At 59.3% G+C, this 56,793-nt stretch carries 51 protein-coding genes and 2 tRNA genes (2 of these 53 cut by a window edge); 20 read left to right on the top strand and 33 right to left on the bottom strand.

Going from position 1 to position 56,793, the window contains the following annotated elements; translation table 11 throughout:
- Positions 1-412, top strand: partial view of a peptidoglycan L,D-endopeptidase MepK gene (gene mepK, locus ACR0AC_RS07805; RefSeq protein WP_170450628.1) — the 3' portion only. Its footprint begins 158 nt before the window's first position; the window shows 412 of its 570 coding nt (coding positions 159-570); its start codon lies beyond the left edge, outside the window; its stop codon occupies positions 410-412.
- A gap of 109 nt (positions 413-521) precedes the next feature.
- On the opposite strand, the gene ACR0AC_RS07800 is transcribed toward mepK, so the two are convergent.
- The 10 genes from ACR0AC_RS07800 to iscR form a co-directional block, all read right to left on the bottom strand.
- Positions 522-598, bottom strand: a tRNA-Arg gene (locus ACR0AC_RS07800).
- A 66-nt stretch (positions 599-664) separates the two neighbouring features.
- Positions 665-1,885 carry a cysteine desulfurase gene (locus ACR0AC_RS07795; RefSeq protein ID WP_170450626.1) on the bottom strand — a complete coding sequence of 407 codons (1,221 nt, stop codon included), beginning with the start codon at positions 1,883-1,885 and terminating at the stop codon, positions 665-667.
- 12 nt (positions 1,886-1,897) lie between these two features.
- Positions 1,898-2,464, bottom strand: coding sequence for a YIP1 family protein (locus ACR0AC_RS07790; protein ID WP_170450624.1), 567 nt, complete (start codon positions 2,462-2,464; stop codon positions 1,898-1,900).
- Entirely contained in the window at positions 2,461-2,946 is a 486-nt protein-coding gene (locus tag ACR0AC_RS07785; RefSeq protein WP_170450622.1) for a YIP1 family protein, read from the bottom strand. The genes ACR0AC_RS07790 and ACR0AC_RS07785 overlap by 4 nt, the downstream gene beginning before the upstream one ends.
- Positions 2,946-4,226: a SufB/SufD family protein gene (locus tag ACR0AC_RS07780; RefSeq protein WP_170450620.1), complete on the bottom strand. Its 1,281-nt coding sequence runs from the start codon at positions 4,224-4,226 to the stop codon at positions 2,946-2,948. The genes ACR0AC_RS07785 and ACR0AC_RS07780 overlap by 1 nt, the downstream gene beginning before the upstream one ends.
- Positions 4,226-4,981 carry a Fe-S cluster assembly ATPase SufC gene (gene sufC / locus ACR0AC_RS07775; protein ID WP_170450618.1) on the bottom strand — a complete coding sequence of 252 codons (756 nt, stop codon included), beginning with the start codon at positions 4,979-4,981 and terminating at the stop codon, positions 4,226-4,228. The genes ACR0AC_RS07780 and sufC overlap by 1 nt, the downstream gene beginning before the upstream one ends.
- A gap of 49 nt (positions 4,982-5,030) precedes the next feature.
- Positions 5,031-5,234 (bottom strand): hypothetical protein, encoded by a 204-nt coding sequence (locus ACR0AC_RS07770; protein ID WP_170450615.1) that lies wholly within the window; start codon positions 5,232-5,234, stop codon positions 5,031-5,033.
- Positions 5,234-6,754: a Fe-S cluster assembly protein SufB gene (sufB, locus tag ACR0AC_RS07765; protein ID WP_170518684.1), complete on the bottom strand. Its 1,521-nt coding sequence runs from the start codon at positions 6,752-6,754 to the stop codon at positions 5,234-5,236. Before sufB ends, ACR0AC_RS07770 begins: the two co-directional genes overlap by 1 nt.
- An 18-nt stretch (positions 6,755-6,772) precedes the next feature.
- A complete protein-coding gene (locus ACR0AC_RS07760) occupies positions 6,773-7,816 on the bottom strand; it encodes a cysteine desulfurase family protein (protein WP_480581117.1) in 1,044 nt (347 codons plus the stop codon).
- A 45-nt stretch (positions 7,817-7,861) separates the two neighbouring features.
- Entirely contained in the window at positions 7,862-8,320 is a 459-nt protein-coding gene (gene iscR / locus ACR0AC_RS07755; RefSeq protein WP_170450610.1) for a Fe-S cluster assembly transcriptional regulator IscR, read from the bottom strand.
- 177 nt (positions 8,321-8,497) lie between these two features.
- Between iscR and ACR0AC_RS07750 the strand changes: the two genes are divergently transcribed.
- From ACR0AC_RS07750 to ACR0AC_RS07725, 6 genes are all read left to right on the top strand, one after another.
- Positions 8,498-9,151: an alpha/beta hydrolase gene (locus tag ACR0AC_RS07750; RefSeq protein WP_170450609.1), complete on the top strand. Its 654-nt coding sequence runs from the start codon at positions 8,498-8,500 to the stop codon at positions 9,149-9,151.
- On the top strand, positions 9,151-9,396 hold the full coding sequence (locus tag ACR0AC_RS07745) for a hypothetical protein (protein ID WP_170450608.1): 246 nt from the start codon (positions 9,151-9,153) through the stop codon (positions 9,394-9,396). The genes ACR0AC_RS07750 and ACR0AC_RS07745 overlap by 1 nt, the downstream gene beginning before the upstream one ends.
- Positions 9,393-10,556, top strand: coding sequence for an HD domain-containing protein (locus tag ACR0AC_RS07740; protein WP_480872694.1), 1,164 nt, complete (start codon positions 9,393-9,395; stop codon positions 10,554-10,556). Before ACR0AC_RS07745 ends, ACR0AC_RS07740 begins: the two co-directional genes overlap by 4 nt.
- Before the next feature lie 380 nt (positions 10,557-10,936).
- Positions 10,937-11,272 carry an SMR family transporter gene (locus tag ACR0AC_RS07735; protein WP_170518694.1) on the top strand — a complete coding sequence of 112 codons (336 nt, stop codon included), beginning with the start codon at positions 10,937-10,939 and terminating at the stop codon, positions 11,270-11,272.
- 76 nt (positions 11,273-11,348) lie between these two features.
- Complete coding sequence (gene typA, locus ACR0AC_RS07730; RefSeq protein ID WP_480626020.1) at positions 11,349-13,166, top strand: translational GTPase TypA; 1,818 nt, start codon at positions 11,349-11,351, stop codon at positions 13,164-13,166.
- Between the two features lie 462 nt (positions 13,167-13,628).
- Positions 13,629-14,282 carry a hypothetical protein gene (locus ACR0AC_RS07725; protein ID WP_480872691.1) on the top strand — a complete coding sequence of 218 codons (654 nt, stop codon included), beginning with the start codon at positions 13,629-13,631 and terminating at the stop codon, positions 14,280-14,282.
- 77 nt (positions 14,283-14,359) lie between these two features.
- On the opposite strand, the gene ACR0AC_RS07720 is transcribed toward ACR0AC_RS07725, so the two are convergent.
- The 4 genes from ACR0AC_RS07720 to recA all read right to left on the bottom strand — a co-directional run bounded on the left by ACR0AC_RS07720 (position 14,360) and on the right by recA (position 19,562).
- Positions 14,360-14,983, bottom strand: a complete 624-nt coding sequence (locus tag ACR0AC_RS07720) for a transglutaminase-like cysteine peptidase (RefSeq protein ID WP_480626021.1) — start codon at positions 14,981-14,983, stop codon at positions 14,360-14,362.
- 372 nt (positions 14,984-15,355) lie between these two features.
- A complete protein-coding gene (locus ACR0AC_RS07715) occupies positions 15,356-15,643 on the bottom strand; it encodes a DUF1330 domain-containing protein (protein ID WP_170450596.1) in 288 nt (95 codons plus the stop codon).
- A 1-nt stretch (position 15,644) separates the two neighbouring features.
- A complete protein-coding gene (alaS, locus tag ACR0AC_RS07710; protein WP_480872689.1) occupies positions 15,645-18,317 on the bottom strand; it encodes an alanine--tRNA ligase in 2,673 nt (890 codons plus the stop codon).
- A gap of 177 nt (positions 18,318-18,494) precedes the next feature.
- A complete protein-coding gene (recA, locus tag ACR0AC_RS07705; protein ID WP_170629954.1) occupies positions 18,495-19,562 on the bottom strand; it encodes a recombinase RecA in 1,068 nt (355 codons plus the stop codon).
- 192 nt (positions 19,563-19,754) lie between these two features.
- On the opposite strand from recA, the gene ACR0AC_RS07700 reads away from it, so the two are divergent.
- Positions 19,755-20,348, top strand: coding sequence for a gamma-glutamyl kinase (locus tag ACR0AC_RS07700; protein ID WP_170450590.1), 594 nt, complete (start codon positions 19,755-19,757; stop codon positions 20,346-20,348).
- An 88-nt stretch (positions 20,349-20,436) separates the two neighbouring features.
- Here the strand turns inward: ACR0AC_RS07700 and ACR0AC_RS07695 are convergent, their stop codons facing one another.
- From ACR0AC_RS07695 to guaB, 3 genes are all read right to left on the bottom strand, one after another.
- A complete protein-coding gene (locus tag ACR0AC_RS07695; protein ID WP_480780608.1) occupies positions 20,437-22,728 on the bottom strand; it encodes a two-component system sensor histidine kinase NtrB in 2,292 nt (763 codons plus the stop codon).
- Between the two features lie 111 nt (positions 22,729-22,839).
- Positions 22,840-23,997 (bottom strand): RsmB/NOP family class I SAM-dependent RNA methyltransferase, encoded by a 1,158-nt coding sequence (locus tag ACR0AC_RS07690; protein ID WP_480780609.1) that lies wholly within the window; start codon positions 23,995-23,997, stop codon positions 22,840-22,842.
- An 82-nt stretch (positions 23,998-24,079) separates the two neighbouring features.
- A complete protein-coding gene (gene guaB, locus ACR0AC_RS07685; protein ID WP_170450584.1) occupies positions 24,080-25,528 on the bottom strand; it encodes an IMP dehydrogenase in 1,449 nt (482 codons plus the stop codon).
- A gap of 215 nt (positions 25,529-25,743) precedes the next feature.
- Here guaB and ACR0AC_RS07680 point away from each other — a divergent pair, with 215 nt between their 5' ends.
- Positions 25,744-27,792, top strand: a complete 2,049-nt coding sequence (locus ACR0AC_RS07680; RefSeq protein ID WP_480872686.1) for an ASKHA domain-containing protein — start codon at positions 25,744-25,746, stop codon at positions 27,790-27,792.
- 104 nt (positions 27,793-27,896) lie between these two features.
- On the opposite strand, the gene ACR0AC_RS07675 is transcribed toward ACR0AC_RS07680, so the two are convergent.
- The 3 genes from ACR0AC_RS07675 to ACR0AC_RS07665 all read right to left on the bottom strand — a co-directional run bounded on the left by ACR0AC_RS07675 (position 27,897) and on the right by ACR0AC_RS07665 (position 29,378).
- A tRNA-Gly gene (locus ACR0AC_RS07675) sits at positions 27,897-27,970 on the bottom strand.
- A 70-nt stretch (positions 27,971-28,040) separates the two neighbouring features.
- A complete protein-coding gene (locus ACR0AC_RS07670) occupies positions 28,041-28,868 on the bottom strand; it encodes a polyphosphate kinase 2 family protein (RefSeq protein ID WP_480872684.1) in 828 nt (275 codons plus the stop codon).
- 132 nt (positions 28,869-29,000) lie between these two features.
- Positions 29,001-29,378 carry a VOC family protein gene (locus tag ACR0AC_RS07665; RefSeq protein WP_480872682.1) on the bottom strand — a complete coding sequence of 126 codons (378 nt, stop codon included), beginning with the start codon at positions 29,376-29,378 and terminating at the stop codon, positions 29,001-29,003.
- Positions 29,379-29,463: 85 nt separating this feature from the next.
- Between ACR0AC_RS07665 and ACR0AC_RS07660 the strand changes: the two genes are divergently transcribed.
- Entirely contained in the window at positions 29,464-29,955 is a 492-nt protein-coding gene (locus ACR0AC_RS07660) for a winged helix-turn-helix transcriptional regulator (protein ID WP_480872680.1), read from the top strand.
- A gap of 53 nt (positions 29,956-30,008) precedes the next feature.
- On the opposite strand, the gene ACR0AC_RS07655 is transcribed toward ACR0AC_RS07660, so the two are convergent.
- The 4 genes from ACR0AC_RS07655 to ACR0AC_RS07640 all read right to left on the bottom strand — a co-directional run bounded on the left by ACR0AC_RS07655 (position 30,009) and on the right by ACR0AC_RS07640 (position 34,461).
- Positions 30,009-31,070 (bottom strand): methyltetrahydrofolate cobalamin methyltransferase, encoded by a 1,062-nt coding sequence (locus ACR0AC_RS07655; RefSeq protein ID WP_170450574.1) that lies wholly within the window; start codon positions 31,068-31,070, stop codon positions 30,009-30,011.
- Positions 31,071-31,079: 9 nt separating this feature from the next.
- Entirely contained in the window at positions 31,080-32,006 is a 927-nt protein-coding gene (locus tag ACR0AC_RS07650) for a methylenetetrahydrofolate reductase (protein ID WP_170450572.1), read from the bottom strand.
- Between the two features lie 26 nt (positions 32,007-32,032).
- The gene (locus ACR0AC_RS07645) at positions 32,033-32,329 is read right to left on the bottom strand and encodes a virulence factor (RefSeq protein ID WP_170373668.1); all 297 of its coding nucleotides are present in this window, start codon (positions 32,327-32,329) and stop codon (positions 32,033-32,035) included.
- 245 nt (positions 32,330-32,574) lie between these two features.
- Positions 32,575-34,461, bottom strand: coding sequence for a PhoX family protein (locus tag ACR0AC_RS07640; protein WP_480872677.1), 1,887 nt, complete (start codon positions 34,459-34,461; stop codon positions 32,575-32,577).
- A gap of 181 nt (positions 34,462-34,642) precedes the next feature.
- Here ACR0AC_RS07640 and ACR0AC_RS07635 point away from each other — a divergent pair, with 181 nt between their 5' ends.
- Complete coding sequence (locus ACR0AC_RS07635; RefSeq protein ID WP_170518736.1) at positions 34,643-35,755, top strand: Ppx/GppA phosphatase family protein; 1,113 nt, start codon at positions 34,643-34,645, stop codon at positions 35,753-35,755.
- Positions 35,755-36,471 (top strand): RlmE family RNA methyltransferase, encoded by a 717-nt coding sequence (locus ACR0AC_RS07630; RefSeq protein ID WP_170450566.1) that lies wholly within the window; start codon positions 35,755-35,757, stop codon positions 36,469-36,471. Before ACR0AC_RS07635 ends, ACR0AC_RS07630 begins: the two co-directional genes overlap by 1 nt.
- Before the next feature lie 2 nt (positions 36,472-36,473).
- Here the strand turns inward: ACR0AC_RS07630 and ACR0AC_RS07625 are convergent, their stop codons facing one another.
- The 3 genes from ACR0AC_RS07625 to ACR0AC_RS07615 all read right to left on the bottom strand — a co-directional run bounded on the left by ACR0AC_RS07625 (position 36,474) and on the right by ACR0AC_RS07615 (position 39,523).
- Positions 36,474-36,662: a hypothetical protein gene (locus ACR0AC_RS07625; RefSeq protein WP_170450564.1), complete on the bottom strand. Its 189-nt coding sequence runs from the start codon at positions 36,660-36,662 to the stop codon at positions 36,474-36,476.
- Between the two features lie 102 nt (positions 36,663-36,764).
- Positions 36,765-38,666, bottom strand: coding sequence for a cytochrome c3 family protein (locus ACR0AC_RS07620; protein WP_480872675.1), 1,902 nt, complete (start codon positions 38,664-38,666; stop codon positions 36,765-36,767).
- Positions 38,663-39,523, bottom strand: a complete 861-nt coding sequence (locus ACR0AC_RS07615; protein ID WP_170450560.1) for a YihY/virulence factor BrkB family protein — start codon at positions 39,521-39,523, stop codon at positions 38,663-38,665. The genes ACR0AC_RS07620 and ACR0AC_RS07615 overlap by 4 nt, the downstream gene beginning before the upstream one ends.
- Positions 39,524-39,685: 162 nt before the next feature.
- On the opposite strand from ACR0AC_RS07615, the gene ACR0AC_RS07610 reads away from it, so the two are divergent.
- Positions 39,686-40,756 (top strand): AI-2E family transporter, encoded by a 1,071-nt coding sequence (locus tag ACR0AC_RS07610; RefSeq protein WP_480581072.1) that lies wholly within the window; start codon positions 39,686-39,688, stop codon positions 40,754-40,756.
- 2 nt (positions 40,757-40,758) lie between these two features.
- Here ACR0AC_RS07610 and ACR0AC_RS07605 read toward each other — a convergent pair whose 3' ends face one another.
- Complete coding sequence (locus tag ACR0AC_RS07605; protein ID WP_480581070.1) at positions 40,759-41,409, bottom strand: Crp/Fnr family transcriptional regulator; 651 nt, start codon at positions 41,407-41,409, stop codon at positions 40,759-40,761.
- 224 nt (positions 41,410-41,633) lie between these two features.
- On the opposite strand from ACR0AC_RS07605, the gene ACR0AC_RS07600 reads away from it, so the two are divergent.
- The 3 genes from ACR0AC_RS07600 (at position 41,634) to cls (ending at position 45,722) form a co-directional block, all read left to right on the top strand.
- The gene (locus tag ACR0AC_RS07600; protein WP_170450554.1) at positions 41,634-43,244 is read left to right on the top strand and encodes an arylsulfatase; all 1,611 of its coding nucleotides are present in this window, start codon (positions 41,634-41,636) and stop codon (positions 43,242-43,244) included.
- 66 nt (positions 43,245-43,310) lie between these two features.
- Positions 43,311-44,285 (top strand): HAD family hydrolase, encoded by a 975-nt coding sequence (locus ACR0AC_RS07595; RefSeq protein WP_170450552.1) that lies wholly within the window; start codon positions 43,311-43,313, stop codon positions 44,283-44,285.
- A 24-nt stretch (positions 44,286-44,309) separates the two neighbouring features.
- Positions 44,310-45,722: a cardiolipin synthase gene (cls, locus tag ACR0AC_RS07590; RefSeq protein WP_480872671.1), complete on the top strand. Its 1,413-nt coding sequence runs from the start codon at positions 44,310-44,312 to the stop codon at positions 45,720-45,722.
- Here the strand turns inward: cls and ACR0AC_RS07585 are convergent.
- Positions 45,719-46,153 carry a potassium channel family protein gene (locus tag ACR0AC_RS07585; protein ID WP_170450548.1) on the bottom strand — a complete coding sequence of 145 codons (435 nt, stop codon included), beginning with the start codon at positions 46,151-46,153 and terminating at the stop codon, positions 45,719-45,721. The genes cls and ACR0AC_RS07585 overlap by 4 nt on opposite strands.
- 176 nt (positions 46,154-46,329) lie before the next feature.
- On the opposite strand from ACR0AC_RS07585, the gene ACR0AC_RS07580 reads away from it, so the two are divergent.
- Genes ACR0AC_RS07580 through ACR0AC_RS07570 form a run of 3 tightly spaced genes read left to right on the top strand, consistent with a single transcriptional unit; the run spans position 46,330 to position 50,418 of the window.
- A complete protein-coding gene (locus ACR0AC_RS07580) occupies positions 46,330-46,977 on the top strand; it encodes an ABC transporter ATP-binding protein (RefSeq protein WP_480872668.1) in 648 nt (215 codons plus the stop codon).
- Positions 46,974-49,388, top strand: a complete 2,415-nt coding sequence (locus tag ACR0AC_RS07575; RefSeq protein ID WP_480872666.1) for an FtsX-like permease family protein — start codon at positions 46,974-46,976, stop codon at positions 49,386-49,388. Before ACR0AC_RS07580 ends, ACR0AC_RS07575 begins: the two co-directional genes overlap by 4 nt.
- The gene (locus ACR0AC_RS07570) at positions 49,378-50,418 is read left to right on the top strand and encodes a lipocalin-like domain-containing protein (RefSeq protein ID WP_480872664.1); all 1,041 of its coding nucleotides are present in this window, start codon (positions 49,378-49,380) and stop codon (positions 50,416-50,418) included. The genes ACR0AC_RS07575 and ACR0AC_RS07570 overlap by 11 nt, the downstream gene beginning before the upstream one ends.
- Before the next feature lie 105 nt (positions 50,419-50,523).
- On the opposite strand, the gene ACR0AC_RS07565 is transcribed toward ACR0AC_RS07570, so the two are convergent.
- The 3 genes from ACR0AC_RS07565 to ACR0AC_RS07555 form a co-directional block, all read right to left on the bottom strand.
- Complete coding sequence (locus ACR0AC_RS07565; protein WP_170450539.1) at positions 50,524-50,955, bottom strand: universal stress protein; 432 nt, start codon at positions 50,953-50,955, stop codon at positions 50,524-50,526.
- Positions 50,952-53,564 (bottom strand): TRAP transporter permease, encoded by a 2,613-nt coding sequence (locus ACR0AC_RS07560; RefSeq protein WP_480872662.1) that lies wholly within the window; start codon positions 53,562-53,564, stop codon positions 50,952-50,954. Before ACR0AC_RS07560 ends, ACR0AC_RS07565 begins: the two co-directional genes overlap by 4 nt.
- Before the next feature lie 102 nt (positions 53,565-53,666).
- The gene (locus tag ACR0AC_RS07555; protein WP_480626033.1) at positions 53,667-54,635 is read right to left on the bottom strand and encodes a TAXI family TRAP transporter solute-binding subunit; all 969 of its coding nucleotides are present in this window, start codon (positions 54,633-54,635) and stop codon (positions 53,667-53,669) included.
- Positions 54,636-54,975: 340 nt separating this feature from the next.
- On the opposite strand from ACR0AC_RS07555, the gene ACR0AC_RS07550 reads away from it, so the two are divergent.
- A complete protein-coding gene (locus ACR0AC_RS07550; protein WP_480872660.1) occupies positions 54,976-56,049 on the top strand; it encodes a Hint domain-containing protein in 1,074 nt (357 codons plus the stop codon).
- 527 nt (positions 56,050-56,576) lie between these two features.
- Here the strand turns inward: ACR0AC_RS07550 and ACR0AC_RS07545 are convergent.
- Positions 56,577-56,793: the final stretch of a virion core protein, T7 gp14 family gene (locus tag ACR0AC_RS07545; protein WP_480872658.1), read on the bottom strand. 407 nt of this gene lie beyond the right edge of the window; only the last 217 of its 624 coding nucleotides appear in the window; its start codon lies beyond the right edge, outside the window; it ends in the stop codon at positions 56,577-56,579.

Raw genomic sequence — 56,793 nt, 5'->3', positions numbered from 1 at the left:
CGAACGGATCGATATGATATATTGGGTTGACGGCAAATACATCAAGGATGCTGTCAAGGAAGTGAACCATTTCATGCGCGACTGGCGGACCGATCAGGTCAAAAGCATGGATTTGCGCACGGTCGACATCATGGCCGCCGCCCACAATCTTCTGGACGTGAACGAGCCTTACATGCTGCTGTCCGGCTATCGTTCGCCGCAGACAAACGCCATGCTGCGTTCCAGATCGCGCCGCGTTGCCCGGAACTCCCTGCACATGCAAGGCCAGGCGGCAGACCTTCGCCTCGGCTCGCGTTCCGTCTCGCAAATGGCCAAAGCGGCGATGTCGTGTCGCGCGGGCGGTGTAGGCCAATACTACCGGTCGAACTTCGTACATATGGATTGCGGCGTGGTCCGCACCTGGCGCGGCTAATCCGCCTCGCCAATACCAATTGTTCCGAACCCCCGCAGATCGTCTGACGGGGGTTTTGTTTTGCGCAATGCGATCCGACCGGAGCGCGGATGCTAAACCTAGTGAAAGATGGCGCACCTGAGAGGATTCGAACCTCTGGCCTCTGCCTTCGGAGGGCAGCGCTCTATCCAGCTGAGCTACAGGTGCCTTGGCCGTTAGCTAACCTTGTTCCGGGTCGGGTGCAACTGGAAATCTGCGCGACCCGGCAAGGTTTCACGCAAACAAATCATGCGCCAGTTCAAGCGCTTCGATCAGCGTGTCGACCTCATCCGTGGTATTATACAGGCCAAAACTCGCCCGGCAGGTCGCAGTGACGCCCAGATGATCCATCAACGGACCCGCGCAGTGATGACCGGCGCGCACGGCGACGCCCTTTTTGTCGAGGATGGTCGAGACGTCATGCGCGTGCCCCGCCCCATCGAGCGTGAAGCTGAAGATCGCGGCCTTGTCCGGGCGGGTGCCCTGGACCTGTAGCCAGTTCAACCCGGTCAGGCGTTGCATCGCATAGTCGCGCAGGCTGGATTCATGGGCGGCGATGTTCTCCATCCCCAGATCCATCATGTAGTCCAGCGCCACGCCCAAACCGATGGTTTGCACGATGCCGGGTGTTCCGGCTTCGAACTTCATCGGCGGGTCGTTATACGTGATCTGGTCCTTGCTGACCTCTTTGATCATGTCACCGCCACCAATGAAGGGGCGCATTTCGGCCATACGCTCGGATTTGATGAAGATCGCGCCGGACCCCGAAGGGCCGTAGAGTTTGTGCCCGGTGATCGCGTAGAAATCGCAGCCGATCTCATCGACGCTGACCGGCATATGAACCGCGCCCTGACTACCGTCCACCAGAACCGGAACACCTTTGGCATGGGCGCCTTCGGTGATGGCTTTGACATCTACAACCGTGCCCAGAACGTTAGAGCACTGCGTCACCGCCACCAGTTTGGTTTTGGGCCCGATCGCATCCAGAACGGCCTGCGGATCAAGGCCGCCATCTGCATCCACATCGACCCATTTCAGAACAACGCCCTGCCGTTCGCGCAGGAAATGCCAGGGCACGATATTGGCGTGATGCTCCATCACGCTCAGCACGATTTCGTCGCCTGCCTCAAGCCGGGGCATGGCCCAGCCGTACGCGACCAGATTGATCCCTTCGGTGGTGCCCGAGTTCAGGACTATCTCGTTCTCATTCGCCACCCCAAGGAACCGCGCAATCGTGCCACGAACGCCTTCGTATTTCTCGGTCGCGAGGTTTGACAGGTAGTGCAAACCGCGATGAACGTTCGAATATTCCTCGGCATAGGCACGGGTCACTGCATCTATCACCGCCTGAGGTTTCTGCGCCGAGGCCCCGTTGTCCAGATAGGTCAGCGGCTTGCCGTTCACCTGCCGCGACAGGATCGGAAAATCAGAGCGGATTTTCTGCACATCATACATCGGGCTGTCTTCCTAGACGGGCGCCACGGGGGCGAGCATAAGGACAAAAGGAACCGCAACCAAAGCGGACAACAAAACCACACCGAACGATTTCCAAAGCGATCCGAACTGATGCGCCTCGTTCAGGAAATGCAACGTGATGTAGAGACTCAGGATCGCGGTGGCCAACAGCAACACCGCCATCAGAAACGGGATCGTCAGGCTCAGGATCAGGACGCCAAGCAATGCCGCGATCTGCAGGTATTGCACCCAGACGATCAGCACCATCATCCCCTCGAACCGCGCCGTTCCGCCCAGAAAACGGCCGACGAACAGGAAGGCAAGGATACTGAACATCATCGTACCTGCCGAGCGAACCAATACAATCGGAACGCTTTCCGTAATCGGGCCAGCATCGCCTTCGACAACCGGAATCGACAGATCAATGCCCAACTGGATTATGCAGTTCAGCACAACGGCAAGGAAAAACGCCAGCCAAAGCACCTCGCGCCCCGGGTTCAGGGCCAAAAGCTGACGCGCCGCCTCGGCGGGTTGTCTTAGCGTCAGAACCGCCAGTTGACCCAGGTTCGGAGTATTCATTCAGCGGACCTTTGTACTTGTCGCAGTCCGGATAACCAGAACCAGACAAAAACGGCAACCCAAATCAAACCCACAAGGGTCAGCGTTGGACCAGAGCCGATGAACCCGGCGACCAGCCCGTTCAGCAAAACCAAGGGGGCGGAAGACAGCAAGGCCCAGAACAACGCCAAACGCGCGCCATAGGGCGTCCCTTTGCCACCCGCCAAACGCGCGGCCCAATGCGAGATCAGCGCCAGACTGTAAAAGAACAACGGCAGGATAAAGACCGAGCCCAGCAAGGCACCGCCCAGCAGCATGTTCAGCTCCACCCCTTCAAGATGCGCACGGCGCGCAAGGCTTGGCATCTGGGCGATGAAGGACACAATGCAGAAGGCCATGACGAAAATCAGCGCCCGGTCTTCGCGCGGCCCCATATCCAGAAGCCGGCGCACGACACGCCCCGGCCCCCGGTATGTGGCAACGATATCTGACGACACAGGCATCAGCTGCGGCGCGCCAACCAACCTTCCAGACGGCTCACGATGGCCTCGGCCAATGCGCCGTCTTCGATCTCGTCGACGGCCTCGGCCAGGAACGCCAGCGTCAGCATGTTGGTCGCGTCCTTGGTCGGAACCCCGCGCGAGCGCAGGTAGAACAGCGCGGTCTCGTCAATCGCGCCCGAGGTCGAGCCGTGCGAGCAGGCCACGTCGTCGGCGTAGATCTCAAGCTCGGGCTTGGCGAGGAACTGGCTGTCATCATCCAGAAGCAGCGACTGGCTGATCTGATAACCGTCGGTTTTCTGAGCACCTTCTTTCACAAGGATCTTGCCCTGAAAAACGCCGGTCGCACCGTTGCGCAGCACTTTCTTGAACACCTGACGGCTTTCGCAATTCACCGCGTCATGGGTGATGAAGACGGTGTCATCGTGATGAAAGTCACCATCGCCGACACAGGCCCCCGCCACATGCGCGACGGCGCCATCGCCGGTCAGTTCGACAACCTGTTCATTTCGGGTCAGCACACCATTCACGGTCAGGGTGAAGGACTTGTAGACAGACTCGGTGCCCAGACGGGTGAACATATGGGTCGCGGCCCGACGCTCCCAATCCCTGCCCTGCGCGCGGACGTGATGCAGCGTGCCGTTATCGGCAATGTCGATCTCCATACACTTGTTGAAGCGCGACGCGGCGGGGCCGGTTTCCAGAATGGTCGCCTCGGCACCGCTTTCGACGCGGATTACGTGGTGCAGGATCGCGTCAGACGTCGCGGACTCGTGCCGGTAGATCAGGTTGATCGGCTTGGACGGCTTGCCCGTTACATGAATGGCAACCCCGTCCGACGCAAAGGCGGTGTTCAGCGCGGCCAGTGGGCGCTGCACCGGAACCTGTCCGCGGGCTTCCAGAACGCCATACAGGTCTTTGGCCCAGTGGATATCCTTGCAGCAGATATCCTCCAGACGATCAATGCTCACGCCTTCCTGCGTCAGATCATCTGATTCCTCGGCGCTGAAAACACCGTCGATAAACACGATCTTGAGGCGGTCGAACTCGTCGAACACCAAGGGTTCATCATCCACGAAGACTGCAGCGGGCATGGCCGCAGGCGCGACCAGAGTGTCGGGCCGTGTGTATTTCCAATATTCGTCGCGACGGTTGGGCAGACCCATCTCAAGCACGCGGGCCAGCGCATCTTCGCGCGCGGCGCGGGTGCATCCGGCATCCGGCATGGTCAGCGCTGCCAGCCGCGCCTCGGTTGCGGTTTGTTTGACTTCGGGCAAGGCCATCAGTTCACCTCGGCAAGAATGTCGGCATAACCGTTGTTTTCGACCTCAAGCGCCAGTTCCGGGCCACCGGATTTGACGATGCGACCGTTCGCCATGATATGCACCACATCGGGCTTGATGTGATCCAGCAGGCGCTGATAGTGGGTGATCACAAGGAACCCGCGCCCTTCGTCGCGCAGCGCGTTCACACCTTCGGCCACAAGCTTCATCGCATCCACGTCAAGGCCCGAGTCGGTCTCGTCCATGATGCACATCTTGGGTTCCAGCATGGCCATCTGCAGGATCTCGTTGCGCTTTTTCTCACCGCCCGAGAAACCAACGTTCACAGGACGTTTCAGCATGTCCGCGTCGATCTTGAGGGTCTTGGCCTTGGCGCGCACCTCTTTCAGGAAGTCGGCGGCCGACAGTTCCTCTTCCCCGCGTGCCTTTCGCTGAGCGTTTACAGCCGTACGCAGGAAGGTCATGTTGCCGACGCCCGGAATTTCGACCGGGTACTGGAACGCCAGGAACACACCAGCAGCGGCGCGCTCTTCCGGCTCCATCTCTAGCAGGTCTTCACCGTTCAGAGTGGCCGAACCGTCGGTCACTTCGTATCCATCGCGACCCGACAGCACATAGCTGAGCGTCGACTTGCCCGAGCCATTCGGCCCCATGATCGCGTGTACCTTGCCGGCCTCGACCGTAAGGTCTACACCTTTGAGGATCTGCTTGTCTTCTTCTTCAAGCTGTACGTGCAGGTTCTTGATTTCCAGCATGTTTTGTCCTTTTGCATCTCGCAAGGGGCATCGTCGCCCCGATAAATCCCTATCCCAGTACCTTGCGGATCAGCCGTGCAGCAATCCAACCCAGGATTACCCCACCACCAACCGCCCAGACCGGGTTGATGAAAGCCATGTGATTGATGTTCACGTAAGCCACCCCCAGCAGGCCGCCCAAAACCGGCAGCGCATAGCCCAGCCAGGTCAGCACATCATCCTTCTGGATGCCGTTCCGGGGTGACCGCGTCATCAGCCGACAGAGCCTTCCAGTGAAATCGCTACCAGTTGCTGCGCTTCCATGGCAAATTCCATCGGCAGCGCCTGCAACACGTCTTTGCAGAACCCGTTCACGACCAGCGCCACGGCCTCTTCCTCATCCATGCCGCGCTGACGGCAGTAGAACAGTTGATCATCATCCACCTTCGACGTCGTCGCCTCATGCTCAACGCGGGACGAGTTGTTCTTGACCTCGATATACGGAACCGTATGCGCGCCGCATTTGTCGCCGATCAGCAAGCTGTCACACTGCGTGTAGTTCCGGCTGTCCTTGGCTTTCGGATGCATCGAAACCAGACCGCGATAGGTGTTCTGCGCCTTGCCCGCACTGATGCCCTTGGACACGATGCGCGACTTGGTGTTCTTGCCCAAATGAACCATCTTGGTGCCGGTATCGGCCTGCTGATAGTTGTTCGCAATCGCGATCGAGTAGAACTCACCCTGGCTTTCATTGCCGCGCAGGATGCAGGACGGATATTTCCAGGTCACGGCCGAGCCGGTTTCGACCTGAGTCCACATCACTTTGGACCGATCACCCCGACAATCGGCGCGTTTGGTTACGAAGTTATAGATGCCGCCCTTGCCGTTCTCGTCCCCGGGGAACCAGTTCTGAACGGTCGAATACTTCACCTCGGCGTCTTCTTCGACAATGATCTCGACCACAGCCGCGTGCAATTGGGCGGTGTCACGCTGAGGTGCAGTACAACCTTCCAGATAAGACACGTACGAGCCCTTGTCGGCGATGATCAGCGTGCGTTCGAACTGACCGGTATTCTCCGCGTTGATGCGGAAATAGGTGCTCAGCTCCATCGGGCAGCGGACGCCCGGCGGGATGTAGACGAACGAGCCATCCGAGAACACGGCCGAGTTCAAAGTGGCATAGAAGTTGTCCGACACAGGGACCACGGTGCCCAGGTATTTCTTGACCAGCTCAGGATGTTCTTTGATCGCCTCGGAGATCGAACAGAAGATCACCCCGGCCTTTTTCAATTCGGCCTGGAATGTCGTCCCGACCGAAACCGAGTCAAACACCGCGTCCACAGCGACCTTGCGGCCTTCGGCGGGCGCATCTTCGGCCCCTTCGACCCCGGCCAGAATCATCTGTTCTTTCAGCGGGATACCCAGCTTTTCGTAAGTCGCCAACAGCTTGGGATCGACGTCATCCAGCGACTTCGGCTTCTCCTCCATCGATTTCGGACGGGCATAGTAATACTGGTTCTGAAAATCGATCGGCGGGTAATGCACCATGGCCCATTTCGGCTCATCCATTTTGGTCCAGCGCTCGAAGGCCGACAGACGCCATTCGGTCATCCATTCAGGCTCTTCGTTCTTTTCCGAAATCAACCGCACGATATCCGGGTTCACGCCTTTGGGCGCATACTCCATCTCGATATCGGTGTCCCAGCCGTATTTGTAGGTTCCGACCTCGCGTACCGCATCCACGGTTTCCTGATCGACACCTTCTTTCACCTGGGTCTGGTCCAAAGCGGCCATAACTTACCCTCCGTCAGATCACGCGGCGCGCGCGCGATGCTTTTTCTCTTTCTCAAGCCACGTTTCAGCGAAACGCAGCACATTCTCTTTTGTTGTCAAAGGACCCAGCGAAACGCGGATCGCGCTGGCTGCTGTGACCTCATCAAATCCCATTGCAGTCAATACCGCGCTGGCACGAACCTTGCCGCTGGAGCAGGCAGAGCCCGCACTGACTGCAAAACCCGACAGGTCCATCTGCATGACCTGCGTCTCGCCCTTCCAGCCGGGGGTCGCGAAACACAGAGTGTTCGGCAGTCGCTTTTGACCTTTCCCGACAAAAATAGGTGATTTAACTCCGGCCTCAAGAGCGTTTTCTAGAATATTTCTAAATTCTTCGACCTGCTCCCAAACACCGTTGGCCAAATCCCGCGCGGCTGCTTCAGCTGCAGCCCCGAACCCCGCGATTCCAATCACATTTTCAGTTCCGGACCGACGCCCCATTTCCTGTCCGCCGCCCTTGATCTGCGCCGCCAGATCAGTGCCGCGTTTCATCACAACCGCGCCAACGCCCTTGGGCCCGCCCAGCTTGTGAGCTGAGATCAGCGCCATCTGCACGTCCAGCCAATTGAACGCAACAGGCAATTTGCCAAACGCCTGCGTGGCATCCGTCACGGCCAGACCCGACGGCAAGGACTGCACAATACCGGTTTCGGAATTGGCCAGTTGCAGTGTGGCGCGCGCCGGATCTTCCAAAGAAACCAGTCCCGTTGATAAAACAGGAATATCTTCATCAATCCAGGCTCTTACTGCATCATGTTCAATCGCGGGCCCATGCATATCGCGCCCTGCCAGCGTCAAGGCCGCACCCTCGGTCGAGCCTGAAGTGAACACCACATCCGCTCCATCCGCCCCAAAGGCCGATGCGACCTGCGCCCGCGCGCGTTCGATCAGCGCCTTGGCGGCACGCCCTTCTGCATGGACCGAGGACGGGTTCCCGCAGACCTCCATCGCCGCGATCATCGCGTCCCGCGCTTCGGGTCGCAACGGCGTGGTCGCGTTATGATCCAGATAAACGCGATTCATGGATGCATCTTTTTTCGGTTGCCTGTAACGTGAAACACCATCGCCTTACTCATCCACCACAGCGAACAGGCTGGGAACAGCAGGACAAGGCGCCAGATCGTTCTTGATCACATCCGACAGCCGCGTCTGATGCAGGAATACGTAAACATGCGCGCTCAACCCCTCCCACAGACGATTGGTCAGGGATTGCGCGCGACTGCCCGAGGACGCGCCGGATGCACCTGCCCCTTTGGTCATCGCGTCAACGGTTTCGTCAACGGCTGACAGAACCTCGACCACGCGAATGTCCGAGGCCGGGCGCGCCAGTCGATAGCCGCCACCGGGGCCACGGACCGAAGACACAAGCTCGGCCCGGCGCAGCTTGACGAACAATTGCTCAAGATACGGTAGCGATATGTCCTGACGCTCTGAGATCTCGCCCAGCGTCACAAGCTGATCCGAGGGCTGCAGCGCAATGTCAGCCAGCGCAACCATGGCGTAACGACCTTTCGTCGAGAGCTTCATTGACAATCCCTCATGGCAAGATGCGCGCGAAATCATTGACGCCGCCGCCGCCAGTGCGTATCTCCGACGGACAGCGACGGTACGCGCCGCTACATATTAGAACCGTTCTAAGGTGCCCGACGATTATCGTCAAGTATATCCGGGCTCTCGGAAGAAAAAGACAGGACCAAAGCACACATGCCCGAGGTGATTTTTCCCGGACCCGAAGGCCGCCTGGAAGGCCGTTACCACCCGCAAAAGGAAAAAGACGCACCGATCGCCATCGTGTTGCACCCGCACCCACAGTTTGGCGGGACCATGAACAACAAGGTCGTCTACAACCTGCACTATGCGTTCTACAACATGGGTTTCACCGTGTTGCGCTTTAACTTCCGCGGCGTGGGCCGCAGCCAGGGCGAATATGATCAGGGCGTAGGCGAGTTGAGCGATGCGGCCTCGGCTCTGGACTACCTGCAGTCGATGAACAACAACTCGAAACACTGCTGGGTCGCTGGCTTTTCGTTCGGTGCGTGGATCGGGATGCAATTGCTGATGCGCCGGCCCGAAATCACGGGCTTTATCAGCGTGTCGCCCCCGGCGAACATGTATGACTTTTCGTTCCTGGCGCCCTGCCCGTCTTCCGGTCTGATCATCAACGGATCAGCCGACCGCGTTGCCCCTCCGGCGGACACCACATCGCTGGTGAACAAGCTGCATGAACAGAAAGGCATCACCATCACCCATAACGAGGTCGAAGGTGCAGACCATTTCTTCCAGGACCGTCACATGGATACACTGATCACCGATGTCAGCGACTATGTGAAACGCCGCCTGACCGAGACCACGCGCTGATGTCTGACACCATCACCACCCTCGCCGCCAAACTGGCCGAGGATACGATGAAGGTTATGGACGAAACCGGCGACGACCGGTTCTTTGTCGAGGTGGGTGAGGTTCTGGGCGCGGCGTCGCAATCGCTGGAAGAGGCATTTCTGACCGAAATCCGCGTCCGGATGGCGGAACGCAAGGCGCGCACCTTTGTGATCAAGCGTCTCAGCGACCACCGCTCAAAAGTGAAAGCTATCGAAAAGCAATGAGTGATCGTCTGTCGGCCCAAATCGCCTTTCTGAAACAGGCCGACAGGTTGAAAACAGTGGAACGGGCAAACGTCCTGCTGGACCTGTCCCGCTGTGAAAACTCGGCCGAGCATAGCTGGCATCTGGCCCTTTGGGCTTTGGTCATGGAGCCATTGGCCGGACCCGAGGTTTCGATTGACCGGGTGATCCGCATGTTGCTGTTGCATGATCTGGTTGAGATCATCGTGGGCGACCATCCGATCCATCTGCAGACCGACTGGCAGGCCGTCGCCAAGGCTGAACAAGCCGCGGCCTCGGAACTGTTTGGCCTGCTGCCCGCCGATCAGGCGGCGGAGTTTCAAAGCCTCTGGCAGGAGTTCGAGGCCGATCAATCCGCCGACGCCCGTTTTGCAAAAATTCTGGATCGCTCTCAGCCCCTATTTCAGGTGCTCTGCGCGCAGCATCCTCGGGCCGATCATATTGACGTCGTGCAAGATAATCTGGACGGTGGGCGCGCAGCTTATCTGGCGCAGGATTTCCCTTTGGCCTTTGGTCATGCGCGGGCACTGCTGGACGGCGCGGATACGGACTCCAACGCATTTACAACACGCCTGCCCTTCCTGGCCGAGGCTGATCAGTTGAAAACAGTCCTGCGCGCCTCGCGCCTGATGGCGTCCGACCGGTTTGAGAATTCTGCCGAGCATTCCTGGCACATTATGCTCTATGCTTGGGTCTTGGCGGAATATGCCGAGGACGGAGTGTCCGAGGCCCGCGCCCTGCGCATGCTGTTGCTGCACGATATCGTCGAAATCGACGCCGGAGATCACCCGATCCACGGACAAGTGGATCACGCCGCCCAAACCGCCAAAGAGGAGGCGGCAGCAAAACGTCTGTTCGGCCTGCTTCCCGAACCGCAGCAAACGCAATTCGCGGCTCTGTGGCACGAGTTCGAGGCGGCGGAGACGCCGGATGCGCGGTTTGCCAAGGCCGTTGACCGGTTCCAGACCCCGGTGGCCAATCTGGAAACAGGTGGCGGGTCGTGGGTCGATTACAACGTAACCTATGCTCAGCTGGAAACACGGGTACGACCGGCGGTTGAAGGCGGTGCCCCGCAGCTTTGGCAGTGGCTACAGCCGCAACTGTCCGCCTTTTTTCAATCGCACAGCACAGCGGACGCATAGCCATAAATAGGAAAAGGAGCCCAAAGGCCCCTTTTCCCTCTGCTTCGTTCTGATCGGCGCTTAAATTACGCTACCATCCAACTTTTCAACCATATTGGCTGCATCAGTATCGACGGACCCCCCGCCAGCAAGCCACCCAAGCGCTACGATAACAAACGCAGCAAGAATGACGGTTTTTGCAAATAACGTCATGAAACAATACTCAGTAACAAAAAAACCAATACACGGGGGAACTTTACACAAATTCAACTTTACCCATAGTCAGGTATACCTGACCTTCATGTTGTGGGTCGGCACTGCTTTCCAACTGAATGTGCTTGCCGCAGATTGCAAAGTCGTGGTCAAGCTTGCCTGGGTTTATTGAGACAAAGGTATAAAACATGCCCAAAGCCTACCTGATCCTGCTGCTCGCGGTCTTTGCAGAAACCGTAGGGACAACTGCGTTGCAGGCCAGCCAGCAATTCACGCGGCTTTGGCCGTCGGTTCTGGTCGTTGTCAGCTATGGGTTTGCCTTCTACCTTTTGGGCCTGACCCTGAAATTCATGCCGGTTGGTATCGTCTACGCAATCTGGTCCGGATTGGGGATATTCTTCATCGCAATAATTGGCTTCGTTGTCTTTGGACAAAAACTGGACATCTGGGCCGTTCTGGGGCTGACCCTGATCCTGGCCGGAATTCTGATCATTCACCTGTTTTCGAAGACTGCGGGCCATTGAACGCCTGTTAGGGGTGGTAACTTTGCGCGTGCCGCGTTATGCGCGCGGCAACTTCCCGTTCAAAGGCTGACCTCTCATGGACCTGCGCAACATCGCAATCATCGCTCACGTGGACCACGGCAAGACGACCCTGGTGGATGAGCTGCTCAAACAATCCGGCGCGTTCCGGGAAAACCAGGCCGTGGCGGAACGCGCCATGGACAGCAACGATCTGGAACGCGAGCGTGGCATCACCATTCTGGCCAAAGCCACCTCGGTCGAGTGGAAAGGCACGCGCATCAACATCGTTGACACCCCCGGCCACGCCGATTTCGGCGGTGAGGTTGAGCGGATCCTCAGCATGGTGGACGGCGTGGTCCTGCTGGTTGATGCTGCCGAAGGTCCGATGCCGCAGACCAAGTTTGTGACCTCCAAGGCGCTGGCGCTGGGCCTGCGGCCTATCGTTGTCCTGAACAAGGTCGACAAACCGGATGCCGAGCCCGACCGGGCGCTGGACGAGTGCTTTGACCTGTTCGCCAACCTCGGCGCCGATGACGACCAGCTGGATTTCCCGGCCATGTATGCCTCGGGCCGGTCCGGCTGGGCCGATATGGAGCTGGACGGTCCACGCAAGGACCTGACCGCCCTGTTCGACCTGATCGTGGATCACGTCCCCGCGCCCAAGCAGGCCGAAAAGAAAGACGAACCTTTCCGCATGCTGGCCACCACATTGGGCAGCGACCCGTTCATTGGCCGTATCCTGACCGGGCGCGTTGAAAGCGGCACCCTGAAAGCCGGTGACAGCCTCAAGGCGCTCAGCCGCGACGGTACGCTGATTGAAAACTTCCGCGCCTCGAAAATTCTGGCTTTCCGTGGTCTGGCGCAGCAACCCATCGATGTGGCCGAAGCAGGCGACATCGTCACCATCGCCGGGATGAGCAAGGCGACAGTCGCCGACTCGCTGGTCTCGCCGCAAGTAGACGAGGCCCTGCCCGCCCAGCCCATCGATCCGCCCACCATCACCGTAACCTTCGGCATCAACGACTCGCCCCTGGCCGGGCGTGACGGCAAAAAGGTGCAGTCCCGCGTGATCCGTGATCGCCTGATGAAAGAGGCTGAATCCAACGTCGCCATCCGCATCTCTGACACCCCCGGAGGTGAAGCGTTCGAGGTTGCGGGCCGTGGCGAATTGCAGATGGGCGTTCTGATCGAAAACATGCGCCGTGAAGGGTTCGAACTCAGCATCTCACGCCCGCAGGTTCTGTTCCGCGAGGAAAACGGTCAGAGGCTGGAACCGGTCGAAGAAGTTACCATTGACGTGGATGACGAATACTCGGGCGCGGTGATCGAAAAAATCACCGGCGCGCGCAAGGGTGAGCTGGTCGAGATGCGCCCCGCAGGTGCGGGTAAAACCCGCATTATCGCCCATGTCCCCTCGCGCGGCCTGATCGGCTATCACGGCGAATTCCTGACTGACACGCGCGGCACAGGCGTACTGAACCGGGTGTTCCATGACTGGGCTACTCACAAAGGCCAGATCCCCGGTCGTCGTGCTGGTGTTCTCATCTCGATGGAAAAAGGTCAGGCCGTCGCTTACGCGCTGTGGAATCTGGAAGAGCGTGGCCGGATGTTTGTGGGCCCTCAGGCAGAAGTGTATCAAGGCATGGTGATCGGTGAGCATTCACGCGACAACGATCTGGAAGTGAACCCTCTGAAGGGCAAGAAACTGACCAACGTGCGCGCCAGCGGATCTGATGACGCAGTACGCCTGACGCCGCATGTTCAGTTCTCGCTGGAAGAGGCGATTGCCTATATCGACGATGATGAACTGGTCGAGGTAACCCCCAACGCCATTCGTCTGCGCAAGCGCTTTCTGGACCCCCATGAACGCAAGCGCATGGCGAAATCCGCCTAAATTGTGGCAAATGGTCGATTTCGAAATTGGAAACAATGACACGAGTGTGACATTTTTTCATCCATCCCAAAAATGATGAAAATGGGGAGACCTTCCGTAACGGCAGGTCTAACCCCTGTTTTTCATGGCCGTTCAACTTTTAGTAAAGTTAAAATCAAGTGACTCACCCGATCCAGCCCTTGTAAATTCGGCCAGAGAAAGGTGTATTCATGACTAAAGTGTGACGTCGTTCATACAACGCACGGTTTCAATAGTGCATAAGATCGACGCAGTAAGTAATGAGTTTCAAGGAGTAGCGCCATGCGCATCAAGTCTCGTATACTACCCGTTATATTTGCATCAGCTACACTTCCTTTGCTCGCGGCTGGTCCCGCATTGGCTGATGGGAAATGTACAGTTCGGACCGCCAAACAGTCTGTATCGACGGAAACCCTGTGTGCTTGTACCGTCGTTGAATCCCGTATGCTGCGGTATCTGCAGCGCCGTTCGGATTTCGAAGATATTCTGGCCCGGACGCTTCAGACCTGCCCCGCGTTCGCAGCAGTTCTGACCGACTTCCCGACAGCGTCGATCGGCGCGCCGTCACAACGTTCCGGCGACGGTCCGGCTGACGAAAACGGCGGTGGGTCCAGTTCTGGCGGAGGATCAAGCTCCGGAGGTGGGTCCAGTTCCGGTGGTGGATCAAGCTCTGGCGGCTCAAGCTCCGGCGGCGTGACGCCTACTGGCGGTTCCAGTGGTGGATCAAGCTCGGGCGGATCAAGTTCCGGTGGCTCCAGCTCCGGCGGATCAAGTTCCGGTGGCTCCAGCTCTGGTGGATCAAGCTCGGGTGGCTCCAGTTCCGGTGGTTCTGAAGGTGGCTCCAGCTCGGGCGGCTCAAGCTCTGGCGGATCAAGCTCCGGTGGTTCTGAGGGTGGCTCCAGCTCTGGTGGTTCCAGTTCGGGCGGCTCCAGCTCTGGTGGGTCCGAAGGTGGCTCCAGTTCTGGTGGGTCCAGCTCCGGTGGTTCCAGCTCCGGCGGTGGATCTGAAGGCGGCGGAACCGAAGGGGGTGACTCGCCCGAAGGTAACGGAACCGAAGGCGGCGGCTCGCCTGAAGCCGGTGATCAGGGCACGAACTAAGCTCGGGTTAGAATGCAAAAAAGCCAGCGGTTGTAACTATCGCCGCTGGCTTTTTGCGATGCGTTCTTGGTCTTACGTTAACTGCTACCGTAGACACCAACCCAACGCCGAGGTTGTTTGGGATCCTGCATGCGAAGGAACAGATACTGGGTCGCGGACCAGGGTTTAATTTGATTGGTCAGATTGTCCAGAACCAAATCCCCCTGCGCCGAACGGTAGACCAATACAGCATGTGCATTGCGGTGTTTGTCGAGCACAGTTGCAATCAGCAGTTTTCTGGGATCGATACCTGCGTTGATCAGATCGCGCTTTTTCAACAAGGCGAAATCCTCGCAATCGCCACCGCGCGAGGTCGGAAGCGCCCAACGTTCGCGGGTTCTGTACTGCGATTGATCGGTCACTTCGCGAATGGTGGCGTTTACGTGGCGATTGATACGCTGAACGATCTGCATCTCTTGCTGGCTGGTCAGCGACCCGGACCGTTTCGTGGTGCAGGCCCAATCATACTGGCGGCACAACTGACGTGCGCCGGTTGGCGGAGGGGACGCGGACACACTGGTGATGAAAGCCCCTTCCGAGGCCTGGGCAACGGTAGCCCCCAGGAACGTGCCAAAAGTAATGGCAACGACACCCAAAAAGCGCCCCGAACCTGCCGCAGCGCGTCCTAAGATGGACGTGAATTTCCCGCCATTCGATTTCATGCCTGTCCCTCGATCCAAGTCTCTCCGAGCGATTGTCGTCAAACCGGACCATATTCCGTTTTCAGAAACTATCCGTAAACGTGGCCGATTATGCAATCTAGGTCGAAACTGAAGGGGAAAAAGGGCGGAAATTCGTCACTTATTTTGACCATTTCGGGCAAGAAATGGGTTCAGATGGCCACAATTGTGACGGGAAACCTGAACGGACACTCGCCCGAGCAGGCTTAAGTGTATGACATTTATGAAGTAAAACTCACGCCTTTCGCGAGCCTGCTGTTGCCACAATCATGCCATCCGCGCCTTGGCTGATTTTCGCTTACATACGGCCCACTTGCACGCGACGCGCCCAAAACGCACCGCGCCTGGTGATTCTCAGTCGGTGATCTCAACCACCACCAACTCACGTTCGCTGGCATCGCGCGCGTGATCCAGCGCCGTTTGGTAGTCATCCGAATTGTAACAGTCCACCGCCGCTTCGACGGACGGGAACCGGGCGACCACATTCCGTGGCCGCTCTTTCCCTTCTAACTGAACGTAACGGGCGGCGCGGGCGATGAACTCACCGCCATGTTTGGCGATCGCGGGTCCGGCCAGCTCGGCGTATTTTCCATATGATTCGGCGTCGGTCACCGTTACGTGCGAAATCCAGAGTGCGGGCATGTTACGCTCCCAATACCTGTTCGGCGGCCTTGATCGCCGCGTCGGCGTTGGAGGCATCCTTGCCCCCGCCCTGCGCCATATCGGGACGGCCTCCGCCGCCTTTCCCGCCCAGTTCCACAACAGCGGCCTTCACCAGATCCACCGCGGAAACCGTGTCGGTCAGGTCCGACGTCACACCAGCCGCAACAGCGGCCTTGCCACCGGCATCCGCGATCAACAATACCGCGCCCGTGCCAAGACGGGCTTTGTGTTCGTCTATCAGAGCAGGCAGGTCCTTGCCCGATACACCGCTCAGCGCCTGGGCCAGGAACTTGATGCCATTGACCTCGCGTGCCTCGGCCCCGTTGCCCTTCCCCGCGCCGCCGGCCATGGCCAGGTCACGGCGCAGCTGAGCGACCTCGTTTTGCAGCGCCTTGCGTTCGTCCAGCAAAGATTTGACACGGCTGACCACATCATCCGGCTGCGCTTTCAACTCTGTCGCGATCTGGGCCAGACGATGATCCTGCGCCGAAAGATAGCGGAACGCCTCATCCCCGGTCAGAGCTTCGATCCGCCGGACACCGGCGCTGCTGGCGCTGTCGCCCAGAACAACAAAGGTTCCGATGTCGCCGGTTTGGCGCACATGCGTACCGCCGCACAGTTCAATCGACCAGGTCTCACCATCCTGTCCCTTACCGGTCGGCGCCTTGCCCATCGACACAACGCGCACTTCGTCGCCGTATTTCTCACCAAACAAGGCCTGCGCACCCAGCCCCCGCGCGTCATCCGGGGTCATGATCCGGGTCTCGACGGTCGAGTTCTGGCGGATGAAATCATTCACCTCGCGTTCAACCTTTTGGATTTCGTCCAGCGTCAGTGCTTTGGAGTGGCTGAAATCGAACCGTAGGCGGTCGGATGCATTCAACGACCCCCGCTGCGCCACGTGATCACCCAGTGTTTCGCGCAAGGCCTCGTGCAGCAAATGCGTCGCCGAGTGATTGGCACGGATCGCCGAACGGCGCGCGTGATCAACCTCCAACTCAACTGCGTCGCCCTTGGACAAAGCGCCGTGATCCACGGTCACTTTGTGCGCATAGACCTTCCCGTCTGCGAATTTCTTTGTGTCCTCGACGCGCGAAACATCATCGCGTTCTTCCAGCCGACGGATTTCACCCGTGTCGCCAACCTGACCGCCGGCCTCGCCATAGAACGGGGTCTGGTTCACCACGACCCAGCCGGTGTTGCCCTGCTCGATCTTGTCGACCAAAGCGCCATCGACGATCAGCGCGGCAACCTGACCTTCGGCTTTTTCAGTGTCGTAACCCAGGAAATCCGTGGCCCCTGCGCTGTCCAGCACATCGAACCAAACGGCCTGATCCGCTGCTTCGCCCGAACCCGCCCACGCGGCACGAGCCTTGGCCTTTTGCTCGGCCATGGCGGCGTCGAACCCATCGGTATCGACGGTTCGGCCTTTTTCACGCAGCGCATCCTGCGTCAGGTCCAGCGGGAACCCATATGTGTCATACAGCTTGAACGCCGCATCGCCGGGCAAAGCCGCACCTTCGGGCAGGCCTGCAACTTCATCATCCAGCAGTTTCAGGCCGCGATCCAATGTCTGTTTGAAACGGGTTTCCTCAAGCAGCAGAGTCTCTTCGATCAGCGGCTGCGCCTGTCCAAGTTCGGAATATTGCGCGCCCATCAGTTGCACCAGGGTCGGAACCAGCCGGTGCATAACCGGATCTTTTGCGCCCAGCAGATGCGCGTGACGCATTGCGCGGCGCATGATCCGGCGCAGCACGTAGCCGCGCCCGTCATTGGATGGCATCACCCCATCCGCGATCAGGAATGAGGTCGAGCGCAGGTGATCCGCAATCACCCGGTGGTGCACGTTCTGGTCGCCATAGGGGTCAACGCCGGTTGCATCCGCCGACGCCTCGATCAGCGTTTTGAACAGGTCAGTGTCATAGTTGTCATGGCTGCCCTGCAGCAGCGCGCCAATCCGTTCCAGCCCCATACCGGTGTCAATCGACTGCATGTCGAGTTCCACCATCGAGCCGTCCTCGAACTGCTCGTTCTGCATGAAAACGATATTCCAGATCTCGATGAACCGGTCGCCATCTTCCTCGGCCGATCCCGGTGGCCCGCCCCAGATGTGGTCGCCGTGATCATAGAAAATCTCGGTGCACGGGCCGCAGGGGCCGGTCGGGCCCATCTGCCAGAAATTGTCACTGGTGGCGATGCGGATGATCCGGTCTTCGGGCACGCCGACCTTTTTCCAGATCTCGAACGCTTCATCATCGGTGTGATAAACCGTTGTCCACAAACGATTCTTGTCGATACCGAATTCCTTGGTGATCAGTTCCCACGCGAAAGGAATCGCCTCGGGTTTGAAATAGTCGCCGAACGAGAAATTCCCCAACATCTCGAAAAACGTATGGTGCCGCGCGGTGTAGCCCACATTGTCCAGATCGTTGTGCTTGCCGCCCGCACGCACACATTTCTGCGCCGTAGTGGCGCGCTGGTAGTCGCGGGTTTCAACGCCCGTGAACAGGTTTTTGAACTGCACCATGCCCGAGTTCACGAACATCAGCGTCGGGTCGTTGCGCGGCACCAATGGGCTGGACGCGACCACCTCGTGCCCCTGCTTGGCAAAGTAGTTCAGAAAGGTCGATCGGATATCGTTCAGCGTGGGCATAAGGCTCTCTCGGCGCGAAATCATACTCGTTTGCGCAGGTTTACCGCCGCGTCCAGGGAGTGTCCACAGCATAGCCGTTCCAAACGAAACAAGGCGGCCCCGATGGACCGCCCTGTTCCCAGTATTCTCAGCACCATCGGGGTGCCGGGGGATTTCTGCTGTTCCCGTCAGCGTCCTTTACGCTTCGAGGATGTCGTCATCCTCGGCAGCGCCGGGCGGCATGTCGAAATCCAGACCGTGGGCTGCGCGAATCTTATCCTCGATCTCCAGCGCGATGCGGGAATTGTCGCGCAGGTATTGCTTGGCATTCTCGCGCCCCTGCCCGATCCGTTCGTCGCCATAGCTGAACCACGAGCCCGATTTCTCGACCACGCCAGCCTTGACGCCCAGATCCAGCAACTCACCCATCTTGCTGATACCTTCGCCATACATGATGTCGAATTCCACCTGCTTGAACGGCGGTGCCACCTTGTTCTTCACAACCTTCACGCGGGTCTGGTTGCCGACCACCTCGTCGCGGTCCTTGATCGCGCCGATGCGGCGGATGTCCAGACGGACCGAGCTGTAGAACTTTAGCGCATTGCCACCGGTGGTGGTCTCCGGGCTGCCGAACATGACACCGATCTTCATCCGGATCTGGTTGATGAAGATCACCATACAGTTCGAACGACTGATCGAGCCGGTCAGCTTACGCATCGCCTGGCTCATCAGGCGGGCCTGAACGCCCACGTTGCTGTCGCCCATGTCGCCCTCAAGCTCGGATTTCGGCGTCAGCGCCGCCACCGAGTCGACCACGACCATGTTCACAGCCCCCGAACGCACCAGCGTATCGGTAATCTCAAGCGCCTGTTCGCCGGTATCGGGTTGCGAGATCAGCAACTCATCCAGATCGACGCCCAGCTTGCGGGCATATTGCGGGTCCAGCGCATGTTCCGCATCGACAAAGGCGCAGACACCGCCACGTTTCTGCTGTTCGGCAATACAATGCAGCGTCAGGGTCGTTTTACCCGAGCTTTCCGGCCCGTAAATTTCAACAATCCGCCCCATCGGCAGACCGCCGATTCCCAGCGCGATATCCAGACCCAGCGATCCGGTCGAGCTTGCGTCGATATCCTGCTTGGCATCCTCGCCCAGCTTCATGATCGAGCCTTTGCCGAACTGCCGTTCGATCTGGGCCAGCGCACTGTCGAGCGCCTTTTGCTTATCCGCGTTTTTCTTGTCGCTCATCGTCAGAAGATCCGCCATTGTCCTGTCGCCTTCCCTTTTGTCACACCCTTTTCCGGGCGGCAATCGCTGCTTTGTTCGCCTCTTGTTCCTTATGGGACCAAAAAGAGAACATTTCAACTAAAACTTACAGAACTTACTTTTGGGCAATTGTGTTAAAGAGTCGTTTACGACACTCTGCCATCATGGTGAAATACAGTTCGGGGCCGATAAATGCTTGTTTTCTATAAAGAACGCCTTGCGTTTTTATCTGTCCCCAAGACTGGCAGCACGGCTTACCACACCGCGTTGGGTGCGCGGGCCGATCTGGTTGTGACCGGCCCGCCCGAGTTGAAACACGCGCCGGTGCGCCGGTTTGATCGGTTTTTTCAGAACATGTACCGAAAGATGTACGACACCGAGATGGAAATCATGGCCGTCGTGCGCGAACCGATTGACTGGCTGGGCAGTTGGTACCGCTTTCGCAGCCGCGAGGATCGGATCGGCCATCCCCATTCGACCCGCGATCTGAGCTTTGATGAGTATGTTCGCGCCTATATGCAGAACCCGCGCCCCGGGTTTGCGGATGTGGGCAGCCAAAGCCAGTTTTTTCGGACCAGAAACAACGGGGTCGGTGCGACCCATATCTTCAAATACGAACATCAGGACAAGATCCTGAGCTTTTTGCAGGACCGGTTGCAGATGGACATCTCTCTGCCGCGCGAGAATGTATCCCCGCCGGGCGACCTGACCCTGTTAGCCGAGACCGAACGAAAGTTCCGCAGCAAACACGCCGAGGAATTCGCAGCCCATGACGCCGCCCTTTGAAGCAAACCTTAAATCTGAGACGCGAATACCCTTGGGCGCTCGCGGGCCATTCGTGTCGCAGGGTAATTCAGGCTAAAGGTCGCACGCTTTAGGCAAGCTGCTGGTGCACGGCTTCGGTTAGCTGGTTTAGTGAAAACGGCTTGGGCAGGAAGGTCGAGTTGGCGATCTGTGGCCCTGAGTCTCCGAATGCACCTTCGGTGTAGCCCGACACAAAGACCACCCGCGCATCAGGCCGGGATTCTAACGCCTTGCCCACCCAGGTCGGCCCATCCATACCCGGCATGACCACATCGGTGACAAAGACGTCCACGATCAGGTCAGGGTCTTCCAGAAGGCGCAGGGCATCCTCGGCCGATTCCGCCTCGAGCACCGTATAGCCTTTCAGGCGCAAGGCCCGGGTTGCAAAGGCGCGAACCGGCGCTTCGTCTTCCACCAGCAGCACAACCCCTTCGCCCTGACGCGCTGATTGGACGACCGGTGGTGCCTCTTCCACCGCCTCCGGGGCCGAGGCCGAAGTGCAGACCGGCAGAAACACGGTGAAATCGGTTCCCCGCCCCGGCGCGCTGTCGACAAAGATGAAACCGCCGGTCTGCTTGACGATGCCATAGACGGTGGACAGGCCCAGCCCTGTCCCCTCACCCGTTCGTTTGGTCGTATAGAACGGCTCGAACACCTTTTGCAGTTTGTCGGCGGGAATGCCGATGCCGCTGTCGCTGACCTTTACAGTCACGTATTCGCCCGGCGGTACACTCGCACGGTCGCGGCGCAGGGGTTCTGTCAGGGCCAGCACCTCGGTCTCGATCCGAATCTCACCCCCATCCGGCATGGCGTCGCGTGCGTTGACCACAAGGTTCATCAGAACCTGCTCCAATTGGCGTTTATCGGCACGCACGGGTTTCAGCACCGGATCATGGCTGAGGGTCAACTGCACCTTTTCCCCCACAAGCCGGTTCAGCAAATGGATCAGGTCCGAGATCGTGTCGCGCAGGTCCAAAACCTCGGGTCGCAGGGTTTGTTTGCGCGAAAACGCCAGAAGCTGGCTGACCAAGGCTGCGGCGCGGTTGGCGTTCTGGTTGATCTGGACGAGATCGGCATAGTCGGGGTCGTTGTGGTCATGGCGCAGCAACAGCAAATCGCAATGGCCCGAGATGGCGGTCAGCAAATTGTTGAAATCATGCGCGACGCCACCCGCCAACTGCCCGACGGCCTGCATCTTCTGTCCCTGCACGAACTGGGCCTCAAGGGTCTTGAGCTCGGTCGCATCGTTCAGAACGGCAATCAGGCAGACCTGCCCGTCATCGATCACCCGCCTCAGCGTCACCTGCACGAAAATCTCTTTGTCATCGCGGGTAAGGCGCAGGAATTCGGACCGCTGCGTGTCTTCTCCGGCCGCGGTCCTTTCCAACCATTCGAGGATCGGATGGCCCAGCCCCTGCATGATGTGGCTAATGTTGGTGTGGTTCAGATGGCTTCCGCCCAGCAGTTTCAGCGCAAGACGGTTGGCTTCCTGAATCGTTCCGTCCGGCAGCAGGCACATGATCGGAACAGGCAGATCGGCAAAGCATGTTCCGACCCCATGGCTTGGTGTCTCGGCCAAAGGCACCAGCGCCAGATTGCGCCCAATACCCGAGCGCGACAGTTGTGTCACGGCGGCAGGCGTCGTGCCGTTTTGTGTTGTGAGTTGCCGAATTCCACCGTCGGGCCCAAGGCTATCCGGCAGAAACTGGTCCATTCTTTCGGGCCGAAATCCCAAAAGACGTTCGGCGGCGGCGTTAAGGTCCAGCACCACGCCGTTTCGCCCCTCGGTCAAAACAGGCAGGGACAGATCCGTCCACGGACCGCCGTCATTGAGATGAAACCGCCAGCAAAACAGGCCGTTTCCAAGCCCGAAAACAGAAACCGGGATGGTTGCGTCATGGGTGACAATATCCTCATGCGCGCGCCCCTGAGCCTGCGCCTGTGATTGAAGGCGCAGCAGAATCGCGGCGGGATTGGCAAAGACCGATCGCAAACATCTGGCCAGGCCTGCACCCGGATCGGCTTGAAACCTTTTTTGGGCCTGTGCGTTCGCGATAAGGATGTCGCCATGCGCGTTCGCGATCAGGCATGGACACGGGTCTTGCTGCGCAAAGGCGGCCATGACCGACGCCATCTGTTGCGCCGAGCGATTTGCCAGCATCGTCTTTGCGACGACGCCCAGCACGACCAACAGCAAGGACCCACCCGACACCCACAAGCCATACATCCAGTCCGAGGACAAAAAACCGGACATCGGCGCCAAGGTCAGAACAAGCGCCACAACAGCCAAAGAGCCTGCGCGCCACGCGGGCGGTGATTTCTGGTCGGGCGGATCAGAAAAAAACTCGGCAGCGTCGGACATGAACGGTTCGGTCAATTGGGCGTTGGGGTATTTCGACCCCAATTTGGTTAATTCCCGCTTAACGAAAATCGAACAACGGGCTTCTACCCAAGGTTGCTATTCGGTGACGCGCTACCGCGTCAAGTGTGCCGTAAAGAATCCATCCGTGCCGTGTGCCACTCGCCACGATTTGCGCAGATGTTCATGCCATTCCGGGTTTGCATTCAGGAACGCGTCAACAACGTCTGCGTTCTCGCTATCCAACATCGAACAGGTCGCGTAAGCCAGTACGCCACCGTCCCGGACCAAAGGCGCAATCGTGACCAGAATATCCGCCTGAATGATGGTCAGTTCTTGCAATCGCGTTTCGGTGAGCGCCCATTTACCCGCAGGCGCGCGCCGCCATGAGCCACTGCCTGAACACGGCGCGTCGGCCAGAACGATGTCAAACGGCTGGTGTCGGGCCAACTCGTCTGACGTTACCAACGTCACTTTGGCCCCGGCGCGCTCGGCCCGGTTGGGCAGGTCCCGCATCCGCGCGGCATTGACGTCATGCGCAAAGACCTCGACCCCTTGATGCGCGGCCAAGGCCAAAGCCTTCCCACCGCCGCCGGTGCAATAATCCAGAACCCGCTGGCCCGACCGCATGTCCAGCGCCGCGACGACCGCCTGGCTCGCGGCGTCCTGCAGCTCGACCAGACCGTCGAGATAGGCCCGGCTCTGCGCAATCTTGCGCGCGCCTTCGGTTACCTCCAAAGCCGTTGGGCAGATCCCCAGCGGGTGAGCGGTTATGCCGTCGGCCTTCAGGCGTTCCGTGGCAAGGGGCAAGTCGGCCTTCAGAAGGTTTACCCGCAGATGCACCGGAGCCCGGTTTTGCAAAGCCTCAGCCGCCGCTATGGCATCATCTCCAAGCGAAGCCGAGAACCGAGGCCAGAGCCACTCTGGGATGTCAAAACGTTCCGCATCCGTCGTGACCGCGCGCGCAGTCTCGGAGGATTGAACAGGTGCAGGGGCATGTCGATCGCCAGTGAACAGGGTGTCCACATCGCCATCTTTTGCACGGATTGCCCCGATCATAAGCCCGCGCCCGGTGCATGCGCCGCCAAGCGCGGCAAAGGACCGCTTGCAGCGCAGGGCATCAAATACATGATCCCGAACCGCCGCGCGATCTTTTGACCCGGCAAACCGGCTGCGCCGGGCCCAGCCGGTCAAGGCCTTTTCAACCGGCGCGCCATCCAAAATCTGATCCAGAATTTCAATCGAGGCCTGAATGCGGGCTGCAGGTGTCATTGCCTATTCCGTTTCCTGTTACGCGCGGCGCAAATGCAAAACGGCACCCGCTAAAGGGTGCCGTCTGCATCCAAATACCGGATCACATCACCCTGTAGTTGGGGCTTTCACGCGTGATCTGAACGTCATGCACATGGCTTTCCTTCAAACCGGCCCCGGTGATCTTAACGAAATTGCAGTTCTTGCGCATCTCTTCGACCGTGCCACAGCCGGTATAGCCCATGGCCGCCCGCAGACCACCGACCAATTGGTGAACAACCGCGCTGGCCGAGCCTTTGTAGGGCACCTGCCCCTCGATCCCTTCAGGCACCAGCTTGTCATTGGCGGCGTCCTTCTGGAAATACCGGTCCGCAGACCCACGCGCCATCGCGCCCAGGCTGCCCATGCCACGATAGGATTTGAACGAACGGCCCTGATACAAGATCACCTCGCCCGGGCTTTCGTCTGTCCCTGCGATCATCGAACCAACCATGGCGCAGGACGCACCCGCCGCAATCGCCTTGGCAAAATCGCCCGAGAACTTGATGCCGCCATCGGCAATCACCGGAACGTCCCCGGCGGCAGCCGCACAATCCATGATCGCGGTCAGCTGAGGCACGCCAACACCAGCCACCATCCGGGTGGTACAGATCGATCCCGGCCCAATGCCAACCTTGATCGCATCCGCCCCCGCATCGATCAGCGCCTTGGTCGCATCCGCCGTGGCCACGTTGCCTGCGATGATCTGAACCTCATTCGACAGGGTCTTGGCCCGTTTCACCGCATCCAAAACGCCTTGCGAATGGCCATGGGCGGTGTCGACAACAATGATGTCCACACCCGAATCGACCAGCAACTCGGACCGTTCAAATCCGGCATCGCCAACCGAGGTTGCTGCCGCGACGCGCAGACGTCCAAGGGTGTCTTTACAGGCAGTTGGGTTCAGGACCGCCTGTTCGGTGTCTTTCAGCGTCAACAGTCCGGTCAGCTTGCCTTCACCATCGACAACCAGAAGTTTCTCGATCCGGCGAGCGCGCATCAGGCTTTTGGCCTCTTCCAGATCCGCAGGCTCTTGCAGCATCGCCAGATTGTCCGAGGTCATCATCGCGTGGATCGGCGTGTCGTCCGAGGTCGCAAAGCGCATATCGCGGTTGGTCACGATGCCAACAACACGGCCCTGATCGTCCACCACAGGAAAACCGGTGAAATTATACCGCTGCACCAGCGCCTGCGCGTCAGCCAGCGTCTGATCCGCGCGCAGCGTGACCGGGTTGTAGACGATCCCCGATTCGAACCGCTTGACCCGGCGCACTTCGCGGGCCTGTTCCTCGACCGAGAGGTTCTTGTGGATCACCCCGATGCCACCCGCCTGCGCCATCGCAATCGCCATGCGCGCCTCGGTCACCGTGTCCATGGCCGAGCTGAGCAGCGGGATGTTCATGGTGATCTGCCGCGTCACACGCGTGCTGGTATCCGCCGTTGCAGGCAAGACCGAGGATGCCCCCGGCACCAAGAGAACGTCATCAAAGGTAAGCGCCTCACGAATCTGCATCTGTTCACCCCATGCAAAAGCCCGTTTGGCGGTGACCCTATTGCATGGATCAACCCTAAGGAAAAGCCCCTGACCCCAAGTTGTTGCCAAATGTCGGGGAATGCCGCGCCCAAAACGACGCTGGTTGATCAAAACCTGCCGCTGAATGGCCTTTCCCTTTGCGCATAAACTCATATCTTGCGCCGCATACGCGCGAATACAAAGGCAGGCCATTCATGACCACCGACCCTCTTGTCGTCTTCACCCCATCCGGCAAACGCGGGCACTTTCCCGTCGGCACCCCGATTCTGACCGCAGCGCGCCAGTTGGGCGTCGATCTGGATTCGGTCTGCGGCGGGCGCGGTATCTGTTCGAAATGCCAGATCACGCCAAGCTATGGCGAGTTTCCCAAGCATGGCGTCACCGTATCCGAAGACGCGCTAAGCGAATGGAACGCGGTTGAGCAGCGCTACGACGACAAGCGCGGCTTGAAACCCGGTCGGCGTCTGGGCTGTCAGGCATCTGTTCAGGGCGATGTGGTGATCGACGTCCCGCCCGAAAGCCAGGTACACCGCCAGGTCGTCCGCAAGGCCGCCGCCGCGCGCGCCATCACCATGGACCCGGCGACGCGCCTGTATTTTGTGGTGGTCGAAGAGCCCGACATGCATTCCCCCACCGGCGATCTGGAGCGCTTGGAACGCGCCCTGCGCCAGCAGTGGAACATCGACGCCGTGACCGCCGATCTGTCGCTGATGTCCAAGCTGCAACCGGTTCTACGCAAAGGGAAATGGGAGGTCACGGTCGCCGTCCACAAAGGCCACAAGGACACGGTGGGCCGTATCGTCGAGATCTGGCCCGGCCTGCATGAACACGGCCTCTATGGTCTGGCCATCGACCTCGGCTCGACCACAATCGCCGCGCATCTGACCGATCTGGAAACCGGCGAGGTCAAGGCGTCCTCGGGCCTGATGAACCCGCAAATCCGGTTCGGCGAAGACCTGATGAGCCGTGTGTCCTACGCCATGATGAATCCCGGCGGCGATGCCGAGATGACCAGGGCCGTACGCGAGGCGATCAACGACCTGACCACCTCGATCGCCGAGGAGGCCGGGATTGACGCCGCGCTGATTGTCGAGACGGTGTTTGTCTGCAACCCGGTCATGCACCACCTGCTGCTGGGCCTCGATCCGGTCGAGCTGGGACAGGCCCCCTTTGCGCTGGCGACGTCGGAATCCATGTCCCTGCCCGCGCGAGAGATGGACCTCACCGCGATGAACCCGCGCGCGCAGGTCTACATCCTGCCCTGCATCGCGGGCCATGTGGGCGCGGACTGCGCCGCCGTGGCCCTGTCGGAAGAGCCGGGCAAATCCGAGGATCTGGTGCTGATCGTCGACGTGGGCACCAATGCCGAGATTCTGCTGGGCAACACCAGCCGCGTTTTGGCCTGTTCCTCGCCCACCGGGCCTGCGTTCGAGGGCGCTCAGATCAGTTCCGGCCAGCGCGCCGCACCCGGTGCCATCGAACGGATCGAGATTGATCCTGTCACAAAAGAACCCCGGTTCCGCATCATCGGGTCGGACAAGTGGTCCGACGAGGACGGCTTTGACAAGGACATCGGCACCACCGGCATCACCGGCATCTGCGGGTCCGGCATCATCGAAGCCGTTGCCGAGATGCGCATTGCAGGGCTGCTGGACGAAAGCGGCCTGATCGGGTCGGCCGAGCAGACCGGCACCCCCCGCTGCGTGCCCGAAGGCCGCACCCACGCTTACCTTATCCACGACGCCAGCGCCGAGGGCGGCCCGCGCATCACCGTCACCCAAGGCGACATTCGCGCCATCCAGCTTGCCAAATCCGCGCTCTATGCCGGTGCACGTTTGCTGATGGACGAGATGGAGGTCGACCGCGTGGATCGCGTCGTTCTGGCGGGCGCGTTTGGCGCCCATATCTCGACCAAACACGCAATGGTTCTGGGTATGATCCCGGACGCGCCGCTGGACAAGGTCACAAGCGCGGGCAACGCCGCTGGCACCGGCGCACGGATTGCGCTCTGCAACATCGGCTCACGCGCCGAGATCGAACGGGTCGTGCGCGAGATCACCAAGATCGAAACCGCCATCGAGCCGAAGTTTCAGGACCATTTCGTCGCCGCCAACGCCATCCCGCACAAAACCGACCCGTTCCCGGAACTCGGTCAGGTCGTCACCCTGCCCGCGCCCAGCTTTAACACGGGCGGCGCAGACGCCGAAACAGGCGGAGGCCGTCGCCGCAGACGTCGGGGTTAAGCCCAAAAAAGACCACGGTCGCGACCTGCTTCGAATTTCAGGTCGCGACTCCGCGCGCAAATGTACGAGCGGGCGGCAGTATTTTGGTCCGATGGGGAAAACTCTGGAGCGGGTAGCGGGAATCGAACCCGCGCGTTCAGCTTGGGAAGCTGACAGGCTACCATTACATCATACCCGCCGCGTGGAAGTGGATAGCACCACCGGGAACCGGGGTTCAAGCGGGATTGTCACCCGGCTCGCCTCAAAACTCACTCGGTGCGCGCGCGCAGGCTTTCGATCAGCGTCTCATCGACATCAAGCGCCTCGCACGCGGCATCCAGTGTTTCGCTGTCCAGATGGCGCGGGTTCAGGTCAACATCCTTCGAAAATGCATCAACAATAGCCTGCATCGCCTTGATACGCGCATATTTTTTGTTGTTTGCCGGTATTACGTGCCACGGCGCGTTCTGGGTCGAGGTGCGGGCCAGCATCTCGTCCACGGCCACCTCTGTCTCGGCCCATTTTTCGCGGTTTCGAAAATCTTCGTAGGTCAGTTTCCAACGTTTCAGCGGGTTTGTGAGCCGTTCGGTGAATCGCTCCATCTGCTCATCCTGCGAGATGTGGAAGAACAGCTTGATGATCCGCGTGCCGTCGTCCGTCAGCATCCGTTCAAAGGCGTTGATCTCGTCATAAGCCGCGCGCCAGCGACGTTCGGGCGTCAATTTCTCGATCCGTTCGACCAGAACACGCCCGTACCAACTGCGATCAAAGGCCGAGATTGCGCCCGAGGGCGGCAGACGCTCCCAGAATCGCAACAGGTAGTGGCGATTGAGGTAATAATTCCGCGGCGCGCCAATGGGCCAGACCTTGAAGCTGCGCGGGTCCAGCGCCTGGCTGATCCGTCGGATCGTGCCGCCCTTACCCGCCGCGTCCCAGCCTTCAAAGACGATCACGCCTTTCAGGCCATGGAACAGAAACGCCTGCTGGACGATGGCCAGCTTGGCCTGCAGATCGATCAACTGGTCGAAATAGTCTTTCTTTCCCAACTTACTGGTCAGATCCGCGTCCGAGAGTTTCGGGGGGTGATGTTTGGACATAGTGACCACCTTTTTACGTGCCGACGCCGTCGTCACTGTTCCCGGAACAGGTCCATATTGCAAGGAAATGCGCGGCTGTTAGGTGTGGTGGTCACTCAGAGGGTATTCCCGACTTACCTCTGAAACACGTGCTTATCCGGCTGTGGTCAAATCCTGCGCCAACATCAGGGCATTGTTGTCCGGGTCGTAGAATGTTGCGGTGCTGACCATGCCTTCAATGGTTTCGGTTTCGCCATCGAACCGCACTCCGGCCCCTTCCAGCGCAGTTCGGGCCGCTGCAATGTCGGCCACGCCAAATACCGGCACGATGTTGCCCGGCGCTGGTTCTGCCTGCTCACCCAATCCAAGGGTCACGCCTTGGGTCTTGGTTTGCATTTCGCTCCACCCGGCTTCGTCAATGTGGTGGATCAATTCGAAGCCAAGTTTATCGCCATACCATTCCGCGCTTGCATGACGATCACGAACCGAGATTGCGAGCGTAATCGTGTTGTCCAGAGAAATCAGGGCCATTGCGCTTTCCTTATGTCTGAAATTATATTAACTATACTTTATGGACATTGCGACACTTGTCAAGCTGACCTCTAGGGCGTGGTCGTTGAACATTCTGGCAGCGCTGCATTCTGGGGTTCCGGGCCGTCAGGCCCCATTGCTTGCCGCGACCAGTGCAAGCCGGACGTCCTTTGCCGCCAGTCTGGATCATCTTTTTCAGTTGGGCCTGTTGGAAAGAAACCCGGGTCACGGTCACCCCCTGCGACCCGAGTTCAGATTGACCGCAGAGGGCGTGAAGGCCGCCGAGATCGCAAGCAGAATTGTGGCGACCGTTCCTGATGAGACCGAATTCACCTTGCTGAGGCGCAGTTGGTCAGTTCCGATACTGGCCTTGACGGAAACCCCGCAGCGCTTTTCGACCATGAAAACAACGCTGGCCTCGATCACCGATCGCGCCCTGTCATCCGCGCTGCATCAATTGGAAGAGCGTGAGTGGATCCAGCGGGATATCGATCTATCCGCTCGGGCACCCTTCCCCACCTATTGCGCAGTGAACACCGGGGGCGAGATCAACCGGGCCATCGGGCTTCGGCATTGACGAAAAAAGGCCGGGCAAATGCCCGGCCTCTGAATTTTGCGATAGCCTTTGGATCAGGCGCGCCGGCGGCGGCCACCTCCGCGGCGTCCGCGGCCTTCGCCCTCGGCGCCGGGCGCTTCGGGCGCTTTGTTGAACCGGATCCACTCGCCGCCATGCGGGTCATTGTTGGTCAGCAGGTTGGCGGCGCGGATGGCCTCCATTTCCTTACCGGCGCGCGGCAGGGTGGAACCCAGACCGAACATTTGCACGAAGGTCTCATCATCCATGCCTTCGGGCAGGATGATACCAGCGGCAGCGACTGCCTCTTTCTTCTCGGCAATCTTTTTCTGCGTCACCGGCAATGCAACCGGGTTCATGATCGCCGAGGTCATGCCAGCACCCATTGCCATAGGCAGGAAGGCGTTGTTGATACCGTGACGGTTCGGCAGACCGAATGAGATGTTGGACGCACCGCAAGTGGTGTTCACACCCAGTTCCTCACGCAGACGACGGACCAGAGCGAACACCTGCTGGCCTGCGGTTGCCATCGCTCCGATGGGCATGACCAGCGGGTCAACCACGATGTCATGTGCGGGAATGCCGAAATCGGCGGCCCGTTCGACGATCTTTTTAGCGACGTCAAAGCGCACATCAGGGTCTTCCGAGATGCCAGTATCGTCGTTCGAGATCGCCACAACCGGCACATTGTACTTTTTGACCAACGGCAGAACCAGTTCCAGACGCTCTTCTTCGCCGGTGACCGAGTTCAGCAGCGGGCGGCCCTCAGCCGCTTCAAGACCGGCTTCCAAAGCACCCGGAACCGACGAGTCGATGCACAGCGGGACATCGACCAGACCCTGCACCAGCTCGACGATCTTGCGCATCAGCGGTGGTTCGGTCTCGTTCGGGTTGGGGTTCGAGTTGTAGACAACGCCTGCGTTGATATCCAACACGGTCGCGCCTGCCGCAACCTGTGCCAGCGCGTCTTTTTCCACGGTCGAAAAGTCGCCCGCTTCCAGTTCAGCCGCCAGTTTCTTGCGGCCTGTGGGGTTGATCCGCTCGCCGATCACGCAGAACGGTTCGTCAAAGCCCAGAACGGCAGTTTTTGTTTTTGATTCTACGACTGTACGGGTCATATCCGTTCCTTAGGAGTTTGCAGGCTTTGCCGAAGCGCCGCCGTTATTGATCGCCCAGTTGGCGTTGGTCTTGATCCCGCCCAGCGGGAAGAAGTGGACGTTGGTGATGTTGAAATCCGGGTTGGCCGCTTTGTGGTTGGCCAGTTCGGTGATCACATCGGTCGGCTCATAGGGCAGCAGCAGCTTGGACACGTCCATGGCGCGTTTCTGCAGAACCTTCAGCGAGGGGCCAACACCGCAGGCGATGGCAAACTTGATCAGCGTCTGCAGCTTGGCCGGGCCTGCGATACCGATATGGACCGGGATGTCGATCCCCGCCTCTTTCAGGCTGTCGGCCCATGCGATGATCGGCTTGGCGTCAAACGCAAACTGGGTGGCCAGAGCCATTTCGGCGTCGGTGGTTTCGCTGAACTTCTGTTTCCAGCGCAGCGCATCGTCGACATTTTTGGTCGAGCCGTCCGGGTCGATGTCCTTGTTGCCCTCGGGGTGGCCGGCAACATGCAGGCGCTTGAAACCCGCCTTGTCGAACAGACCGGATTCCAGCAACTGCATCGAGCTGTCAAAATCACCATGCGGATTGGCAACGCCACCTGCCAGCAGCAGCGCCTGCTCGACGCCCGCTTCGCCCTGATACATGGAAATCCAGTTCTCCAGCGTCGCCGCGTCCTTGATGATACGCGCCGGGAAGTGCGGCATGACCGGATAGCCCTCGGCCGCGATACGCTTGGCGGTCTTGACCATGTCTTCGATGGGCGTGCCCTCGATATGGGCGATGTAGACGCGGGTGCCTTCTGGCAGCAGCGCGCGGAAATCTTCGACCTTTTCGGCGGTGCGGGGCATCACCTCGATCGAATAGCCCTGCAAGAAGGCTTCGACGGTCGGATTCACCGGCCCGTTTTCGACCGCATCACGTTTCTTGAAGTTCAGCAAAGCCATTGCGGCCTCCCATAGCTGTCTCGGGCTCATGCCCAACCGTCATTGGCGATCAGCGCTTTGATGCGGTCCTGATCGTATTCCGTTTCCAGACGCACGGCCTGCGCCTCGGCAATCTCGGACGGGTCGCCCTCAACCGCGAAAGGCTCGGCCTTGCGCCATTCGGCCAGATAGGCATCACTGTCCTTGGCGTTCACCTTCATGGCAGCCCGGTCGATGGCTTGCTCGAACCGTTCTTCCAACTGCCGCTTGGCCCCACGACGGCCCTTGCCGACAATGACCTGAGCGGGAATGTCGCGCCAGTAAACGATGGTGACGTCAGGCATTGCTGTGATTCCTCCTAACCCGATGGGGCGGTTCTAAACTTCAATCTGGGCTCGGGTCAGTCGATTTTCGACACCCAACGCTTTCCAAACGACGTTTTTGCCCAGGGTGGTGTACCGGGCTTTTACACGGGGCCCCTGCAATTGCGCATATCATAATCCTCAATTCACCATGAAACCGCTTCATAAAACCAAAAACCCCGGACGGGAAACCGCGTCCGGGGCATGTTTTTAAGGGTCCAGAGGGGTTAACCCACCAGTCCGCCATCTTCGCGAGTCACCGCGATGATCGCCGAACGTGGCACTGCATCGCCCCCTTCAGGCCAGTGGCTGTTGCCGTCCTCGCCCGGGTGCTGGATGCCCACGAACATGGTGCGACGATCCGGAGACCAGCTGAGGCCGGTGATTTCGCATTCATTCGGACCAACCATGAAGCGACGGATTTCACCGGTGACCGGGTCGCCTGCCAACATCTGGTTGTTGCCCTGCCCTTCGAAATCGCCTTCGTTGCCATAGTTGCCGTCGGTCTGGATCCACAGCAGGCCGTTGCTGTCGAATTTCAGACCATCGGGCGAGTTGAACATATTGTCGGCGTTGACGTTGTCCGAGCCACCATAGGCGTCCTGATGCACATTGGGGTTACCCGCCAGCACATACAGATCCCAAGCAAAGCCCGAAGCAGTGTGATCGCCACCATCCGGACGCCAGCGCACGATCTGGCCGTAATTGTTGGCCTCGCGCGGGTTGGGACCGTTGACCGAGGTGTCGTCACCCCCGGCATTCGGTTTGACGCCCCGGTTCTTGTTGTTGGTCAGACAGCAATACACCTCGGCCACGTTCGGGTTGGCAGCAACCCATTCCGGGCGGTCCATGGTGGTCGCGCCAACGGCGGAGCCTGCCTGACGGGTGTGGATGCTGATCTCGGCTTGCGAGGCCAGACCCGTTGTCTCGGGCGTCAGATCCAGCCACTCACCGGTGCCGTCGTCATTGAACTTGGCGACCGACAGGGTCCCGTTTTCCAGCAGGGCGTTGGTGTCCACGCCAGCGGCATACACACCGTCCGAGACAAAGCGATACAGAAACTCGCCGCGTTCATCATCGCCCATATACACGACAACACGACCGTCATTGTTAACGACCGCTTCGGCGTTTTCATGCTTGAAACGGCCCAGGGCGGTCAGTTTGCGCGGGGTCGAGCTGGGATCGGTCGGGTCGATCTCAACCACATAACCGGCGCGGTTCGGCTCGTTTGGGTTTTTCGACACATCAAAACGGTCGTCGATCTTGGCCCAGCCATAGCCCCAGTCGCTGGCCGAGACGCCATAGCGCTTCAACTCAGCGCTGACCTCGTGGTTTTCGTCTTCTGCCGAGAAGTAGCCGTTGAAGTTCTCTTCGCAGGCCAGGTACGTGCCCCACGGGGTCATACCGTTGCCGCAGTTGTTCCAGGTGCCTTTCGACGTGGTCCCGGTCGGATCAGCAGCGGTTTTCATCAAATCATGAGCAGCTGCGGGGCCGGTGATCGTCATATCGGTCTGCGGCGTGATGCGGCGGTTATACGGGCTGTCCTTGACGATGCCCCATGTACCGTCGGTGTTGGCGATCTCAACCACGGTCACGCCGTGGGCCATCATGCCCTTGGCGACGTCGTCGTCCGAGGCTGCTTTGGCATCGGGGTTGTTGCCCCACAGAATGTCGCGGTTGGTGTATTCGTTGTTTACCACCAGCAACACGTGCCCGTCGTGATAGAACACGTCCTGACCATCGGTATTGTCGCCAAAGGCGCGCTCCTGACTGGCAGCCGTCCCACGGGTCGCGTGATCGAATTCGGGCGCATCAGACCACAGCGGGTCGCCCCAACGGACCATGACCTCGGCCTTGTAGCCCGGCGGTACGATCACGTCGTCTGCGGTGGATACAGGGATCGCCTCGAACGAGAACCGGTCCGCCGCTGCGCGCGCGCCAGAAGGAATAAGCGCGCCACCAACGGCGGTGAAGCTGCCCATGGCCAGAACGCCGCCCAGGAATCCGCGACGCGACAAGGCGCGTTCGACCACGCGATCAAATTCACATTCTTCGGGACGTGGGTTTACGACCTCATCGTATTCATCAAAGGACAGGGTGCGTTCGTCTTTCATGGCAATCTCCGTATCTGGCTGAAAGCTGGTAGAGAATCCCGTATCGGGGATCCCGCGCGGGGATCGCATTCCAGTATGAACGCTGTGTGACACTCACGTTAAATTCAAAATTGAAATCACTTGCGCGTCGGCGATCCCCCGCCTAGGGTCAAATTAACTCGAAAATCGGAGGGCGTGACGAATGGCGCCCAAGCGTCCCAAAGGTGCGGGCGCGTTCCCGAAGGCGGTCGAAAGCCCCGCGCCGGCAAGACCCGATCCAGATGCGCTGTATGCCGCGCTGGATCTGGGGACAAATAGCTGCCGCATGTTGATAGCCCAACCCAAGGGTAGCGGGTTCCATGTGGTCGACAGTTTCTCCAAATCCGTGCAGTTGGGCGCGGGTCTGGAACGGACCGGGCGGCTGTCCCGGGCCTCGATGTCGCGCACCGTTCAGGCGCTGCGCATCTGTCAGCAAAAGCTGAAACGCAACAAGGTCAAACGCATGCGTTTGGTCGCCACCGAAGCGTGCCGCCGCGCCAAGAATTCGCGCGATTTCATCCGTCAGGTGAAGCGCGAAACCGGCCTGACGCTTGAGATCATCCAGCCCGAGGAAGAGGCGCGTCTGGCTGTCATTTCCTGCGCGCCGCTGGTTTCGACCAAGACCGAGCAATTACTGGTCGTCGACATAGGCGGAGGCTCGACCGAGTTGGTTTGGATCGACATTTCCTCGGTTCCGCGCCGCGACCGTCCGGCGGCAATCATGCGCCTCCACAATGGGTTCCACACTGCCGACAGCCCGTTTCCCGCCGCCAAGGTGGTGGATTGGATCAGCGTTCCCTTGGGCGTCGCCACGCTGCGCGATCAGTTCAACGACGTCGAGGATGACTCGGCCCGTTTCGCCTTGATGAGTTGGTTTTTCGAAGAAAATCTGGCCGATTTCGCCCCCTACAAGGACGAACAGGCCCGCGCCGGGTTTCAGATCGTCGGCACCAGCGGCACAGTCACAACGGTTGCCGCGTCCCATCTGGGGCTGAAGCGATACGATCGTACCAAAGTGGACGGTCTGCGCATGACCAGCGATCAGATTGACAAAGTCATACGCGGGTATTTAGAACTCGGCCCTCACGGGCGCCGCCGCGACCCCCGGATCGGGGATGACCGGCAGGCCCTGATCATGTCCGGCTCGGCCATTTTGCAGGCGCTGCTTCGATGCTGGCCCACCGACCGCCTTTCCGTGGCGGACCGGGGGCTGCGCGAGGGTCTGCTTTATGCGCAGATGAGTGCGGACGGCGTATTGGAAGACGGACCGTTCTGATGGCGAAGACACCGAGTGGCAAAAACACCTCAGGCCGTGGGCAACGCGACCTGAAGGTCAAGGTGAAGACTGCGCGCGGGCGCAAGCTCAGCTCGACCCGCTGGCTCGAGCGGCAGTTGAATGACCCCTATGTGAAACGCGCGCAGGCCGAGGGTTATCGCGGGCGCGCGGCGTTCAAGATATTGGAACTGGACGAGAAGTTTCGGTTTCTGGTGCCCGGTGCCCGTGTGGTTGATCTGGGCTGCGCGCCCGGAGGCTGGCTGCAAGTGGCCGTCAAACGGGTGAACGCGCTGGGCGAGAAAAGTGGCAAGCGGATCGGAACGGTTCTGGGCGTCGACCTGCAAGAGGTTGAACCGGTGGCCGGAGCCACAGCGCATGTGCTGGATTTCATGGAAGATGACGCCGATCAAAAGGTCAAAGACTGGTTGGGCGGCAAGGCCGATGTGGTGATGTCGGACATGGCCGCCGCCTCGTCGGGCCACAAACAGACTGACCATCTGCGGATCATGGCGCTGTGCGAAACCGCTGCCTACTTTGCGTTCGACGTGCTTGAAGAAGGCGGCACGTTTGTTGCCAAGGTTCTGGCCGGAGGGGCCGAGGGCGATTTGCAGAAGCTGCTGAAGCAGAAATTCGACAAGGTTGCCAACGTCAAACCACCCGCATCGCGTTCAGACAGTTCCGAAAAATTCGTGGTGGCAACCGGGTTTCGCGGCTGACGTTAATCTTCCAGCGAGATCTGGCCGGGCAAACGCTGCTCTCTCAGCGATGCGGTTGCGATGCCTTGCAGCATCAGACCTTCCCCGTGGTTCAGATCAACCGGCTTTTGCTCGCGCAACTGCGCGATCCGCTGGTCAAGCGAGACCCATTTCCCCCGTGGAATGGGCAGTTTCTTTGAATGCTCCGACATATTGCCACCTTTGACTGCACCTTAGGCCGACACCTTCGACCTAAGGGTTAACGTCAGAATTTGCCGGGATAATGGCGCGATGCGGGCAGGCAGATGCCAATGTTATGGCCCGATTTGTCTGGACAATTCTTGCAGGTTTGGGTCGTCCGGGATGCGCCCCAGGCCTTCTATCAAGACCTCACGCGCGGCATCCGGCCCCCGGTTGATCTGTGCCAGTTGCACCAGCATCGGCCAGGCCTCGGCCCGTTGGGGATCAAGCGTGACAACCTCGCGAAACGCCCGTTCGGCGGCGGGTGCATTGCGGAAGGTCAGCGCCATGCCGCCCAGCACCATATGGGTCTCGGGGAAATCCAGCCGGTTGGCAATTGCGCCCTGCCATTCGGACATCGCTTGCCCGGCCAGGGCCTGCTGATCCGGTGTCAGGGCTTGGGGTGGAATGTTCAGGAACTCTTTCGCTGCTGATATACGCACATTGCGTAGCCGGTCGGATAAGAGCGGTTCAAGTCGCTGCACCTGATCGAATGGAGATGCCTGACGCTGCAAGGTAACCGCATTGGCACGAACTAACGGATCGGCATCCGCCAACAGTGCAACCGTCGCCTCTGCCAAGTCTGCAGAGCCAAACGGTTGCAAAAGATAAGCTGCCGTGGCCCGGACGATGCCCGGCTGTGCGGGGTCGAGAGCAATGGCCAGCAACCCTTCGGGGCTGTCTGCCTGCCCCGCCATCGCCGGGGCAAAGGCCGACCCGAAATGCGGGCCGCGATGCGATGAATTCGGAAACCATTCTTCAATCCGGGCGGTTGCCCATGGCTGATCCCTGTCCACATGGCAATCGGTGCAGGCGTCCTGTCCAAGCCCCAAATCCGGGCGCGGCACGCGGAAACTGTGATCGCGGCGACCATCGACGCCCATATAGACACGTTCGATCATATGACAGGTTTTGCATTGCGCACCCACGCTGTCCTTGGGGTGGTGGTGATGCGCAGGCGTGTCGTATTCCTTGCGCGCCAAAGTCGGAAAATCGGGGTTGCCCGCCGGGGAATGGCATTGCGTGCAAACGCCATTACCATCGGCCCGCAGCTCGGCGCTATGGGGTTCGTGGCAGTTCAAACAGCCAACGCCCTGCGCGTACATCTTCGATTGCAGGAACGAGCCGTAAACATAAACCTCGTCCAGTATCTGCCCGTCTGGGTGATAGGTTCCAGGCCGCAGCAGGGCCAGATTATAGGCATCGTGATAGGGCGTGCCGGGCAGAGGGTTGCCTTGCTCATGCGCCTCGCGCCGGGAATGGCACCCGGCGCATTGCTGGATTTCCGCCTCGGTCTGGCCCCTGCCCCATGACATCAGAAAGCCAGACTCGCTTAGACCTTCTGCAACCGATTTTCCGCCAACCCAGTCGATATGCGCCGAGCCCGGACCATGGCAGGCCTCGCACCCGACACCGATTTCGACCTGACGGGACTGATAGGTTCGGCTTTGCACGTCATAGTTCTTTTCGAATCCTGTGGCGTGGCATTCGGCGCAGCGTGCGTTCCAGTTCTTATAAGGCCCGGTCCAATGCAGCCCGTCATCCGGCGGCAGGTCCTGATCGGGATAGAGGTGGAACCAACGCTTGTTTTCGGTGTCCCAGACCACATCAAAGCTTTGCAATCGTCCGGGTTCGGTTTCGAACAGATATTGCTGCAAAGGCTCGATCCCGACGACGGAATGCACGTCATAGCTGGTCGTTGCGCCATCTTTCTCGGTCACATCCGCATAAGGCGTCGCACCACGATAACCGAAGCGGACCGACATGTCGTCATGTTCGAACACCGTGCCGTCAAAATCCGCGACCAGCGCCCCGTCTTCAATCCCGGCCCAGGCCAGTGCGTGATGGGATTGGGCCCAGGCGGCTGTTTCTTCGGTATGACAATCGGCGCATTGCTCGGATCCAACATATGATGGGGTCTGAGCGTAGGCGATCCCGGATATCAACACGGAAACCGCAAAGGCGAGCCACTTCATGCGCTGTCATCCTCGCTATGCAGGTCCATCAGCGCGCCGTTATATTCCGCGCCCAGGATCAGGATCGCTGCGCAAAGGTACAGGAAGATCAGGGCGGCCATGGCCCCGGCCAGACCGGCATAGGTGGCGCTGTAGCTGGCGAATTGGGCGATATAGATCGAAAAGGCCCAGCCGCCGCCGCCCAACAGCAGCAGGGTCAGCACCACGCCCGGAAGGATCTGCATCACCCGGTGGCGCCGCGTCGGCAGAACAAGATGCGCCAGCAGTATGGTCGCCACCGGCACGGCCACGGTAAAGGTCCAGCGCAGCCGGTCCACCGAAAGCCAAGTCGAGACATCCACGTCCGTATGCTTGGACACCAGCGTTGTGTAGACGGGCAGCACGACCTCGACCGCAGCGACGATCAGAATGGCGGCCCCGCCCAGAATGACCAAAACGATACACAGCAGCCTCGTCTTCCAGAACGGCCAGCTGTCCCGGTCGTGATAGGCCTGATTCATCGCAGCCCGCACCGCCGCCACCCCGTTCGAAGCAAAATACACCGCCAGCAAACCGCCGATCGTGATCACGCCCGAGCTTGACCCCTGAAGAACCGCCCGCAGTTCGGACACAATCGGGCCAGCCACATCCTGCGGCCACGCGCCGAAAATCAGGTCGATCAACTCGTCCGTCACATAGCCTTGCGACAACGTCCCTGCCAGCGCCACGGTGAACAGTACAAACGGAAACAACGCCATCATCATCGACATGGCGACATGGCTGCTCATGACAAAGCCGTTTTTCTCGCTGAACCGCCGAAACGCCAGAAACAGCGCTTTGATCAGACGGCCGGATAGTAGAATCGATGGTTGCGACATTCTGAAACCCTAGCCCGCCCGCAGCCCCGGTAGAACCCGGGAAGTCGTAAATCCCGATATATAAATAACTGACTGCATTGCATAAACTTACCCAGCTGTGCAGGATCAGGACAACCCGACCCGCTTTGCATGCGCCCGCCCTATCATAGTTCAGGTTTGCGAATGACCCTTGATCCAAACAGCCCGAAAGATCGCTATCGCCCCAGCCTGTCCGTGGTACGCGACAGTTGTATCATCGCAGCTCTGGTTGTTTTGGGGCTGTATGCGGGTGCCGCTTTTCTGATTCCGTTGACGATGGCCCTGTTGATCAATGTTCTGATCATCGCGCTCAGCGACCGGGTCATTGCGGTGACCCGAGCCCCCGTCTGGCTGGCCAATATTGCCGGAGTAACTGTGGTTTTGGCCGGTTTGTTCATGATCATGTATATTCTGGGCAGTCAGGCGACACAGTTCGCCCGCAGCATCAACACGTATGAGACCCAGTTCGATGATGCGGTGAACCGCGTGGCGGGGCTGGTGGGCAGTGATGTCACGACCTTCATTCGCGACAATCTGGTCAGTATCGACATGTCTTATCTGGCGCGGCTGTTGCTGGGCAGCGCGACCTCGCTGCTGAATCAGTTCTTTCTGATCAGCCTTTATGTCGCGTTCCTGATGGCCGAACGACTGGCCTTTCGCAAGAAAATCCAACTGGCCGCAGGCAACCCCGAAACCGGCAAAGAGTTTTCGGCGATGCTGGATGCAATTTCATTCAGCCTGCAGCGTTATGTGGGGGTCAAAACCCTGATCAGTCTGATCACGGCGGGCATCAGCTACACCGTCTTCCGCATCCTCGGACTGGAATATGCCGAAACATGGGCGGTTCTGACCTTTGCGCTGAACTTCATCCCCTCGATCGGGTCGATCATTGCCGTGGTCTTCCCGGCCATGATCGCGCTTGTGCAATTCGAAAGCATCGGCCCGTTTCTGGTGGTGGTTCTGGGCTGCGGCACCATCCAGTTCCTGATCGGCAATTTCGTAGATCCGGCGATGCTGGGCCGGTCGCTGAACATGTCCACGTTTCTGGTCGTTCTGGCCCTGATGTTCTGGACCACCGTCTGGGGCCTTATCGGAGCGTTCCTGAGCGTGCCGTTAACCGTTTGCATCCTGATCGTATTCAGCCACATCCCCGCCTTGCGCCCGGTGGCCATCCTGATGTCGCTGGACGGGCGACTAGGGGATGATCAGCCCTGACCTCAGCTTTGGCAAAGCGCGATCAGAGCCGGGCGGTCCTGTAGCTTGAGGCGCCCATAGCCGCCAGCAATCAGGCCCTGTTTGATCAGCCGTTGCAGCGTCCGGTGCAGCGTCGGCGGGGATACGGCGATCATCGCGGCCAGTTCCTCTTGCGAAACCTGTAGCCAGCCATCGGCGTCTGCGGCAACCTCCTCCAGATGCAGCAACCGCAGGATCAGACGCTTTTCCGTACCCGTTACGCCAAGGTTGGCAATGATCCGCAGGGCTTTTTGCATGTTTTCATGTGACAACACATAGAAATCGCGCAGGTATTCCGGGTTTTGCTGCACCATCCTGTCCAGCATGGCCGACGGAAAAAACAAGGCCTCGGTGTGCTTTGTCGCGACCACCCCAACCAGCCGGTGCGCGTTGGCAAACAGCGCCAGATCACCGACCCAGAACCCACGCCCTTCCTGATGCAGAACGTACTCCTGCCCGTCATCCGCAGGGGTGGTCAGCCTGACACCACCATCCAGCACGCCATGAATGCCGTCTGCCGGATCACCGTGGTTATACAGCGCTTCTCCGGCCTCATACCTGCGGTGTACGGCGCAGGCCATCAACGCCGTTCGGAACCCGGCAGACCGGGTTTGCAGCCAATTTGAATCTTGCAACGGCTTGAGATCAGGTTTGTTTTTTAACATCGGTATATTTGAAAATCATCATGTGATAAGTTTTGGCCCATGCTGTTGGCCTAATTTGGTGCCAAGCGATTCCTGCGCAAGCTGGGCTTGAACAGGACGTTTACAGCTATCCGCAGAGTAGTCGATCCGGCTCTCGACGTTAAAGCACAAAAAATTCTCTCGGGCGGTTCTGCCCGCAAATTCAGGAGCAAGACATGCGACCTTCTATTCAATTGGTGGAACACTGGCGTACTGGGATACGCCGCGCAGCCGTCGGTGCGCTTTCGGTGCTTTTGGCCTTGCCCGCCTGGGCGCAGGATCAAAAGCCAAACATTCTGGTCATCTGGGGTGACGATATCGGTCAATCCAATATCTCGGCCTATACGATGGGCCTGATGGGGTATCGCACACCCAATATCGACCGTGTCGCCAAGGAAGGGATGATCTTTACGGATTACTATGGCGAGCAGTCCTGCACCGCCGGGCGGTCGTCATACATCATGGGGCAATCGGTTTTCCGCACCGGCCTGTCCAAGGTTGGTCTGCCCGGCGCGAAAGAAGGCATGCAGGTCGAAGATCCTACCATTGCCGGCCTTTTGAAAGACCATGGCTATGTCACCGGTCAGTTCGGCAAGAACCATCTGGGTGACCGGGATGAACATCTGCCCACAAACCACGGATTTGATGAGTTTTTCGGCAATCTCTACCACCTGAACGCCGAAGAAGAACCCGAACACGAAGACTATCCCGGTGACGCGATCCTGCCTGACGGACGCACCTTCCGCGAAGCCTATGGTCCGCGCGGCGTAATCCGCTCCTCCGCCGGGGGCGAGATTCAGGACACAGGTCCCCTGACCCGCAAACGGATGGAGACGGTGGACGAGGAAACGCTGGAAGCCGCTGTTGAGTTCATTCGCGAAGCCAACGCCAACGGGACGCCGTTCTATGTCTGGTGGAACGGGACGCGGATGCACTTCCGCACCCATGTGAAAGACGAGATGCGGCAGCAGGCCAATGAGATCTTTGGCGGTCCGGCGGACGAATACACCGCTGGCATGATCGAACATGACATGCATGTTGGCCAGTTGCTTGACCTGTTGGACGAACTGGGCATCGCCGACAACACCATCGTGCATTACTCGACCGACAACGGACCACACTACAACACCTGGCCCGACGCGGCCTCGACCCCGTTCTGGGGTGAGAAGAACACCAACTGGGAAGGCGGCTGGCGCGTGCCTTCGATGGTGCGCTGGCCCGGACAGATCGAGGCCGGTTCCGTCAACAACGAAATCGTGCATCACATGGACTGGCTGCCGACCTACCTGGCCGTTGCCGGTGACCCCGAGATCAAGGACAAGCTGAAAGCAGGCTATTCCTCGCCCGCGATGGGCCGAGACTACAAAGTGCATCTGGATGGCTACAACATCCTGCCCCTGCTGACTGGTGAGACCACAGAAAGCCCCCGTCGCGAGATCTTTTACTTCACCGACGATGGCGATCTGTCGGCGTTGCGCTTTGACGACTGGAAACTGATCTTCCTTGAGCAGAAAGCATGGGCAACCTTCCGTGCGTGGATGGAGCCGTTCACCGAACTGCGCGTGCCGATCATCGTCAACCTGCGCCGCGACCCGTACGAGCGTGGCTATCGCACCTCGAACACCTATTACGACTGGATCCTCGACCGGGCGTATTTCCTGGTGCCGGCGCAGCAATATGTGGGCAACTTCCTGAGCACCTTCCAGGAATTCCCACCACGCCAGAAAGCCGCCAGCTTCAGCCTGGATCAGGTGATGGAAAAGCTCAGCACACCGACAGGCAATTAAGTTCGCTTGCCACTCAGGGGGCCGCCGATGATGGCGGCCCTTCCTTTATTGAACGGAGTAATTCTCATGCTGCGATTGACCGCTGTTGTGTCCGCGCTTGCCCTGCCCCTGATGGCACAGGCTGACCCGCTGCCAAGCTGGCAGGATACCGATGCCCGCACCCGGATTATCAACTTTGTCGAGGGCGTGACCGATCCGGATGGCCCCGCCTATGTCACCCCATCCGACCGGATTGCCGTGTTCGACAATGACGGCACACTTTGGGCAGAACAGCCCGTCTATTTTCAGTTCATTTTTGCCATGGATCGCCTTGCGGACATGGCCGAGCAGGATCCGTCGATCCTGACAACGCCTGCCCTGAAGGCCGCCGCCGAAGGCGATCTGGCCACGATCCTGCAAGGCGGTCATGACGCGCTGATCGAGGTCGTCAATGCCTCGCATTCCGGCACCAGCGTTACCGAGTTTCAGGCCGCCGTGGCCCAATGGCTGGAAACGGCGCGCCACCCGGATACTGACTTGCCTTACGATCAAATGACCTATCAGCCGATGGTCGAGCTGCTGCGTTATCTGCGTGACGAAGGGTTCACCACCTATATCGTCTCCGGCGGCGGCATCCATTTCATGCGGGTCTTTGCCGAAGATGCCTATGGCATTCCCCCTCATCAGGTGTTGGGCACCTACGGCAATACCAGTTTCGACCATGTCGATGGCGTGCCCACCGTGGTCAAGACGCCGGGCATCGCTTTCATTGATGACAAGGAAGGAAAGCCGATCAATATCGAACGCACCATCGGCAAGCGACCGATCCTTGCGGGTGGAAACTCGGACGGGGATTTCGCGATGATGGAGTGGGTTACCGCAGGCGAAGGGCCCAGATTGGGTGTCCTGATTCATCACACGGATGCAGACCGCGAATGGGCTTATGACCGCGAAAGCCCAATTGGCAAGCTGGTCGATGGGTTGGCCAAAGGCCCAGATATGGGATGGGTGATCGTGGATATGGCGCAGGACTGGTCTCGCGTCTACACTGGGGCGAACTAAAAACCACCCGGATCCTGGAACCTTATGTGGACACTGCTTGTTTCGACCGCCGTTTTTGCCCTGTACGTAACGGCGGTCGTGTTTTCCGTTCGCGCCGCGCAGACCGCCCGAACCCCGCAAGGTGCGGTGGGTTGGGTGGTCTTTCTGGTCTCGGCCCCGTTCTTTGCGGTGCCTATGTACCTGTTTCTGGGCCACCACCGGTTTCGCGGCTATCGCATCGCACGACAGGAAAGCGAGCGTGTGGTCGAAGGCATCAAAAGCTTTGCGGATTATTCCAAGCCCGACCCGTCCACGATGTCGATCAACCCCCGCCCGTTCGAGTTTCTGGCGCACCTCCCGGTGTCGCGCGGCAACGGGGCCGAGTTGCTGATCGACGGGCAAGCCACGTTTGATGCGATCTTTGACGCCATCGATGCGGCCAAAAACTACATCCTAATCCAGTTCTACATCGTACGCGCCGATGATCTGGGTCTGAAACTGCAGCAAAAGCTGATCGCTGCCGCAAAACGCGGCGTGCATGTCCGGTTCATGACCGATGCTGTGGGCAGTTACGGGCTGCCGACCGAGTATCTTGAGACCATGCAGACTGCCGGGATCGACGTAGCCAATCCCAAAGATCAGCGCGGGCCGAATTTCCGGTTCCAACTCAACTACCGCAACCACCGCAAGACCGTGGTGATCGACGGCGAGATCGGGTTTATCGGCGGGCATAATGTCGGGGTCGAGTATCTTGGCCAAAGCAAGCATTTTGGCCATTGGCGCGACACGCATATCAAGATGACCGGGCATATCGTCCGGCAGCTGCAACTTATCTTCACCGAGGATTGGCATTGGGCCCGCGACGAAGACCTGATCGACGAAGTGGATTGGGCCGGAACCGAGTCCGAGCAGGATATGAACGCCCTGCTGGTCGCAACCGGGCCCGGAGACGATACCGAAACCGGGGCGATGCTGTTCTTTTCCGCCATCGCCGAGGCGAAGGAACGGCTGTGGATCGCCTCGCCTTATTTCGTGCCCGATATCGACATCATGACCGCCCTGCAACACGCGGCCATGCGTGGCGTCGATGTACGAATCCTGGTACCCGACATGATCGATCACCGACTGCCCTGGCTTGCTGCCTTTGCCTATTTCGATGAGGTTCGCGACTGCGGCGCACGGGTGTTTCGTTATACCGACGGGTTCATGCACCAGAAGGTGTTTGTCGTTGATGACACGCTGGCCGCGGTTGGAACAACAAATCTGGACAACCGTTCCTTCCGCCTGAATTTTGAGGCGATGGCCCTGTTCTTCGATCAAAGGGCAACGCAAGCCGTTGAACGGATGCTGCTGGCGGATTTCGAGAACTGCTATGAACTCACCCGGTCTTTGCAACAACAACCGGCCCATATCCGGTTCGGCGCTCCGCTGGCCAGGCTGTTTGCGCCCATCCTTTAGGAAAAGAACCGTTCCTGAAACACGCGGGTCATCAGGGCCACCATATAGGCGGTGGACAGGCCAAAGGCCAAAAGCCCCGCGACTGACGCGAACGAGCCGAAAATTCGCAACGCCTCGCCCAAAACGATGTCGCCATAGCCCAGCGTGGTGAATGTGACCAACGAGAAATAAAGCGCCGTGTTCCAGTCGGGCAGCACCTCAAGCAGGACCCACACAACCGCCCAGATCCAGACCTGAATGGTGTGTGTCAGAACAATGAACACTAAGGCCATTGCAATCGGTGCAGCAGTCGCCAGAAAAAGCCCGCTTTTGGACCATTTCGGCTCCATCCTCATGATGACGATAGTGCACCAGGTCAGCAAAAAGATCTCGACCACAAAGCAGAGCCCCAGAAAGGCACTGCCCCATACAATCTGGTGCAGCAAGCTCATGTTTTTTCACCCTGAATTGCAGTAATGACTCTGTCAGCCAGAATGGCCCGTGCCGCGCCTTGGCACAAGCCCGGTTGGCGGATTTTGCCCCTGCGGCGAAACGCACCGGGGGTCGGTCTGCACTGGACATAGGTCAAAACTGTTGCACATCCTGCTGGGAAAAAGTGGGTCGGTCGATGCTGTTGACAATAGACAAGGTGCAGAAATCCTATCCCGGCGGGCGGCCGGTGCTGCGCGACGTGTCGCTGGAACTGGATCAGGGGCAGACACTGGCGCTGACCGGAGAAAGCGGCAGCGGCAAATCCACTCTGCTGAACCTCGCAGCCGCTTTGGATCGGTTCGACGGGGGCGAGATCACGCTGAACGGAGCGCGCCTGTCCTTGCTGGATGATGCTGGACGGGCCGACCTGCGCCGCCGGCATGTTTCGTTGGTGTTTCAGCAGTTTAACCTGATCCCGTCGCTGACGGTTGCACAGAACCTCTCGTTCCACGCCCGACTGGCCGGGTGCCATGATCCCGACTGGAGCGCCCATCTGGCGGACAGGCTGGGATTGTCCGATCTTCTGGATCGCTTCCCCGAGAACCTGTCCGGCGGGCAACAACAACGGGTCGCCATCGGCCGCGCCATGGGTGCGCGCCCGAAACTGTTGCTGGCAGATGAACCCACGGGCAATCTGGATGAAACCGCCAGCACCACTGTGTTGGACCTGATGCTATCGCTTGTGGCGGATACAGGCGCGGCGCTGCTGCTGGTCACCCATTCCGCCGAAATTGCTGCGCGGCTAGAACGGCGCGTGCATCTGGCCGGTGGCCGGATCCAATGACGCGACCGGTCATACAAGCGTTGCTGTCCCATTGGCGTGCGCACTGGCTGCAACTTGCGACATTGCTGATCGGGATCGCCTTGGCCACCGGTCTGTGGTCTGCGGTGCAGGCGATCAATGCCGAAGCGCGCGCCAGCTATGCCCGCGCAAACGCCCAACTGGCACTTGGTCAGTTCGATGAACTACGCGATCCCACCGGCCCCATCCCCGTTGCGCGTTATGCCCAACTGCGTCAGGCCGGTTGGCAGGTCGCGGCTGTGCTCGAGGGTACTTTCCGTGTCGGGGGGCGGACAATGCGTCTGATGGGCGTGGATATGGTGGCCTACCCGGCCCTGCCCGCCGTGACCGAGACCGAACAGGACGCCGACCCACCCGATCCCGCCGACATGCTGACTGCGCCCGGGCGCTTGCTAGTGCATCCCGATCTTGCACCTGTTCTGGAACCGATAATCGATCTGCCGCCCATTCTGTTGTCCCGGTCCCTGCCCCCGGATGTCATTCTGACCGACATTGGCGTGGCCGAGACTCTGCTGGGTCAACCCAGTACGATCTCGCGCCTTGTCGTTCTGCCAAACCAGCCGCGCGGGCGGTTGCCACTGTCGGATGTCGCACCGGAACTGCAACAGATCAGCCCGGATTCGCAGGTCGATACCGCGCAACTGACCGACAGCTTCCACCTGAACCTGACCGCCTTTGGACTGCTGTCCTTCGCTGTCGGCCTGTTCATCGTAAATGGCACGGTCGGGCTGGCTTTTGCCCAACGGCGCGGGGTGATCCGAACGTTGCGCGCCCTGGGTGTTTCGATGCGGCGGCTGGTCTGGCTGATCCTGGCCGAGTTGACCCTGCTGGCCTGTATCGGCGGCGCACTGGGGCTGATCCTGGGATTCTTTCTGGCAGGCGCGCTGCTGCCCGACGTGGCCGCAACATTGCGCGGGCTATACGGCGCACCTGTGACGGGACAGTTGACCCTGCAACCCGAATGGGCGCTTGCGGGGCTGGCCATGGCGCTGCTGGGCACCTTGGGGGCCAGCGGTCATGCGTTGTGGCGCTTGGCCCGGATGCCACTGCTTGAAGGGCCCGGCGTGCAGGCCTGGAGCGGCTCGGGACAGACACACCGATTGGCTGGGATCATCGGTGTGTGTCTGATTGTCGGCGGTACTCTTTTCTATACCAGCCTCGGTGGCCTGCTTGCCGGGTTTGTCTTGCTCGCCGGATTGTTGACCGGGGCCGCCCTGTTGCTGCCACTGCTTCTGTCCTTCGCCCTATCGGTAGGTGCTAAACAAGCGCGCGGCCCTGTATCGCAATGGATCTGGGCCGATATGCGGGCGCAATTGCCGGGGCTTTCTCTGGCACTGATGGCCCTGCTGCTGGCGCTGGCTGCAAATATCGGCGTTGGCACCATGGTCTCCAGCTTCCGGCTGACCTTCATCGGATGGCTCGATCAACGCCTGACCGCCGAAATTTATGTAACCGCCAAGGACGACCAGCAAGCCAGCGAGATGGCCGAATGGCTGGCCCCTCAGGTCAATGCACTCCTGCCGATCCGCAGTGTCGAGTTGCCTCACACCACCGGGCCTTTGTTCTTGTATGGGGTCGTAGACGATCCGGTCTACCGGGATAACTGGCCATTGATTGCCCGATCCAATGGCGATTGGAACAGGGTGATGGCGGGTGAGGCCATTTTGATCAACGAGCAACTGGCCCGCCGCGCGCAGCTTTGGCCGGGGGATGTTTTGACGATCGCGCCGGACCATCAAATGCCAATCGCGGGCGTCTATTCCGACTATGGCAACCCCACCGGTCAGGCGATTGTGTCCATGACCAAACTGGATCAGATCGCGCCGGGGACAGACGCAAGACGCTTTGGTATACGTATGGACCCGGGCGCAGCGACTGAGATGGCGCAATCCCTACGCGCGCGTTTCGATCTGCCGCCCCGAAACGTGGTGCAGCAGGCCGCGATGAAGGCGCAATCGCGGACGATTTTTGAGAAGACCTTTGTCGTGACCTCCGCACTCAACATCCTGACACTTGGGGTCGCCGGGTTCGCCATTTTAACCAGCCTTCTGACCCTATGGACCCAGCGCCTGCCTCAGATCGCGCCGGTTTGGGCCTTGGGTCTGAATCGCGCAGAACTGGCGAAATTCGAGCTGTTGCGCAGTGTTCTACTGGCGGCGTTGACGGCCTGTCTTGCGCTGCCGCTGGGGCTGGTTCTGGCCTGGGTCCTGCTTGCTGTCATTAATGTACAGGCATTCGGCTGGCGCCTGCCGATGTACCTGTTCCCATGGGATTGGCTGTATTTATTCGCACTCACGCTGCTGGCTGCCTTGATCGCAGCCGCCCTGCCCGCACTGCGCCTGTTACACCTGCCACCGGCAAACTTACTGAGGGTTTTTGCCAATGAACGTTAGAGCCTTAATCCTGGCCCTCCTCTTCTGCCTGCCGGTTTCCGCGTTGGCGCAGGGCTATGCGGGTCTGGGTGGCTCGGCAGATGGGTTCGACGTGCCTCAACCAGACGTTCAGTTCGTCTTTCCCAAAGATCACGGCGCGCATCCCAGCTATCGCATCGAATGGTGGTACCTGACGGCCAACCTGAAGGGGGAAGACGGGCGCGACTATGGCATTCAGTGGACGCTGTTCCGATCTGCCCTAAAGCCCTTTGACACCGACGGCTGGCAAAGCCCGCAAATCTGGATGGGTCACGCAGCAATCACCACGCCCGAGCGCCATTACTTCGCCGAACGCCTGTCCCGCGGTGGCATCGGTCAGGCCGGAGTGTCGGCCCAACCCTTTGCCGCATGGATCGACGAATGGCGCATGAGCGGGCCGGATTTCGACTCGCTGTCGCTGACCGCGAATGGAGCGGATTTCGGCTATACCCTGTCCCTGAACGCTCAAGGTCCGTTGGTCTTTCACGGAGACGGCGGATATTCCGTGAAATCCGCAGACGGTCAGGCGAGCTATTACTACTCCCAACCCTTCTACGCCATCGAAGGCACCCTGCATTTGCCGGACGGAGACATCGCAGTCACCGGTCATGCCTGGCTGGATCGCGAGTGGTCGTCGCAGCCCTTGGCCGAGGATCAAAGCGGGTGGGACTGGTTCTCGCTCAGCTTCGATGATGGTGACAAGCTGATGGCGTTTCGCCTGCGCGGAGCACGGGGTGATTTCACGGCGGCCACATGGATCAATGCGGATGGCAGCAGCCAGACACTGCCTGATGGATCGGCCCAGTTCACACCACTTGAAACCGCACGCGTTGCGGGTCGGGATGTGCCAATTCGATGGAACGTCACCCTGCCTGACCGCGACATAAACGTCGAGGTTTCGGCCCTGATCCCTGACGCCTGGATGGCGACGCGATTTGAATATTGGGAAGGCCCTGTCACGGTCTCAGGCAGCCACGCAGGGCGCGGCTACCTTGAGATGACCGGGTATTAAAGCGTGCGACCTTAATTCTGAGACAGGAATACCCTGCCACGCCTACGGCGCTCTCGGGCTATTCCTGTCGCATGATACTTCAGCTCAAAGGTCGCACACTCTGGATCAGCGGACGACGTAGACCGAAACCGCCGCGTGCCGCACTACGCGCGCAGCGTTGGGGCCCAGCAGGTAATCCTTGAAATCCGGCTTGTGCGCCCCTATCACGATCAGGTCCGACCCGGCGCTGTCGGCGGTTTTCAGGATTTCCTGATAGGCCGTACCAGTTGCAACCACATGACGGATCGAGGCATTGCGGTCCGAGCCCAACGCCGAGACGCACAGCGCGGTCAGTTTGTTATGGGCCTCTTCCAATGCCTTGTCGTGGAAGTCGGGCTCGAAAAAGCCCGACACCCAGCTTTCCCCGAAATCGGGCAGAACTGTCACCACATCCAACTGGGCCCCATCCAAATCCGCCAACGCTGCGGCCTGTTTCAGGACCGGGCTGTCCAGATCTCCGTTACTGATATCGACGGCGCAAAGAACTGACTTTGTCATGCGGGCACCTCTTCTTGTCTGGCGGCACGGCCACGTTGCAGGAAGGCGATCAGACCCAGCAAGAGCATCGCCGGAAGGTAGATCAATTGCTTGGGCGGTTGGCTGGACGGCAGGCTGACCGAGGTCAAGCGCACGGCCTCATCCCCGTAATAGTCGAAGATGCCAAGCTCATCCGCGACCGGCGCGCCAAACAGCGGCTCTTCCAGTTTGATCAGCCCGTCTTCGGGGATCAGCAGCAGACCCATCGCCTCGACCCGGGCCGCTCCGCCCTCTTCTTCACCCACAGTGACGACGACCGTCGTGTCGACCATCTCCAACGTGTCGAAATCGGGGCCGGACACGACCAGTCGCACCTCGGACCCTGGTGGCGTCTGCCCGATCGTTTCTTCAAACGCGGCAGGTTCCACCGACTGGAAAGGAGGTGAGATCCGGTCCATGAAGAAATCCGGTCGGAACAGCGTAAAGGCGACAAAGATCAGCGCAACGCTTTCGTAAATCCGGCTGTGAGTCAGAAAATAACCCATGGTTCCGGCGGTGAAGACCAGAATGGCGATGGTCGCGAAGATGGCGACGATTATGCCTTCGACCCATGTCACATCGATCAGCAGCAAGTCGGTGTTGAAGATGAACACAAACGGCAGCGCCACGGTGCGCAAGCTGTAGAAAAACGCTGTGAAACCGGTCTTGATCGCATCACCACCGGACACGGCAGCCGCCGCGAAACTGGCCAACCCGACCGGAGGCGTCACATCCGCCATGATCCCAAAGTAGAACACGAACAGGTGCACCGCGATCAGCGGCACGATCAGCCCGCTTTGCGCACCCAGTTCCACAACCACACCGGCCATTAGCGAACTGACAACGATATAGTTCGCCGTGGTCGGCAGGCCCATGCCCAGGATCAGGCTGAGGATACCGACCATGATCAGCATCAGGATCAGGTTGCCGCCCGACAGGAACTCGACCAGATCGGCCATCACTTGGCCCACGCCAGTCAGGGTCACGGTGCCCACGATCACGCCCGCCGTGGCCGTGGCCAAGGCGATCCCGATCATGTTGCGCGCACCATCGATCAGGCCCTGCCACAGATCGGCAACACCATCGATAAAGCGATTGTACACATTGCTTTCACCGCGGAAGATCGCCTTGAGCGGCTTCTGCGTCAGCAGGATCACGAACAGCAAAGCAGTCGCCCAGAAGGCTGACAGGCCCGGCGATTTCTGCTCGATCATCAGGAAATAAACCAGCACGATGATCGGCAGAAGGTAGTGCAGACCGGCCTTGTAGATGTCTGCGATGACGGGCAGTTGCACCTCTTTGGCGTTCGGATCATCCGGTTCAAGATCTGGCACCTGAGCGGCCAGATACAAAAGCGCGACATAGACCGCACAGACAATCAGGCTGAGCACCAGACCGGCCGCCGACGGCACCCATGCGGTCACTGCATCGACCGGGAATTGCGAGCCATAGCAGAGCCCCGCAAAGACGATGAAGAAAGACAACATCCCCACAACGGTCCGCGCCAGATGCACGTCACGGTCGCCCAGCGTGGGCATGTTCCGCTTCACGGCCTCAAGATGCACGATATAGACCAGTGCGATGTAGGAGATCGCCGCAGGCAGGAAGGCGTGGGTGATCACCTCGACATACGAGATGCCCACATATTCCACCATCAGGAAGGCCGCAGCACCCATTACGGGTGGCATGATCTGACCGTTCACGGATGAGGCCACCTCGACCGACCCGGCCTGTTCGCTGCTGAACCCAACGCGCTTCATCAGCGGGATGGTAAATGTACCAGTGGTGACAACGTTGGCGATCGACGAGCCCGAGATCAGACCGGTCGCTGCCGAACCAACAACCGCTGCTTTGGCCGGACCACCGCGCAGGTGGCCGAGCGCGCCAAAGGCCATTTTGATAAAGTAGTTCCCTGCCCCGGCCTTATCCAGCAACGCGCCGAACAGCACGAACAGGAACACGAATTTGGTCGAAACCCCAAGCGCGATGCCAAACACGCCCTCGGACGTGATCCACATATGGCTCATCGCCTTTTTCAGGCTGGCACCCTTCCAGCGGATAACCTCGGGCACCCATTCGGACGAGCCGAAGAACACGTAGGCCAGAAAGATCGTCGCGATGATCGCCATTGCGGGACCAAGCGCGCGGCGTGCGGCCTCGAACAGCAACAGCAGACCGCCCAGAGCGACCCATTTGTCCGTGTCATCGGCCAAACCGCCCGCATCGACGATTTTTTGGTAGAAGAAATAGCCGTACAGCGCGACAAACGCGCCCAGCAGGCCCATGATCCAGTCCTGAACCGGAATATAGTTCCGAGGGCTGGACTTCAGCGCCGGATAGGCCGCAAAGGCCAGAAACATGGCAAAGGCCAGATGGAACTGCCGCGAATTGTTCACGATACTGCCGGGCAATATGTAATTCGCCAGCGGCGAGGCCAGAACCACCTGAAAGATCGACCAGATCGCTGCCACAATGGCCAGGAATATCCCGACATTACCGACCGGGTTGCGCCCACCCGCATCGGAGGAAGCAACTAATTCCTGTAGCTCTTCTTCGGATAGCGGACGATTGGATTGTGTGTCGGAACTCATGCAAATGTCTCCCCGTCGCGGCCTTTTGCGGCCTTCTGAATCACCCGTTTGCTACGGGTTTGGGTGGCAGGGCGCCCGTGGGCACCCTGCTTTGGGTCCGGATTACTGAATCCAGCCTTTTTCTTTGTAGTACTTCTCTGCACCCGGGTGCAGCGGAGCCGACAGGCCGTCCGCGATCATCTCTTCGGGCTTGAGGTTGGCAAATGCCGGGTGCAGCTTTTTGAAGTCGTCGAAGTTCTCGAAGACCGAGCTGACAACCGCATAAACCGCGTCTTCCGACACATCCGCCGAGGTCACGAAGGTTGCGCCGACACCAAAGGTTGCGGTGTCACCGTCCGATCCGCGATACATACCACCCGGGATGGTCGCGGTCCGGTAGAACGAGTTGTCGTCGACCAGCTTGCTGACCGCGTCACCGCTGACATTCACCAGAACGGAATCGCAGGCTGTGGTTGCTTCCTGAATCGAACCCGAGGGGTGGCCGACTGTATAGACCATCGCATCGATCTGGTTGTCGCAAAGGGCCGCCGACTGTTCAGCCGCCTTCAGTTCGGTCGCCAGTTCGAAATCATCGGTGGTCCAGCCCATTTCGCCCAACAGGACTTCCATGGTGCCGCGCTGACCGGAACCGGGGTTGCCGATATTGACGCGCTTGCCTTTCAGGTCCTCGAAGTTGGTGATGCCGGCATCGGCACGGGCCACAACGGTGAACGGCTCGGGGTGAACCGAGAAGACGGCGCGCAGGTTTTCGAACGGACCAGCCTCTTCGAATTTCGAAGAGCCGTTATAGGCATGGTACTGCCAGTCGGACTGCGCCACACCGAACTCCAGCTCGCCCTCGCGGATGGTGTTGATGTTGTAGACCGATCCACCGGTCGATTCGACCGAGCAGCGCACGCCATGTTCCTTGCGGCCCTTGTTCACCAGACGGCAGATCGCGCCACCGGTCGGATAGTAAACTCCGGTCACGCCGCCGGTACCGATTGTGATGAACTCTTCGGCATAGGCTGCCGGTGCCATCATCGCCGCGGTGACAAATGCGCCGACGCTAAGCTTGCTGCTGTTTTTCATGTAAGAACTCCCATTTTTTATTGTGTGAGCGGGAAAGAACAAAAGCCCCGCGAATGCGAGGGACGCGCCGATACGTCAGATCAGTTCGTCATGCAACCCGTGCAACTTTTGAATTTTTCCAATGTCTCCCAACAATTTCGAGGTTTCATTCCGAGACGCGAGTTGTCAAGTGTGCCTTGTCGATACTTCGCCCATTCGCTCAGATGTGACGCGTCTTTTGGAACTTTCCCCGTGGGAAACGAACCGGCCTTTAGGTGGCGGGACCATGACTTGACAGGCTGGAACGTTCATCTAACGTGATCAAAAGTTTGTGATTACTATTTTACCGAGCATCTGAAACATGCCGATCACCACCTATGAACTCTACCTGAGTACCGATCTGGTGTTTTCCGGCAATACGGTCTCGTTGGTTGGGGGCTATGATGGCAGCAACGATGTCATTCTGGTCGTTGACGATGACGATGACGTGCTGGATGGGGACCTGTTTCGCAACGAAGACGGCAACGACACCAACCAGTTCGGAACCGCCACTTTTGCGGACGGCACGGTTTTGGGTGGTCCGACAACTACGGTATATTCAGAACAGCAATATACCCTGACGGCACCCGATGGCAGCACCATCACGCTGTATCAGATCGAAGTTGACTCGAACCCGAACTCTACCGCTGGCGCTGGGATACTTGCCGGGTATCTGCCGTCCGAACCTCTTGCCCCGGGCGTTGTTTATACAATCACCGTGTCGAACACGATCCCCGGCAACTCGCCTCAATATGACGACATTGAAGGGGCTGTTTGCCTGACGCGGGGCGCGGGGATTGCCACGCCGGGTGGGCTGATTCCGGTGGAAATGCTCAAAGAAGGTGATCTGGTCGAAACCCGAAACGGTGCCAAGCCCATCCGTTGGATTGGGTCTTGCAAGCTGGATGCAAGCGCCTTGTCCCGAAACCCGAAGCTCCGGCCGGTTCGCATCACTCAGGGCGCGTTAGGCAATGGTTTACCAAACCGGGACCTGCTGGTTTCACGCCAGCACAGAATGCTCATCTCCTCGCAAATCGCCAAACGGATGTTCGGGCAAACCGAGGCGCTGGTTGCCGCCGTCAAGATGACCGAATGGCCGGGCATCTACGTGGACAACAGCGTTGACAACGTTGAGTATTTCCACATCTTGCTTGACTCTCACGAGGTGATCTTTGCCGACGGCGCACCAACCGAAAGCCTGTTCACAGGCCCTGAAGCCCTAAGAATGTTCCCCGCCGCTCTGCGCGAAAAAATTCTGACATTGTTTCCAGAGCTGGCACATTCAACAGCACAGATCGAACCCGCCTGCATTGTTCCAAACGGCAAACAGCAAAAAACACTGATCAGCCGCCACATGAAGAACAACAAACCGTTTCTCAGCATGTATCAGGGATAAAAATGTGGTGCCCAAGGAGAGACTCGAACTCTCACGCCCGTGAAGGCGGGGGATTTTGAATCCCCTGTCTCTTTCGAAGCCCTTTTTACAAGGGTTTTCGCTTGGTTACCCGTCACTACTAACCCCTTTTTCGTCACCGTTTACGTCACTGGTGACAGGGTTTTTGTAACGTTTAAGGCCATCTGGTGAACCCAAATGTGTGCTGTCTTCAGGGCTATTGTGTGTTGTGGTACCTGTCAAGCGGCCACGATTTTCTCGCCCGGAAATTACGTCAGAACGCGGACTGCCGTGGCCGCCTCGGATAGCGGTTATCCCTCGCTGCCTGATGGCGGGACCGTTGATGAGTCGTTCGAGTTCGGCCTGCGGTTCTCTTTAGCCGCGATGAAGGCCGTGTGTTGATCTTGTGTTCCGCCCGCTGAAGACCCGATTCTGTCTGCCGGGTACCCTTTCACGTTGCACTTCGGGTTGAAGCCGTTGTCAGCGGTTTTCTCGATAGGTCTATAAGTGGTCATTGTTTGAACTCGTGCTTAGGGTTTCTGGGAAGGCGTGTCTTTGGGTGTGTCAGAGACGGCCTTCAGCCGGTCCCTGTAGGCATCCAGCACGCCGACACCAGCTTGCAGGCCGTAGCCCAATGCGTTGGGTTTCTGGGCGCTAGGCAGGCTGGCAGCGGTTCGCGTGTAGTTCGTTGCCAGTGCTTCGCGCTCGGCATCAAGTTGTTCGATGCTGTTGTCGAGGTTCATGTTG

The sequence above is a fragment of the Ruegeria sp. H7 genome (assembly GCF_056532945.1).
The sequence above is the reverse complement of the archived record's forward strand: the minus strand, read 5'-3'. Positions and strand labels throughout refer to the sequence as shown.

Excerpts from the sequence above, each read along its gene's own strand:
- ACR0AC_RS07795 (WP_170450626.1), bottom strand. The coding sequence starts at position 1,885 with ATGTATGATGTGCAGAAAATCCGCTCTGATTTTCCGATCCTGTCGCGG.
- ACR0AC_RS07790 (WP_170450624.1), bottom strand. The coding sequence starts at position 2,464 with ATGAATACTCCGAACCTGGGTCAACTGGCGGTTCTGACGCTAAGACAA.
- ACR0AC_RS07785 (WP_170450622.1), bottom strand. The coding sequence starts at position 2,946 with ATGCCTGTGTCGTCAGATATCGTTGCCACATACCGGGGGCCGGGGCGT.
- ACR0AC_RS07780 (WP_170450620.1), bottom strand. The coding sequence starts at position 4,226 with ATGGCCTTGCCCGAAGTCAAACAAACCGCAACCGAGGCGCGGCTGGCA.
- sufC (WP_170450618.1), bottom strand. The coding sequence starts at position 4,981 with ATGCTGGAAATCAAGAACCTGCACGTACAGCTTGAAGAAGAAGACAAG.
- ACR0AC_RS07770 (WP_170450615.1), bottom strand. The coding sequence starts at position 5,234 with ATGACGCGGTCACCCCGGAACGGCATCCAGAAGGATGATGTGCTGACC.
- sufB (WP_170518684.1), bottom strand. The coding sequence starts at position 6,754 with ATGGCCGCTTTGGACCAGACCCAGGTGAAAGAAGGTGTCGATCAGGAA.
- ACR0AC_RS07760 (WP_480581117.1), bottom strand. The coding sequence starts at position 7,816 with ATGAATCGCGTTTATCTGGATCATAACGCGACCACGCCGTTGCGACCC.
- iscR (WP_170450610.1), bottom strand. The coding sequence starts at position 8,320 with ATGAAGCTCTCGACGAAAGGTCGTTACGCCATGGTTGCGCTGGCTGAC.
- ACR0AC_RS07750 (WP_170450609.1), top strand. The coding sequence starts at position 8,498 with ATGCCCGAGGTGATTTTTCCCGGACCCGAAGGCCGCCTGGAAGGCCGT.
- ACR0AC_RS07745 (WP_170450608.1), top strand. The coding sequence starts at position 9,151 with ATGTCTGACACCATCACCACCCTCGCCGCCAAACTGGCCGAGGATACG.
- ACR0AC_RS07740 (WP_480872694.1), top strand. The coding sequence starts at position 9,393 with ATGAGTGATCGTCTGTCGGCCCAAATCGCCTTTCTGAAACAGGCCGAC.
- ACR0AC_RS07735 (WP_170518694.1), top strand. The coding sequence starts at position 10,937 with ATGCCCAAAGCCTACCTGATCCTGCTGCTCGCGGTCTTTGCAGAAACC.
- typA (WP_480626020.1), top strand. The coding sequence starts at position 11,349 with ATGGACCTGCGCAACATCGCAATCATCGCTCACGTGGACCACGGCAAG.
- ACR0AC_RS07725 (WP_480872691.1), top strand. The coding sequence starts at position 13,629 with ATGCTGCGGTATCTGCAGCGCCGTTCGGATTTCGAAGATATTCTGGCC.
- ACR0AC_RS07720 (WP_480626021.1), bottom strand. The coding sequence starts at position 14,983 with ATGAAATCGAATGGCGGGAAATTCACGTCCATCTTAGGACGCGCTGCG.
- ACR0AC_RS07715 (WP_170450596.1), bottom strand. The coding sequence starts at position 15,643 with ATGCCCGCACTCTGGATTTCGCACGTAACGGTGACCGACGCCGAATCA.
- alaS (WP_480872689.1), bottom strand. The coding sequence starts at position 18,317 with ATGCCCACGCTGAACGATATCCGATCGACCTTTCTGAACTACTTTGCC.
- recA (WP_170629954.1), bottom strand. The coding sequence starts at position 19,562 with ATGGCGGATCTTCTGACGATGAGCGACAAGAAAAACGCGGATAAGCAA.
- ACR0AC_RS07700 (WP_170450590.1), top strand. The coding sequence starts at position 19,755 with ATGCTTGTTTTCTATAAAGAACGCCTTGCGTTTTTATCTGTCCCCAAG.
- ACR0AC_RS07695 (WP_480780608.1), bottom strand. The coding sequence starts at position 22,728 with ATGTCCGACGCTGCCGAGTTTTTTTCTGATCCGCCCGACCAGAAATCA.
- ACR0AC_RS07690 (WP_480780609.1), bottom strand. The coding sequence starts at position 23,997 with ATGACACCTGCAGCCCGCATTCAGGCCTCGATTGAAATTCTGGATCAG.
- guaB (WP_170450584.1), bottom strand. The coding sequence starts at position 25,528 with ATGCAGATTCGTGAGGCGCTTACCTTTGATGACGTTCTCTTGGTGCCG.
- ACR0AC_RS07680 (WP_480872686.1), top strand. The coding sequence starts at position 25,744 with ATGACCACCGACCCTCTTGTCGTCTTCACCCCATCCGGCAAACGCGGG.
- ACR0AC_RS07670 (WP_480872684.1), bottom strand. The coding sequence starts at position 28,868 with ATGTCCAAACATCACCCCCCGAAACTCTCGGACGCGGATCTGACCAGT.
- ACR0AC_RS07665 (WP_480872682.1), bottom strand. The coding sequence starts at position 29,378 with ATGGCCCTGATTTCTCTGGACAACACGATTACGCTCGCAATCTCGGTT.
- ACR0AC_RS07655 (WP_170450574.1), bottom strand. The coding sequence starts at position 31,070 with ATGACCCGTACAGTCGTAGAATCAAAAACAAAAACTGCCGTTCTGGGC.
- ACR0AC_RS07650 (WP_170450572.1), bottom strand. The coding sequence starts at position 32,006 with ATGGCTTTGCTGAACTTCAAGAAACGTGATGCGGTCGAAAACGGGCCG.
- ACR0AC_RS07645 (WP_170373668.1), bottom strand. The coding sequence starts at position 32,329 with ATGCCTGACGTCACCATCGTTTACTGGCGCGACATTCCCGCTCAGGTC.
- ACR0AC_RS07640 (WP_480872677.1), bottom strand. The coding sequence starts at position 34,461 with ATGAAAGACGAACGCACCCTGTCCTTTGATGAATACGATGAGGTCGTA.
- ACR0AC_RS07635 (WP_170518736.1), top strand. The coding sequence starts at position 34,643 with ATGGCGCCCAAGCGTCCCAAAGGTGCGGGCGCGTTCCCGAAGGCGGTC.
- ACR0AC_RS07630 (WP_170450566.1), top strand. The coding sequence starts at position 35,755 with ATGGCGAAGACACCGAGTGGCAAAAACACCTCAGGCCGTGGGCAACGC.
- ACR0AC_RS07625 (WP_170450564.1), bottom strand. The coding sequence starts at position 36,662 with ATGTCGGAGCATTCAAAGAAACTGCCCATTCCACGGGGGAAATGGGTC.
- ACR0AC_RS07620 (WP_480872675.1), bottom strand. The coding sequence starts at position 38,666 with ATGAAGTGGCTCGCCTTTGCGGTTTCCGTGTTGATATCCGGGATCGCC.
- ACR0AC_RS07615 (WP_170450560.1), bottom strand. The coding sequence starts at position 39,523 with ATGTCGCAACCATCGATTCTACTATCCGGCCGTCTGATCAAAGCGCTG.
- ACR0AC_RS07610 (WP_480581072.1), top strand. The coding sequence starts at position 39,686 with ATGACCCTTGATCCAAACAGCCCGAAAGATCGCTATCGCCCCAGCCTG.
- ACR0AC_RS07600 (WP_170450554.1), top strand. The coding sequence starts at position 41,634 with ATGCGACCTTCTATTCAATTGGTGGAACACTGGCGTACTGGGATACGC.
- ACR0AC_RS07595 (WP_170450552.1), top strand. The coding sequence starts at position 43,311 with ATGCTGCGATTGACCGCTGTTGTGTCCGCGCTTGCCCTGCCCCTGATG.
- cls (WP_480872671.1), top strand. The coding sequence starts at position 44,310 with ATGTGGACACTGCTTGTTTCGACCGCCGTTTTTGCCCTGTACGTAACG.
- ACR0AC_RS07585 (WP_170450548.1), bottom strand. The coding sequence starts at position 46,153 with ATGAGCTTGCTGCACCAGATTGTATGGGGCAGTGCCTTTCTGGGGCTC.
- ACR0AC_RS07580 (WP_480872668.1), top strand. The coding sequence starts at position 46,330 with ATGCTGTTGACAATAGACAAGGTGCAGAAATCCTATCCCGGCGGGCGG.
- ACR0AC_RS07575 (WP_480872666.1), top strand. The coding sequence starts at position 46,974 with ATGACGCGACCGGTCATACAAGCGTTGCTGTCCCATTGGCGTGCGCAC.
- ACR0AC_RS07570 (WP_480872664.1), top strand. The coding sequence starts at position 49,378 with ATGAACGTTAGAGCCTTAATCCTGGCCCTCCTCTTCTGCCTGCCGGTT.
- ACR0AC_RS07565 (WP_170450539.1), bottom strand. The coding sequence starts at position 50,955 with ATGACAAAGTCAGTTCTTTGCGCCGTCGATATCAGTAACGGAGATCTG.
- ACR0AC_RS07560 (WP_480872662.1), bottom strand. The coding sequence starts at position 53,564 with ATGAGTTCCGACACACAATCCAATCGTCCGCTATCCGAAGAAGAGCTA.
- ACR0AC_RS07555 (WP_480626033.1), bottom strand. The coding sequence starts at position 54,635 with ATGAAAAACAGCAGCAAGCTTAGCGTCGGCGCATTTGTCACCGCGGCG.
- ACR0AC_RS07550 (WP_480872660.1), top strand. The coding sequence starts at position 54,976 with ATGCCGATCACCACCTATGAACTCTACCTGAGTACCGATCTGGTGTTT.